Source organism: Halomonas meridiana, from assembly GCF_009846525.1.
Taxonomy (GTDB): domain Bacteria; phylum Pseudomonadota; class Gammaproteobacteria; order Pseudomonadales; family Halomonadaceae; genus Vreelandella.
Window position 1 is genome coordinate 2,672,101 of the sequence record NZ_CP024621.1, and the last position, 57,247, is coordinate 2,729,347.

Genomic DNA, 57,247 nt, shown 5'->3' on the forward strand with positions numbered 1-57,247 from the left:
CTGGTCGAGTAATTCAACGGTGGTGTTCCACGCGCACACAAAACGCGCTCCGCCAGCGCCGATGAAGGTGTAAAACGTCCACCCTTTGGTTTTCAACGCTTCGATGGCGTGAGGCGGCAATTCAACGAACACGCTGTTCGCCTGGGTGGGGAACATCAGCGAGACACCCGGCAGCGCCTGCAGCCCCTCTGATAGATAGCGTGCCATGGCGTTGGCATGTTCGGCGTTGGTCAGCCACGCACCGCTCTCCAACAACCCCAGCCACGGCGCAGAGACATAGCGCATTTTCGACGCCAACTGCCCCGCCTGCTTGCAGCGGTAGGAGAAGTCTTCCGCCAGCTCGCGATTGAAGAATAGGATCGCCTCGCCAAACGCCAAGCCGTTTTTGGTGCCCGAGAAGCACAGGGCATCGACCCCTACCTGCCAAGTCAACTCGGCAGGCGAAGCGTTCAAACTGGCGCAGGCGTTGGCAAACCGCGCTCCGTCCATGTGCAGACGCAAATCATGCTTGTCCGCCATGGCGCGAATGGCCAACAGCTCCTCACGGGAGTAAACGGTGCCGACTTCGGTGGCCTGGGTGAGCGAGACGACTTTCGGTTTCGGATAGTGAATGTCGCTGCGCTTGGTGACCAGCGCTTCGATCCCTTTGGGGGTCAGCTTGCCATTCGCCCCCGGGGAGGTCAGCAGCTTCGCGCCGTTCGAGAAGAACTCAGGGCCGCCGCACTCGTCGGTTTCGATATGCGCCAGCTCATGACAAATCACGCTGTGGTAGCTGCGCCCCATCGCCGAGAGCGCCAGTGAATTGGCTGCAGTGCCGTTGAACACGAAAAACACGTCGCAGTCGTAGTCGAACATTTCCCGAAAACGGTCGGCGGCGCGGGCGGTCCAGCGATCGTTACCATAGGCGAGATCGTCCGCCTGATTGGCTTCGAGTAAGTACTGCATTGCCTCCGGGCAGATACCGGAGGTGTTATCACTGGCTAAAAATCGTGGGGTACACTCCGAGGGCATGACGATAATCCTTTTGTCTGGCGGTCGTGCGGCGCAGGCTGGGTGCCACCCGCGCCTTAAATCCCTAACGTGGCTTAGTGGTTAGGGTGATTCATCAGTCTATCGCCATTTTGCCGTCAACGTCACGCCCCCAATGAGCGTTACAGCGACGCCGCCAACCGTGTGCCTTGATCGATGGCGCGCTTGGCATCCAGTTCGGCCGCTTCCGCAGCGCCACCAATCACATGCACGCGCCCGCCCACCTGTTGCAGCGGGGTCATCAGGTCACGCACGGACTCTTGTCCCGCGCATACCACGATGGTGTCCACCTCGATCACCTGCTCTTGTCCGTCGCGGCGAATGTGCAAACCGGCATCATCGATACGTACGTACTCGCAGCCAGTCAGTGTTTCTACGCCGCGCTGCTTGAGCGAGGCGCGGTGTACCCAGCCCGTGGTCTTGCCCAGGTTTTTGCCCGGCTTAGAGCTTTTCCGCTGCAGCATCACGATACTGCGCGGTGAACGCGGCGGCTGCGGTGCTTTCAAACCGCCCCGCTCGCCCACTGCCAAATCCACGCCCCACTCGTCGCACCATGCGGCCACCTCCATGGCGGGGTGCCCTTCATGGGAAAGCAACTCAGAGACATCGAAACCAATGCCTCCCGCGCCGATCACCGCCACGCGCTTGCCCACCCGCTCAGGCTGCTCGATGGCATCGGCGTAGCTCAGCACGCTGGGGTGGTTAGCGCCGGGTAGCGTCAACTCACGGGGCACGACCCCCGTGGCCATCACGATCTCATCGAAATCGGCCAACGCCTCTGCGGTGGCGTCGGTATTCAGCCGCACATCGACGGCATGTTTCTTCAGCATCACTCGGAAGTAGCGCAGGGTTTCATTGAACTCCTCTTTGCCCGGAATTTTACGGGCATAATTGAACTGCCCACCCAGCTCGGCGCGACGCTCGAAAAGCACCACGGCGTGCCCACGGCTGGCCGCTGCCACCGCCGTGGCCAACCCCGCCGGGCCGCCGCCAACGACCGCCACCCGCTTGGGCGTTTGCGCCGGTGCCAGGGAAATCTCGGTTTCGTGGCAAGCGCGGGGGTTGACCAAGCACGAGGTCAGCTTGCCCATGAAGGTGTGATCTAGGCAGGCTTGGTTGCAGGCGATGCAGGTATTAATTTCCTCCGACAAGCCGGCCTCGGCTTTACGCACCCACTCCGGGTCCGCCAAAAACGGACGCGCCATCGACACCATATCCGCATGGCCGTCTGCCAGTACCCGCTCGGCCACCTCCGGCATATTGATGCGGTTGGTGGTGATCAGCGGAATCGACAGCGCCGTGCGCATGCGTCGGCTAACCTCGGTAAACGCCGCCCGTGGCACGCTGGTGACAATGGTGGGCACCCGCGCCTCGTGCCAGCCAATGCCGGTATTGATGACGTTCGCGCCAGCGGCTTCAATGGCCTGGCCCAGCTGTACGACCTCGTCCCAGGAGCTGCCCTCTTCCACCAAATCGATCATCGAGAGGCGGAAGATCAGTAGGAAACGTTCGCCAACGGCCTGACGAATACGCTTGACAATCTCAACCGGGAAGCGCATACGCCGCTCGAAATCGCCACCCCAGTCGTCGTCACGCTGGTTGGTGCGGCGGCAAATAAACTGGTTGATCAAATAGCCTTCCGAGCCCATCACCTCAACGCCGTCGTAGCCCGCCTGCTGGGCGAGCGTAGCGCAGCGAACATAGTCGGTAATTTGCTGCTCGACGTCGTCACTGGAGAGCGCCCGAGGGGTAAAGGGATTGATCGGCGCTTGCAACGCCGACGGCGCGACCAGCTCGGGGGAGTAGGCGTAGCGCCCAGCATGTAAAATCTGCATGCACAAATGGCCACCTTCGGCGTGAACCGCTTCGACCACTTGGCGATGCGCCGCGACCTGCGACGCATCCGTCAGCGCGTTGGCGCCCTGAAAGACCGCCCCTTCGGGGTTCGGCGCAATGCCGCCCGTGACGATCAAGCTTACCCCTGCACGCGCCCGCTCTGCATAGAACGCCGCCAAGCGCTCGAAGCCGTTCGGCGCTTCTTCCAGATTGGTGTGCATGGACCCCATCAAGACGCGGTTGGGCAGCGTCAAGTGGCCGACGGTCAGCGGACGAAACAGATGCGGATAAGCTGGCGCTGGGTGCATCACGGCGCTCCTTTAATGTTATTGAAACGGCTAGCCATTCGTATTCAAACAAGCGTATGACATAGCGAGTTCGACGTACAGACTTTTAGCCGCCCCGTGGGGCTGCTCTTTGGTATAGCTCAGCGGTTTGCCCAACGCCTTCCCCTTGCTCATCGCGGCAAAGCGCGTCACATTAACCGGCTAACGATAAGGGACTGTTTTAAGGGAACGTGCTATGCCATTGATTTACTTTTTACCGCCGCTGGCCACGGTGCTGATCTGGTCGGGTAACATGACCATCAACCAGCTGACCGTGGGTGCGATTGCCCCTAGCAGCATCGCCTTTTTGCGCTGGCTGCTGGCGCTGCTGGTCATGACCCCCTTCGTGCTACCCGCCGCTCTGCGCCATCGCCAGGAGATACAGCGTAACTGGCCGAAGCTGGCACTACTGGGCTTGCTGGGCATGGGATTGTGGCAAGGCCTCGCCTACGTGGCGGCAGAGACCACCACCGCCACCAACATGGGCATTTTGGCCGCCATGGTGCCACTGCTAACGGTGCTGCTCAGCGCTTTGATTCTCAAGGAACCCCCCACGCTGGGCGGTGTCGTAGGCGGCGTGCTCGCCTTTATCGGCGTCACCGTGCTGCTTGGCCGCGGCAACCCGCTCTCACTGCTGCAGTTGGAGGTGGCTCAAGGCGACGCGCTGATGGTGGTCGCCGCCACCTGCTACGCGCTATACGGTGTCATGCTCAAGCGCTGGGCGATGAACCTGCCTCCTTGGGTCATGCTCTATGCGCAGGTCTGCTTTGCCGTCCTGTTTTTATTACCGCCCTACGTGATGGGCCCCATGACACCGGTGGATGGGCAAAACGTGTGGTTGATCCTTTACGCAGGCATTCCCGCCTCGGTCATCACGACGTTTTTATGGATGCGTGCGGTACGTCAAATCGGCGCCAACCAATCGAGTATCTTCATCAACCTCATGCCACTGTTTAGTGCGCTGATTGCCATGGCGCTATTGGGTGAACAGGTATCGGGATTCCACTTCATGGGTGGGCTGTTAATTCTTGCCGGGGTAATCATGGCACAAACGCTGACACGCCCGTTGGTACGTGCCGCCGCCCCTCATAAAACGCGCAGCGCGCAGCAGTGATACAATAGGCCAACTTCATTCGACGACTGGGAACCCCTGAACTATGTCCCTAGAAGAACTGCACCTGAATCTGCGTAACCTTGCCAGCGACGACTACGGCCAGTTGAAATCGCTCATGGACGCGGTGTATCACGACATTGGTGGCGCTTGGCCGAAGCACACCATCGACAAGCTGATTCAGGAGTTTCCTGAAGGTCAGATTGCCATCGAGGATGACGGCGTGCTGGTCGGTGTGGCCCTCACCGTGCAAGTGGATTACGACGAGTTCTCCAACCCGCATAAGTACGACGATCTGATCGGCCATCGTGAAATCATCCTGAACGATCAGGATGGCGATGCCATGTACGGGCTGGATGTTCTGATTCATCCGGACTACCGCGGCTACCGCCTGGGCCGCCGCCTGTACGAAGCGCGTAAAGAGCTGTGCCGCTCGCTCAATCTGCGCGCCATTTTGGCAGGCGGGCGTATTCCCGAGTATCACCAGCACGCCGCCGAGCTGACGCCTGCACAGTACATCGACAAAGTCTCTCGCAAAGAGATCTACGACCCGATTCTGTCGTTCCAGCTCGCCAACGATTTCCAGGTCAAGCGCCTGCTGCGCAAGTACCTGCCGGAAGATGAGCAGTCCCGTGGCTACGCCACGCTGCTGGAATGGAACAACATCCTGTTCGAGCCCGCTGAAAACGTGCTGGACACCCGCCCAACGCAGGTGCGCGTGGGGGCGGTGCAGTGGCAGATGCGTGAATTCGCTTCCGTGGAAGCGGCGCTGCAGCAGATCGAGTACTTCGTCGACGCGCTGTCGGATTACCAGAGTGACTTCGCCGTCTTCCCGGAGCTGTTCACCACGCCGCTGATGGGCCTCCAAGATCGTGCTGCCCAGAAAGACCAAATGGCGGCGATTCGCTTTTTGGCGGGCTTTACCGATCGTTTCAAGAGCGAACTGTCACGCATGGCGGTCTCTTACAACATCAACATCATCGGCGGTTCGATGATCGAGGTGGGTGACGATGACCGTCTTTACAACGTGGCCTACCTGTTCCACCGGGATGGCGAGGTCGAGAAGCAGCTCAAGCTTCACATCACCCCGCAAGAGCGCCGCGACTGGGTGATCGAAGGGGGCGACAATCTGCAGGTCTTCGACACCGACGCAGGGCGCGTGGGCATCTTGATCTGTTACGACGTGGAATTCCCGGAGCTGGGCCGTCTGCTGGCCGACCAGGATATGGATATTCTCTTCGTACCGTTCTGGGTCGACACCAAAAACGGCTACCTGCGCGTGCGCCACTGTGCACAGGCCCGCGCCATCGAAAACGAGTGCTACGTGGTCATTTGTGGCAGCGTCGGCAACCTGCCCTCCATTGAGAACCTGGATATCCAGTACGCTCAATCAGCGGTGTTCACGCCGTCCGACTTCGCGTTCCCCCACGACGCGGTACTGGCTGAAACCACGCCCAACACGGAGATGATCTTCTTCTCCGACTTGGACCTGACCCGCCTCACCGTTGTACGTGCCGAAGGCTCGGTCACCAACCTGAAAGACCGCCGTAAAGATCTGTTCGATCTGCGCTGGCGCGACTGGTCGTGGAAGTCTGGCAGTAAGCAAGAAGATTAAAGACAGTCGACCGACATCACTGCGCATAAAAAACGCCGCCCACCGGGCGGCGTTTTGCCATTCACAACTCGCTATTCACAACTTTCTATTCACACCTCTCCATTCACCACTTACAAATCACCACCCACCACAAAGCTACTCATCCGGCCAAACGAGGTGGCGCGGCACGCGGCCTTTGGCATCGAACGCGACGCCCTCGGCACGCAGCTTTTCGTGCTGGCGTGCCGCGCCGCCGTGGTCAGCCAGTTTGAGAGACGCCGCAATCACACGATGCCAGGGCAACTGGTGCCCCTCGGGCAAGTGGCGCATGGCCGACCCCACCATGCGCGCCGTGGCGCCTTCGGTCATGTTGGCAATGCGCCCGTAGGTCGTCACCCGCCCCGACGGAATTTGATCGACAATTGTGTAAATCTGTTCGAGCAGTTCCGGGCGTGGCATGACAACCTCGTTTGGCTTATGGCGTTGGTTTAGAGCGCTTCGACGAGCTGATCAATGGCTTGGAAGGCTTCTTTCAGGGCAGCATCGCGGTGAGCGTCGCCCATGTTCAAACCTTCAGCAAACACCACTTCCACATCACTGATGCCCATCAGGCCCAGCATTGTTTTCAGGTGTGGCGTTTGGCTATCGAACTCGGTGCCCGCGTATTGACCGCCACGAGCAGCCAGAATAATCGCCCGTTTGCCTTCGATCAGCCCCTGCGGGCCGTTTTCAGTGTAGCGGAAGGTTTCACCGGCGCGCAGCACGCGGTCAAACCACGCTTTCAGCTGTGACGGAATGCCCAGGTTGTACATCGGCACCGCCAGGACTAGCACGTCGTTAGCACGCAGCTCTGCCAGCAGCTCATCAGAATGAGCGGCAAGCGCCTGCTGTTCAACGGTACGCTCGTCAGCCGGGGTCTGCCACGCGCCCAGCTCTTCGATGGCGAGGTGCGGAAGCGCGTTGGCGACCACATCGCGGTGGGTAACGGCGACGCCATCGCGTGCAGCGGCCTGCTGTTGAAAATGAGTCGCCAGCGCGTTGGACTGGCCGTTGTCACCAAGGATAGAAGAGGTCACTAACAGGGCACGAGTGGTCATGAAAATTCCTTGAAAATCAGTGGTAAGGTTAGGCGCTATTCTACGGCGCTTTTGACGAAGCAACAGCGCAACGTTTTCCGAGTTTCATTCGACAAAATCGAATCTTCTGACCTCATGAAAACGCCCCGCCCACGCTGCACTTTGGCAACGTGAAGCGGGGCGTTAAGCACTTAACTCGCGCCTGTTACTTCTGCTTAGGCCACGCGTTGGGATCGACCTTTTTGGCCAGCTTCGGGAACTGGCTGGGGTCGAAGACCGGCTCTTTACCCGCCTTGAGCTGAGTGTCGTAATCTTTGAACAGCGCGAAGGCGATGGGCGATAGCAGCAGAATCGCCACCAGGTTGATGATTGCCATCATCCCCATGGAGAGATCCGCAAAATTCCAGATCGCCCCCAGGCTGGCCACCGACCCCACCATGATCATGCCCAGCACGGCAAAGCGGTAAATCATCACCGCCAGCGGCGCACGGCGGCCCGCCAGGTACTCGATGTTGGATTCGCCGTAGGAGTAGTTAGCAATCACCGAGGTGAAGGCAAACAGCAGGATGGCAATGGCGATAAACATGCCGCCCCAATCGCCCACGTGGCTGGACAGCGCCATCTGCGTTAGCTGAATGCCGTTATTCTCTTCACCCGCTAGCAGCTCAGGGCCCGCCATGATGATGATGGCCGCCGTCGCGGTACAAATCACCAGGGTATCCAGAAAAACGCCCAGCATTTGAATGAAGCCCTGGGCAGCCGGGTGGTCCGGGCGGGTGCTGGCAGTTGCGGCGGCGTTAGGCGCCGAGCCCATGCCCGCCTCATTGGAGAACAGGCCGCGCTGAATACCGTTCATGATCGCTTGCGAGATGGCATAGCCCATCGCACCGCCGGCCGCCTGCTCGATACCAAAAGCGCTCTGCACGATCGTCATGATGGCAGCGGGTAGGTCGCTGATATTGAGCGCCACGACGACCAGCGCCAAGATCAGATACAGCAGCGCCATCAGCGGCACCACTAACTCAGCCACTTTCGCAATCGACTTCAGGCCACCGAAGATGATCGGCGCGACGATGGCCATCAAGACTAACCCCATGGCCCAGGTGGGAATGGCAAACGCCTGCTCCATGGCCTGGGCGATGGAGTTGGCCTGTACGCTGTTGAACGCCAGCCCAAACGCAATGATCAGGCAGACCGAAAACAGCACCGCGAGCCAGCGCAGCCCCAAGCCGCGTTCGATGTAGCGCGCCGGGCCACCGCGGAAGGTGTTGTCGCCATGGTCGGTTTTGTACGCCTGCGCCAGCGTGGACTCCACGAAGCTGGTGGCCATGCCCACCATGGCCGTCATCCACATCCAGAAAATCGCGCCTGGGCCGCCGAAGTAGATGGCGACGGCTACCCCGGCCAAGTTGCCGGTGCCGACGCGAGCGGCCAGGCTGGTCGAGAGCGCCTGAAACGACGAGATACCGCCATTGGATGCCCGCGAGCCACGCAGCAACTTGAACATATGACCGAAGTAGCGAATCTGGATGGCGCGGGTCATGACCGTGAAATAGAGGCCAGCGCCAATGAGCAGATAAATCAGCACGCTGCCCCACAACAGCCCGTTGCCGCGATCCACCATCGCGGTCAACAGGGGAGGAAGAGTAAAGTCCATAGGAAACACGCCTTTTTGAAACAATGAAGGCGCATCATTCTTCACGGTTGCACCAAAATGGCAAGAAAATTGGCAAATTTCCTGCCCAGCAGTCGTAACCACTGCTGGATGCCTCAAGCTCACGAAGAAGACTTAACGAGACGCTGCCAGCCACTCCCACACGTCTGCCGCCTCATCGCTGACGTGGCGCTTGCTGGGCCGCACCAGCCAAAAACGCTCATCGCTGGGTACGCCCATATCGAAGGGGGCCACCAAATCATCACGCTGCTCCAACAGTCGACGGTGCGTGAGCGCCACCCCGCCGCCCTGGCTGGCGAGCGCTAGCGTCATCACCTGATTATCGCACGTTAGCGATAGACACTCAGACTCCAAGTGGGTCATTCCCGCCGCCTGCAGCCAACCCGGCCACCCAACGCCAAAGCCCACCGCATGCAATAGCGTGTGTCCTGCTAAATCGGCGGGGTCGTTCAGCGAGCGGGCCAGCGCGGGGGAACACACGGGCAACAAATGCTCGTCGCCCAAGGGCAGCATCTCCAGCCCGCTCCACTCTCCCCGACCGTAGCGGATCTCGATGTCGGCCCCTTCGGGCCCAAAGTCGTCGGGCCAAATCGCGCTGACCAAGCGCAGCAAAATCGTTGGTTTCTGTCGATGCAGGGCCACGAGCCTTGGCGCGAGCCAAGATTGTTGGATCACCGGCGTGGCCCGTAGCGTCACCGGCCGTTCGCTGGTCACACCGAACACCTCCGAGGTCCCTTCACTGATGCGTGAAAACGCATCGTGAATGCTGGGCAGCCACGCTTGACCTGCCGGGGTCAACGAAAGGCTGCGCGCGTGGCGAACGAACAGCTTTTGCCCCAGGCGATCCTCCAGCAGCCGAATGCGCTGGCTGATGGCGGCCTGGGTCACGCCCAGCTCGTTACCCGCCGCCGTAAAACTCAGGGTGCGGGCGGCCGACTCAAACGCTTGTAGCCATAACAGCGGGGGGAGTGAACTCATGAAAAAGCAACCTATAAGCTAAACAGGGTCTTTGGGGCCAGATTCATCGTTTGTCACTGCGCAAGGGACTCCGCATCCTAACAAGCAAATCGAGCAATACGTCACCTACCTACAGCGAGGCTCCTATGACCAGCGTACTAGCCGCCCCGGAAAAGCGTTCAGCCCCTCTAATGAGCGAACTCGCGCCTTATGACCATGGCCCGGCACTCAACGATGCCACGCTTACCGACAGCAGGCTTGCGCTGACCTGGGAAGACGGTACGCGAACGACGCTGCCTCTGCTATGGTTTCGCGACCACTGCGCCTGCGCCGAGTGTCGCCATCCGCAAACCCGCGAGCGCCTCTACCTACCGTTAGACGATATCGAACAGGCACCTAGCGTTACCCTGGCAGATGGCCACCTCTATTTACAGTGGCAGGATGGTCATGTGAGCGCCTTTCATAGCGGCTGGCTTTACCAGCGCCGCCCTGAGGCGACGCGCTTTTCTGCACTGCCCGCCCCGCAGCCGTGGCGAGACGACTTCTTCCCCGAAGGCGTTCGCCACGCCGACTTTCTGACCCCAGAAGGCGAGAAAACTTGGCTGACCGCCATGCTACGCGACGGCTTGGCGCTAGTCACCGACGCACCGCTGGTGGAAGAGGAAGTCAGCCGCCTTGCCGAGCGCATTGGCCCGCAGCGCGCTACCAACTTTGGCGGGCGCTTTAATGTTCGCTCCAAGCCTAACCCCAACAACGCGGCCTATACCGCCGTCGGGCTACCGCTGCATATCGACTTGCCCAACTGGCAGCAGCCGCCGGATATTCAACTGCTCTACTGCCTGCAAAACGACGCCAGCGGTGGCGAGTCGCTGTTTGCTGATGGTGCCCGAGTGATCAATGCCCTGCGCGAACAGGACCCGGAAGCGCTCGTTATTCTCAGCGAAACGCCCATCGATTTTCGCTTTCAGGACGACACCCACGATATCGCCATCAAAGCCCCAGTGATCACCCTAGATAGCCAAGGCGAGCTAGTGGAGATACGCCTTAATAACTGGATACGCGACACCCTCCACCTGCCCGCTGAAAAAATGGCGGCCTGGTATCGCGCTTATAAAGTGCTGTGGCAACTCTTCCACAGCGACGCCCATCAGTTGGAGTTCACTTTAAAACCGGGCCAGATGGTGGCGTTCGATAATCGGCGCGTGCTTCACGGCCGCCGGGAGTTCGATCCCAATAGCGGTGCTCGCCACCTTCAGGGCACCTATCTCGACCGAGACATGCTGGCTTCGCGCCTGCGTGTTCTCGCCCGTACCACTGCGTAATCACAATAACCCAAGCAAGGAGATCCCCTTCCATGACGCGCTCGATCCGTCCCATCGTCTCTACCATCGCCCTAAGCCTCGCAGGCGTTACCACCCAAGCCGCCCTTGCCGATGACGCCACGCTCGATTTCGGCGTACCCGCTTGGCCCGGTATTACGGTAAAAACCGAAATTGCCGAGCAGCTCCTTAACCCGTTGGGCTACGACACTCAAACCCACGAAATAGGCCTGCAGGTGATCTACCAAGGCATGGAGAGTGGCGACGTCGACGCCTTTTTAGGCGCTTGGCTACCTGCACAAAAAGAGATGTTCGAACCGCGTAAAGCCTCTGGCGTGCTCACCGATGTCGCCAACAACGTCGATGGCGCTCAGATGACGCTGGCCGTACCGGCGTACCTGCATGAGCGCGGCATTCAAAGCTTCGCGGATTTAGATGAACACCGTGATGAGTTCAACGGCCAAATTCATGGCTTTGGCGCAGGCTCAGCGGCGAGCGAGATTCTCCATAACGCGATGGATAACGACACTTGGGGACTGGGCGACTGGAGCTTAGTAGATACCAGCGAAGTGGGCATGCTCTCCGCCGCTCAAGACGCGATTTCCAGAGAAGAGGCCATTGTGTGGGTCGGTTGGACGCCCCACTGGATGAACCTCGAGCTGCCCATGCGCTACCTGGAAGACCCGGAAAACCTGTTCGGTGAGAACAACGGCGAAAGCGACGTACGCACCCTACTGCGCAGCGACTACGCCAATGCTCACCCGGCGCTGGTCACGTTCTTCGAGCAGTTTAGCTTTACCGCCGACGAGCAGAGCTGGATGATCCAAGCCTTTGGCCAAGAGGAGCGTGACCTTGCCGAGGTGGCCCAGCAGTGGATCCACGACCACCCCGAGCGCGTGGAAGCCATGCTGGCCGATGTGACGACCACCGAGGGTGACGCTGCTTGGCCGGTCATTGAAGCGCGCCTACCGTAACGCGTTCGTTCACCCCGCCGCCGCAGTGGCGTATGCTATCGCTCTTTTGCCAAACAGGCGGTGGGGATGGAATGTCACGGACGTTGCTAAAAGGGCTAGGCTTACTGATCACGCTGGTGATACTAGGCGTGATGTGGCGCTACCTGCAGCAGCAAGGGCTGCTGACTCAGACGCATCTCGAAGAACTCACCAACACCATTAGCCAGTGGCAACGAGCCCCTTGGATGTTTGCCGCCGTTATGGCCGTGTACACCAGCTCGCTGTTAGTGATGTTTCCGCTGAGCTTGCTGGTCGTGTTGACCGGCTTGTTGTTTGGCCCAGTGTGGGGCTTGGCCTACGCCACTTTGGGTACGCTGAGTTCCTCGGTGGTCTCTTACTGGGTGGGACACTGGCTGGGGCGAGATGCCCTAATGCGCTACGGCGGCCGCCACTTGCGCGGGCTTTCCGGCTACCTCTCCAAGCGCGGCATCCGCACCATGACGGTCATTAACCTGCTGCCGCTGGCTCCCTTCACGCTCACCAACATGCTGGCCGGGGCGTTTCATCTCAATTTCCGCGACTACATGATCGGCTCGACGCTTGGCATCGTGCCGGGGCTGGCGGCGGTCATTCTGCTCGGCAGCCAGTTAGGCGCGCTGTTCACCGCCGCCTCCAAGCAGGAGTTGGCACTGGCCGTGGCCGGTTTGGTCGCGGGCATCGGCTTGTTGTGGCTACTCAAACGCGTGGCGACTGCCCGTACGGCCAACAAACGACACGACGCCTAACGTCTCAGTCAGCCACGTTGCTTGGCCTCGCCCTCTTGTGAAGGATGCTCTGAAGAGTCGTGCTTCGCTAGCACCTCGGCATAAAAATGCGCGACGGCACCGGCAAACTTGGCAATATCGTAGTCAGCGGAGAAGGTTTTTGCTTGGCTGCCTAGGGTATCGCGTAGTGCCTCATCCTCGGCCAGTTCCACCACACGCTGCCCCCACTTTTGGCGATTTTGCGGCGTTTTAAAACCGTTGTAGCCATCGCGCACCACGTCATCAATACCGCTTGAGCGTACGGCGACCACCGGAAGCCCAGCGGCCATGGCCTCTAGAATCACCATACCTTGTGTTTCCGAGGTCGAGGCAAACACGAACACATCCCCCACGTGATAGTAAAGCGCCATCTCTTCCGGCGGCACGGCACCGACCAAGGTCACCTGCGCGTCTAAACCCAGCGTTTCGATCTGTGTTTGAATCGCCTGACGATCCGGCCCGTCACCGACCAACAGCAGGCGCAGCGCTGTGTTCCTCTGGCGCTTTAGCTCTGCCAGCGCTTCCAGCATAAAGCCGATGTTCTTCTCTTTGCTGATGCGGGAGACACTCACCAGCACCGTATCGTTGGCCGCGATATCCAACTGCTGACGAAGCGACGCCACGTCATCCTCATCGGCATCGGCAAAGCGCGCCGCATCGATACCTGTGGGCTGCACCAGCGTCGGCGTCTTGACCCCGATCATGCGCAGATACTCCTCCGCCGAATAGGTCGGCACGATGACGCCCTGGCAGCGGTTGGAGAAGCGCTTGATCAGGTAGTGAGAGATCAGGTTGCGAAATAGCGCCCCCGGCAGCGGTACGAAGTGGGCGTAGTGCTCCAAGCGGGTGTGGTAGGTATAGATGACCGGCACTTTCAGCCTGCGCCCCATCCACAGGCCCATCGACCCCAGCCAGAACGGATGATGCACGTGAATCACATCGGGCTTGAACGCACGCAGGCAGCGGCGAAAACGGGCGCTGAACGGATTGGTCAAGCGAAACTCACGCTTCTCACCAAACGCCATGAGCGTTGGCACTCGCAGAATGGTGTCATCATCCTGCCACGACTCCCGGTAGCGCGGCACCAGGAGTTGAACGCGGTGGTTAAGGTCGCCCAGCCCCTGACGTAGCCGCTCCACAGAAACCGACACCCCAGAAACAAACGGAAAGTAGTTGTTCGAGACCATCGCCACCCGCAGACTTTTTTCCAGGTAGGGCGTGGGGTCGATATCGAAATCGGGGTAGTAGTCGCGCTCTTCGAAAATCAGCCGATACAGGCGCATGGCCAGCAGTGTCAGCAGCCCAACGATCAGCAAGAACCGTGGATAGCTGACGTAGAAGAAGGCATAAATCGTCGAGCCCACGCTGCTCAGCATACGCCACCAGCCGGGGCGGTCGACGTTCAAACGAACGGGCGAGATGCCCACGCTATCGCCCGCCACTTCCACCACCACGTAGTGATGGAAGCTCTCATCGGCATCCAGCAGCAGGCCACCTGCGCCCCCCGTGGTGACGTAGTTCACCCCGTTGACGGTTTGCTGGGCATAGAGCGAAAGATTGGCGGAGAACACCGTATCGACCCCATGGCGCTCGGCCAATCGCATGATGCCTTCGGCAAGCCGAGGGTCGTTGAGGTAGTTGTCCTCTTCGAACAGCGGGGCATCCTGAATGACGTTATGCAGCGGCAAGCCGACGAACACGAACCGATGGGCCGCGTCAGAGGCGGCCAGCTCGCGCTCCAACCAATCTAGCTGCCAGGAGGTCGACGATTTGCCGGTGCCGTCTAGAAAGATGAAGTGGCTATTGCCCGCCACGAACGCGTAGAAGTGCGGGCCGAAGTAGTCATAAAACAGGTAGCTGCCGAAGTCGCTGTCTTCGTTATCGCCGTAGGTCAGCAGGTAAGGCATATTGAGTAGTTCGAGGCTGTGGGTGATCGCCTGATAGCTCTCCTGCTGTCCCCCGCTCACCGCATTGCCCGCCGACACCATGAAGTCGATGTCTCCCTGGTTCAGCAGCGGGATGATTTCGTCTTGAAAGACGTTCACCGAGTTATTGATGTTGCCCACCACCGCAAAGCGGTAGGTATCCCGCCCCGCCAACTGGTCGCGTATTTCGGCGACTTCGCGCGTGTGCAGCGACTCGAATTCGGGTTCGGCGACGTAGAGCCACACCTGATGAATGATCAACCCCGCCACTAGCGCAAGGTTCAATACGAAAAACAGCCTCAACCACCGCTGGCGGGAGAGGCGAAAAAGACGTCGAGGCATGTCGGGGCGCTTATCTCAAAAAAGTCATTCAATGGACTGCCGCTAGGGCGCAGTACAGCCGTTCAATGTGGCCAGTAAGCGGCGCGAACCACCCTGTTCACGGTGCTCACCTAACCACACCCCTTGCCACGTGCCAAGCGCTAAGCGGCCATCGCGGACCGCGAGGCTAAGCTGAGTGCCCAGCAGGCTAGAAGCCACGTGGGCGGGCATGTCATCGGGACCTTCCAAGGTGTGGCGAAAATAGCTCAGCTCTTCTGGTACCAACCGGCGAATGAAGGCATCTAGATCATGGCGAACGTCCGGGTCGGTGTTCTCATTGAGGGTCAGCGAGGCGGAGGTGTGCATGAGCTGCAAATGCAGCAACCCCTGATGGCACTCTGCCAAACAGGGCAGCGCTCTGGCGATCTCGTCGGTTATCAGATGAAAGCCGCGGGGCATTTCCGGTAAGTGGATCTCCTGTTGATGCCACATAATCACTCCTTTGTTATATGCATTGTCAGAGGATACGGTAACAGACATACCATAGCCTATTTCATTTACCTGCCGCATCGGGCCACCGTGAGAGAAATAGCGTCCAGTGGCCCACCCTGATAGGTTTAACGTTTATCGTTCACCGTAAGGAGCAAGATGATGACACCCGCATCGCGGCCAAGGAACCTGGCCACGCTGGCAGCCATCGCCGCTACCGGCACTCTCTTGATGGGCTGCACTGGCATTCCCGAGGGCACCGAACCGGTGACCGGATTCGAGCTAGAGCGCTATCTGGGCGAGTGGTATGAAATCGCCCGCCTGGACCACTCCTTTGAAGAGGGGCTGGACTGCGTCACCGCCACCTACAGCCTGCGCGACGATGGCGGAGTGAAGGTGATCAACCGGGGCTACAACTTTGAGGAGCAAGCCTGGGACGAAGCCGAGGGGCGCGCCTACTTCATCGATGACGAGAGCGTGGGGCGGCTGAAGGTCAGCTTCTTTGGCCCGTTTTACGGTGGCTACAACGTCCTCGAACTGGATGACGACTACCAGTGGGCGCTGGTGGCAGGCCCTAACCGCGACTACCTATGGATTCTGGCCCGTACGCCAACCTTAGAGCCCGACGTGGCGCAGCGACTACGCCAGCGCGCCGCCGAGTTGGACTTTCCCACCGACGAGCTGATCGACGTGGTGCAGGATCAAACCTGCCCTGGCCGCTGATCGGTTAGCCCTTCGGCAAGGCGGGCACCCGGCCCGCCATTTCACGCTGTAAGAAGTCGATGAACGCGCTGATGCGCGCCGGTACGTGACGGCGGTGTTCGAAGACGGCGTAAAAGTCAGCGCGCACGCCCTGCCAATCGGGCAGTAGCGTGCGCAGCGCGCCGCTGGCGAGATGCTCGTTCACATCCCACCAGGAGCGCAGCATCACGCCATGGCCATCCAGCGCTAGGCGGGTCATGACTTCGCCGTCGTTACTGGCCAACGGCCCGCTGACCTTTACCGCCTGACGCTGCGACGAATGCCGGTGCTCGAAGCGCCACAGCGGAAAGTCGCTATCGTTCTCGCGCACCACCAAACAACTGTGCTGAGCAAGATCGCTCGGCGCGTTCAAAGGCGGCATCCTGGCCATGTAATCCGGCGAGGCGCACAGCACGCGACGGTTGGGCAGAATGCGCTTGGCGACCAGACGCGAATCCGGCGGTTCACCAATGCGAATGCCCACGTCAAAACCGTGATCGCTCAAGTTGAGCGGAAAGTTGGTCAGCTCCAGCCAGCTTTCCACGGCGGGGTGCTCGATGCAAAACCGCGACAGCAGAGGCGCGATATGCCGCCTGCCAAAGCCAAAGGTCGCGTTGATCCGCAGTCGACCGGCCAGCGCTTGGTTGGCCGTCTCACCCAGCGCACTCTCCAACGCCTGCAGCTCTTCCAAAATGAGACCGCCTTGGGAAAGGTAGCGCTCCCCTTCCGCAGTCAGCGTCAGGCGGCGAGTGGTACGCGCCGCAAGCGTCACGCCAAGCCGTGCTTCTAGCTGCTTCAAACGCTTGCTGACGGCCGAGAGTGACAGCCCCAACTCACGGGCCGTGGCGGTCAAGCTTCCTGCCCGAGCAAGCTGCTGAAAAAAGGCGAGGTCATCCAGCATCATGGGATTCTTCACTTTAAGGCAACAATAGCTTGCATAGTAGCCTGATTATCTCGTCGCCAACAGGCGCTACACTTCTACCAAGCAAATACGCCCTGCCTTTCTCGCGACATCTAACAACACAAGGAGCCCCCATGGCCCATCGTATTGCAGTCATCGCTGGCGACGGTATCGGTACCGAAGTGATGCCCGAAGGCATCCGCGCGCTGGAAGCCGCCGCCAAACGCTTCGACATCGACTTGGCATTCACCACGTTCGAGTTCGGTAGCTGCGACTACTACCTGGAACACGGCCAAATGTTGCCCGACGACTGGTTCGAGCAGCTCAAAGACTTTGATGCACTGTTTTACGGAGCCGTGGGCTGGCCAGAAAAAGTGCCGGACCATATTTCACTGTGGGGTTCGCTGCTGCAGTTCCGTCGTCAATTCGACCAGTACATCAATCTGCGCCCCTGCCGATTGATGCCCGGCATTAAAAGTCCGCTGGCGGGCCGCAAGCCCGGCGACATCGACTTTTACGTAGTGCGTGAAAACACCGAGGGCGAGTACTCCAGCATCGGCGGCAAGATGTATGAAGGCACCGAGCGCGAAATCGTCATTCAGGAAACGGTGATGAGCCGTACCGGCGTAGACCGCGTGCTGAAATACGCCTTCGATTTAGCGCAAACCCGCCCGCGTAAAAAGCTTACCTCGGCCACGAAGTCCAACGGTATCTCCATCACCATGCCCTACTGGGATGAGCGCGTAGCCGAAATGGCCAAGCAGTACCCCGAGGTGGCGGTAGATAAGTTCCACATTGATATTTTGACCGCCAACTTTGTGCTGCACCCCGACTGGTTCGACGTGGTGGTGGGCAGCAACCTGTTTGGCGATATTCTTTCCGACTTAGGCCCAGCCTGCACTGGTACCATCGGTATTGCACCCTCCGCCAACATCAACCCGGAAGGCAAGTTCCCCAGCCTGTTCGAGCCGGTACACGGCAGCGCGCCGGATATCGCCGGGAAAGGCATCGCCAACCCCATCGGCCAAATCTGGTCTGGGGCGATGATGCTGGAACACCTGGGCTATAAAGAAGCGGGCGATGCCATGGTCGATGCCATTGAAGCGGTGCTGAGCGAAGGCGATAGCCAAGTGCTCACCCGCGATGTAGGCGGCAAGGGCACCACGGAAAGCTTGGGCAAAGCCATTGCCGAGCGGATTGGCGGCTAATCTCCCCTACAAAAACAACGCCTCACAACGAGCAACACCTCGCTGCATTAACAGCGAGGCGTTGCTCGTTTTCGGTTAGCATTTTTAGCTAACGATTAATTCGCCAGCTTAGCGGCAATCTCAGCCACGTGTTTACCCTGGAAGCGGGCGATTTTCAGCTCGCGATCATCCGGCTGGCGGGAGCCATCGCCACCGGCCAGCGTCGCGGCACCGTAGGGCGTACCGCCGCTGACTTTCGAAATATCGAACTGCTCTTCGATGCCGTAGCCAATCGGCACGATAACCATGCCGTGGTGGGCCAGCGTGGTCCAGGTGGACGTAATGGTCATCTCATCGCCACCGCCGGTACCGGTCGAGGTGAACACGCTCGCCACCTTGCCACGCAGCGCGCCGTTGGCCCACAGGCCGCCGGTTTGGTCGAGGAAGGTACGCATCTGACCGGCCATGTTGCCAAAGCGAGTCGGCGTGCCGAAGATGATGGCATCGTAGTCCGCCAGCTCCTGGGGCGTGGCTTCCGGCGTCGTGAAATCCTGCTTGCCGCCCGCGTTTTTGAACGCGTCTTCCGGCATGGTCTCAGGCACGCGTTTAACCGTGACGTCGACACCTTCAACCCCTTTCGCGCCTTCAGCGACAGCGGCGGCCAGCGTGTCGATGTGACCATACATGGAATAATACAGCACCAGTACCTTCGTCATTACTCACTCCTTTGCATCTGCATTCAAGCATCAGACAGGTTGCCCGTAGCGGGCGGCGAAAACTCATTCAAACATAGCCTAATCAAGCGTAGAGAAAAGCGAATGTTTTCGACGCCCCGCTTCGATTTCATCGATGCGCCGACCTTGCGCTTTTGCCACTTCGGCACTAATTTTTCTTGTATCGTTTTTACGGTATGTTTCATTCACGTATAACGCCAAGGAGTCCCGCATGACGATTTTCGAAGCCCTGCGCAAAGACCACGACATTCAGCGAGACCTGCTGGCCCGCCTGGTAGAGACCCATGGCGATAGCGAAGAGCGCGACACGCTCTATCAACAGGTGCGTGCCGAGCTGAAATATCACGCTAACGCCGAAGAGCGCGCGCTGTACATCCCTATGATGGACATCGACCTCACCCAAGAGAAAGCGCGCCACAGCGTGGCCGAGCACCACGAGATCGACGAACTGATCGAACTGTTGGACGACACCGACTACAGCGCTAGCCACTGGCTCACCCATGCCAAACAGCTTCAGCATCTGGTCACGCACCATCTCGATGAAGAGGAGCAAGAAGTCTTTCAGTTGGCAGGTCGTGGCCTGCAAGAGAACCAAAAGTCCTCGCTGGCCAAAGAGTACCAAGAGGAAATGCAGCGACAGCGAGCAGGCTAAACGTCTCTCGTGCGTGACACGCTCATACGCACCGGTGAACAAAGCGCTTGTGGCCACGGGCCATGAGCGCTTTTTTGTACCGGCCACTTTCATCATCCCACCGGCCATTTTCACGCGAACGACGCCTCCCCTTGTGAACAGCCGCGAGCGTGGTTAAAGGTAGGAGCAATAAAAAAGCGAATGCCCATGCTCAAGGACACTTTCATGCTAGGCCAATGGCTCGACTGGACCCTCGACGAGGAACGCCCCACCCCGCGCATCGGCCGCTTCCCAAGCGGCACGTATCATCTTCACGGGCCAGGGATTCTGGAGCTCACCCCTAACATTCTTCGCCCCGGCGCCCGTGCCTGCGTTTTCTCTGCAGCCATTCATGGCAATGAAACCGCCCCGGTAGAACTGATCGGCGACTGGCTGAGTGCCTTGGAAGCCAGCACGCTGCAGCTAGGCGCGCCGGTGCTGGTGATCTTGGGCAATATTCCGGCGCTAAAAGCACAAAAACGCTTCATCACCACCAATCTCAACCGGCTGTTCAAACGCGACCTCGACGACAAGGGCAGCGAACCCGATCGAGCGCGGGCGTTGATGGAAGCCGTGGATGCGTTCTTTGCCCGCCATCATGCGCTGCCGAAGCTGCACTACGACCTGCACACGGCCATTCGTGGCAGCTTGTACACCCGTTTCGTGGTAGAGCCTTATGCGCTCTCGACCACCGATGCAGAGCAGTGGCAGTGGCTGGCCGCTGCTGACATGCAGGCGGTGCTTCACCAGCATCAGCACAGTTGGACCTTTTCCCACTACAGCAAGCATTACCACCACGCTCAAGCGTTTACCTTCGAGCTTGGCCGCGTCGCCCCGTTCGGTGCCAACGACATGGCGGCGCTGGCGCCAATGTTGCGTATGCTGAGCGCGCTCAGCGCGGGTTACGAACCGCCGAAACAGCCCGCCGACAGCATGGTCTTTTTCAAAGTGCAGCACGAGCTGATGCGCCAAGCGGAGGACTTTACCCTCTGCTTCGACGACGACGTGCCCAATTTCAGCCGCTTCGAACCCGGTACCTGCTTAGCCAAAGATGCGACGGCAGGCGACTTCGTGGTAGAAGAGACGCCGCTGCACGTCGTGTTTCCCAATGCCCAGGTCGACATCGGCGCACGCGCTGCCCTGCTGGTGGTGCCAAGTCATGCCATCACGTGACCGTCATACCACCCGTACAACCGATTAGCGTCACAAAGTCGCTTTCATAACAACAACGTAAGGGGCCGTCAGGACGCACGGCAACGTACCAAGACCAATGTCGCCCTGATAAAGTACGCGCATTTGGCACAGTCCTGATAGAATCGCCCCTTTTTTCGCGCCAGCCGCACCGAAAGCACATTGATTCATCCGTTGCTGCTGCGGCAACCCTGTACTGGAGCCTAAGTTATGGCCGCTACGCCTACTCCCCTTGAAGTGCGCAATATCAAAAAGCGCTTTGGCGATACAGAAGTCCTCAAAGGCCTCTCTCTGGAAGCCCAAAAAGGTGACGTCATCACCCTCATTGGTGCCTCAGGGTCAGGCAAAAGCACCTTCTTGCGCTGCATGAACCTGCTGGAACAGCCCGACGATGGCGAGCTGTACGTTCACGGCGAGCAAATCCGCTTCAAGACCACCAAGCATGGCCGCGAACCCGCCGACTGGAAACAGGTGGTACAGATGCGCGCCAAGCTCTCGATGGTGTTCCAGAGTTTCAATCTATGGGCGCACATGACGCTGCTGGAGAACATCATCGAAGCGCCGATTCACGTGCTCGGCAAGCCGAAAAAAGAGGCCATCGAGCACGCCCATGCGCTGCTAGACCGCGTAGGACTGAGCGCTCGCGCCAACGCCTACCCGGCACAAATGTCCGGTGGCCAGCAGCAGCGCGGTGCCATTGCTCGAGCGCTCGCCATGGACCCAGAGGTGATGCTGTTCGACGAGCCGACCTCGGCGCTGGATCCCGAACTGGTGGGCGATGTCCTCAAGGTCATGCGTGACCTGGCCGATGAGGGACGCACCATGGTCGTGGTCACTCACGAGATGAGCTTTGCCCGTGACGTTTCCAGTAAAGTGATTTACTTGCACCAAGGCTTGGTAGAAGAGCAAGGGGCGCCCGACGATGTGCTCGGTAACCCGCAGTCACCGCGCCTGAAGCAGTTCCTGGCTCCCAAATACTGATCCGCGAGGCACGCACACCATGCTCGATTTGCAAGGTTACGGCCCCCGCCTGATCGAAGGGGCGGGCGTCACCGTTCAATTGGCCGTTCTATCGCTGATCCTGGCGATCGTCCTGGGCCTTCTCACCGCTAGCGCCAAGATGTCGCGTAACTGGCTATTACGCCGCACGGCGACCGTCTACACCACGGTCATCCGTGGCGTACCGGATTTGGTCCTGATGATGCTGCTGTTCTTCGGCGGCCAGATCGGTGTCAACGCCATCAGCGACCTGCTGTACTATAACTATGAGATTGATATTTATATCAATTTCAACGCCTTTGCCGCTGGCGTGCTCACCATTGGCTTCATTTTCGGTGCCTACATGGGCGAAACCTTTCGGGGAGCGTTCATGGCGGTGGACAACGGCCAAATCGAAGCCGGTAAAGCCTACGGCATGAGCAGTAGCTTGGTCTTTCGGCGCATTCGTTTTCCCCAAATGATGCGCCACGCCCTACCCGGCCTCTCCAACAACTGGATGGTGCTGCTCAAAACCACCGCGCTGGTCTCGGTGATCGGCCTGACCGATATGGTCCGCGTCGCCGCCGAAGCCTCCCGCGCGACCCACGAGCCTTTCGTGTTCCTAATTCCCGTCGCGCTGGCTTATCTCCTGATCGCCAGCGTATCCGAGTGGATCTTTGCACGGCTACAAAAACGTTACGACATCGGCTTTGGGGGGCAGTGACATGCTAGATATCTCTGCATGGTTCAATGAGCTGCTGGCAGACAACCTGATTTTTACGCCCACCACGCTGGGCTACTATTGGGAAGGTTTGGTGACCACCACGCAGCTAGTGTTTCTCTCGCTGGTGGCAGGTTTGATTCTGGCGGTGCCGCTGGCCATCATGCGCAGCTCCAAGCGCAAGTGGATCAGCCTGCCGGTCTATCTCTATACCTACGTGTTCCGCGGCACGCCGCTGCTGATCCAGCTCTATATCATCTACTACGGCGTGGTGTTCATCGACGGTATTCAGGAGACCTTCCTGTGGGCCGTGTTGAAAGAGGCCTTCTACCCCGCCCTGATCGCCTTTACGCTGAATACGGCGGCCTACACCACCGAGATCTTCCGCGGGGCAATCAAAGCCACCTCGCAAGGTGAAATCGAGGCTGCACGCGCCTACGGCATGTCGCAACGCCTAATGATGCGGCGGATCATTCTGCCCAGCGCCTTTCGTCGTGCGCTGCCCGCTTACGGCAATGAAGTCATCTTCATGTTGCACGCCAGCGCGATTGCTAGCGTGGTGACGCTGATGGACCTGACCGGCGCGGCCCGCTTTGTGTATGCCCGTTTTTATGCGCCCTTCGATGCCTTCCTGTTCGTCGCGGCGATCTACCTCTGCTTGACCTTCGCAATTTTGTACTTCTTCCGGTTCTTGGAGAAAAGACTGCTGGCCCATCTGCGGCCGTTAAATGGCTAGCCCTAACAAATCCAACACGCGCCAGCGTAAAACAAACGTTGGTTTATATGCAGGCTCCCCCTTTTCGCCAACCTCAACCTGGGGTACGTTAAAGGGGATCACCTTGGGTGAACCTGCTTCTTTTGGAGTTTAAAAATGAAAAAACTACTGACTGTTTCTCTGCTGGGCTTGGCCGTTGCGGCGGCATCTTCTGCGCAAGCGCGCGACTACGACAACGTGCGTATTGGCGTTGACGTTCCCTACGAGCCCATGGAGTACCGCACCGCTGAAGGCGAGCTGACCGGTTTCGATATCGACCTGGGCAACGCTCTTTGCGAGCGCATCGGCATTACCTGCGAGTGGGTCGAGCAAGAGTGGGACGGCATCATTCCGGGCCTGATGTCGCGTAACTACGATGCCATCATGTCCTCCATGACCATCAACGACGAACGCCGCCAGCAGGTGCTGTTCTCCGACCCCTACATCACCATGCCGTCTGCCTGGTTTGCACCCAGCAGCCTCGACATCAGCGAAGCCAACGAAGAGACCCTGGCGGGCAAAACCATCGGCGTTCAGCGTGGCACCCTGCAGGATAACTACGTCACCGATAACTTCAGCAGCGTCGCTGACATCAGCCGCTACTCCACCGCCGACGACATGGTGCTGGACATGGAAGCACAGCGTCTGGATATCGTCTTTCTCGACTTCCCGATCGGCCAGTCCACGCTGCTAGAGAGCGAAGAAGCCGAATACGTGGTCGTGGGTGAGCGCATCAGCGAACCGAAAGAGTACTTCGGCGACGGTTTCGGTATTGCCTTCCGTCAGCGTGATGAAGCGCTGGCCGAACAGTTCAATGAAGCCCTGGCTGAGCTTCAGGAAGACGGCACTTACGATGAAATCTACGCCCGTTACTTCGGCGAAGAGTAAGCGCTAGATGCTTAAGTGTGCCTCCCCGCTTGGGGAGGCGCGCAAGCGAGACGCCATCATGCCCTCACGCCGCCTCTTATCCCCCGCGCTGCATGCGCTTCGCCCAGGTACCCGTGGCACCATTGCCCGTTTTTACCTGAGCGAATGGTTCGACGAATAGCCCTACCCTCCTTTTGGCATGCCCATGCCAACTCACGCCCCTGCGCGTGAACGTTGCCATGCGTGAGAAACGCACGGCACTCCTGCGCTTAGCGCACCCTATGCTGTAGCCGCCCTTTCAGGCGCTTGGCATTAAGCAACACCCACATACCTACTAATAATCGCTTCAGGAGACTGACTATGCGTTATGCAACGCTGTCCGTGGCCGCTATTCTTGCGGCAGGTGTTTCACTTTCATTGGTATCCACTGCCGCACTGGCGCGGGACTACGACGAAATCCGTCTGGGTGTCGATGTTCCTTACGAGCCGTTTATGTACCGCGAGGCCGACGGCACGCTCACCGGTTTTGAAATCGAGCTAGGCAACGCCGCCTGCGACTACTTAGAAGTCAGCTGCACCTGGGTAGAGCAGGACTGGGACGGCATCATTCCCGGCCTGCTGGCACGCAACTACGACGCCATCATGTCCTCCATGGCAATCACCGACGAGCGCGCCCAGCGGGTGCTGTTCTCCGAGGCGTACTACACCACGCCCAGCGCCTGGATCACCACCCGCGATAAAGAAATCGATATCGAAGACCGTGCCAGCCTGGAAGGATTGACCGTTGGCGTGCAGCGGGCGACGTTGCAGGACAACTACGTCACTCAGCTCTATGGCGATGTATTGGAGATCCGTCGCTATACCGGCGCGGACGATGTGGTCACTGACCTGATGGGGGGCCGCCTGGACCTCACCTTTATGGACTACCCCATCGCCGAAGCCACCATCGATATCGACACCCCGGAAAGCGATTTCCAGCGCATCAGCGACTTCATCAAGCAGCCCGAAGAGATCTTTGGTCAAGGCGTGGGCATGGCATTTCGTCCCCGTGATGAAGCGCTCGCCGAACGCTTTAACGAGGCTCTGCGTGCGCTCAAAGAGAACGGCACTTATGATGAGATCATGAACCGTTACTTCAACTACGATGTACGCTTATAAGCGATCTGTTTAAATAGCGTAACGATACCAACACCAGCGCCGACCTCAGGTCGGCGCTTATCGTTTGCCCATTACTCTCCTGGGAAACCCATGCTGACACTTGTAAAAAACGCCCAGCTCTTTGCCCCTGAACCTCGCGGGTTGTGCCACCTGCTGATCGCCGACCAGCGCATTGCGGCGGTACTGGATACCAGCGAGGCGTACCAGCTTGGTACGCTCATTCAGACCATCGACCTGGAGGGCCGACGCGTGATTCCCGGCCTGGTCGACCCACTGGTGCACTACATCGGTGGCGGCGGTGAAGGCGGCTTTGGCAACCGCACCGCCGAACTCAGCCTGGAAGACGCCTGCGCCTCGGGTGTGACCACGCTGATTGGCGCGCTGGGCACCGATGCGCTCACCCGCACCCCCGCCAACCTGATTGGCAAAGCGCGGGAGCTGGCGGCAGGCGGTCTGAGCACTTACGCCTACACCGGCTCTTATCAGCTGCCGCCCGTCACGCTGACCGGCTCGGTGGCCAGCGACATTCTGTATATTCCGGAATTCATCGGCGTGGGCGAAGTGGCAATCAGCGACCATCGCGGCTCCCAGCCCACCACCCAAGAGCTGACACGGTTGGCGTCTGACGCCCGCACCTCCGGGCTGCTCGCGGGCAAATCGGGCATCGTGTTCATTCACACCGGCGACGCCGACTCCCACTTGGAGCCGCTGCGCCAGGTCGCCAAAAACAGCGCCATTCCGCTGGCGCAGTTCTACCCCACTCACATCAACCGTACTGCCGCGCTGTTCGAAGATGGCCTGCGCTTTGCCCGTGAAGGCGGGCGCATCGACTTCACCACCAGCACCACGCCGGAGCTGCTGGCCGGTGGCGAAGTACCCGCTTCTGAAGCCGTGGCGCGGGCGCTAAAAGCACGGATCGAACCGAGCCAACTCAGCCTCTCTTCCGATGCCAACGCCTCGCTGCCGGAATTTGATGATCAACACCGGTTTATTGGCTTGAAACCCGGTAAACTCAGCAGCCTATTCGAGGTGCTGGGCGAGTGCGTCAACGACCACCAGATCAGCATGGAGCACGCGCTGCGCTGTGCGTCCACCACTGCGGCCGATGCCCTGAAGCTACCCCAAAAAGGCCGCCTTCAGCCCGGCGCGGATGCGGATTTCATCGTGCTAAGCGAACAAGGCTGGGCCATTGATCATGTTTGGGCGCTGGGTAAACCGATTTTCAGCGCCAGCTAATCCCCCATCCCCTCAGCGAACTTGCTCAGCCAAACCGGGTCTTTACTATCACTGAACCACATACAAGGAGGTAGCATGGCTGAAACAACGGCGGCTCACTCGGCCCCAGCCACAGATGCGGCGGCCGCGCTACGGCCCTCATCCCACTGGACGGCCTGGGGGCAGTGGTTGGCGCTCTTCACCATGACCGTGGATCACCTCACCCGCTACGTACTGCCTGGAGATTGGGATTTAAGCTGGGCGGGCTCTTCGATTGGGCGCATAGCGTTTCCGCTGTTTGCCGCCATGGTGGCGTGGCACGGCTTGTTCAACACCCGCAACCCGCTGCGCTATTCACGGCGAATATTGATCATCGGGATCGCCGCGCAGCTCCCCTATATGCTAATGCCCCGCGCCTCCGATGCGTTCATCTTGAACGTCTGTTTTACCCTGGCCAGCGGCTTGGCACTGGGTGCTTTGGTGCGCCAGGGGTGGCAACACTACCAGCAACAAACCTTAGGTTTGGGCTGGCTGATGCTGGGAGCCGCCGTCGGCGTGACCGCGTGGTACCTGCTCGGGTTCTGGGTGGAGTATGGTCACAACGGCCTACTGCTGATTCCGCTGTTTATGTTTGCCATGCAGACGCTCAGCGAAACTCGTAACGTGCTGAAATCTCGCCTCTGGGCGGGGCTAGCGGCGTTTCCCGTACTATGGATTGCCGGGCAGATGAACGCCTCCGACATGGCCAAATCGTTCACCGTCGCCACCTGCGTACTGGTCTTGATGCTTGCCGCAGGCGCAGCTCAGCGAGTGCCGCCCGTAGCTTTAGCCATGCCCCGCCGTTTATGGCTGGCGTGGTACCCTGGGCACTTTGCGTTGATTGCCCTGTGGTTGTTGCTTAGCGGTCAACTGGCAGGTTAGGAGCCTGTTCGGCCACGCACTTATTGATTTCGTCACTCATCCAGGGCTGATAGCGGCGTAGCCGCGCCCGGCCCTCGGTTTTCGCTTGATACATCGCCGTATCGGCCTGTTTGAGCACATCCGCATGGTCGCAGTCGGCCGCATTGAAGCAGGTATAGCCCATGCTGGGGGTGACCTCGACCCAGCGGCTCTCCAGGCGGTACTTGCCCGCCAGCGCCTGCTGCACGGTCTCCATATAGCGGGCAGCGGCGGCGATGAGCGCCTCCCCCTCCGTCACTTCAAAAAGGGCGAGCAGCACGAACTCGTCGCCACTCAGACGGGCGGCCATATCATCGTTCTGCAAACAGGACTCCAAGCGGCGTGCCACCTGTACCAGTAGGTCATCCCCCGCCGCGTGGCCCAAGGTATCGTTGATCAGCTTGAAGCGATCCATGTCCATGAACATCACCAAACCACCGCGCCGGTCGCTGGCCTGCTCGCCGCACAGCGCTTCTAAACGCTCGATGAACAGCCGTCGGTTGGGTAAATCGGTCAGCGCATCGTAGTAGGCTTGGCGGTAAATGATCGCCTCGCTGCGCTTTCGTTCGGTGAAGTCTTCGATAATCGCCACACCGCCCACCCTTTGATTGCTGGCGCTGTGGACACCGTTGAAAAACGCCCGCAAAGGGATCCCCACACTGGCGTTGGGCAGCCGGTAGGTGCCTTCGTAGTACCCGGTGCCTTTTTCCAGCGCGTCTCTCACGGCTTGCGCCACGTCAGAGTCAGCAGAGCGGTCTAGCATGCGGTAGCCGAGCAGCTTTGGGCGCTCCACGCCCAGAATATCCAGCAGCTTGCCGTTGCAGTCGGTAATCTGCCCTTGCTCATCGAAGTGCAGCACCCCCAGCGGCGAGTGCTGAAAAATGGAGCGATAGCGATTTTCGCTTTCGCGAAGCTGCGCTTCCCGCGCCGCCATACTTACCCGCAGGGCAATGTTGTCATGGATGGTGCGGCTAAAGCGGCGGCTGGTGGCAATGATCAACCCCAAAAAAAGCACAAGCATGAGGCCAATCAAGATGGAGAGTGGCGAGCCCTGGAGCCAGAACTGTATCTTCAGCGGCAATAAAATAGGTAGTACGAAGCCAACCGCAATCCAGCCCACCGAGGAAAGCGTGGTCACGCCCCCTGCCGCAATGCCAGCCAGTACGATCGAGAGCGCCGCAATTTGGCCGGGATGATCATGACTGAACAGCAGCACGCCGGATGCCCCCCAGACGCAGCCTGACGCAATGGCTCCAATGGCAAACCAGCGCAACCAGCGTTGACGCTGCTGCTGGAGCGCGGGCAGTCGCTTGAACCGCTGCGCCAGCAGTAGCCTGAGCACGGAGATCACGGTTAGCGCCGCAAACCACCCCAGCAGCAGCCAAGCCTCCACCACCGGCCACATGGCCGCCACCAGCAATCCACCCGCCAGCACGCTGCTCAGTACCGGTTGCCATAGGTTGTCGTAGAGCAAGCGCACTTTTTCACCGCGCAAACGCTGCATGGTGATGTGGTGGTCACGTTGATAACCACTGCGTAGCCCGGAGGCCGTGGCAGTAAGGGGGGTGGGGGGCGACATACAAACTCCCTGTTCTTCAGTCGGCTTAGCGCCAATCTTATTGGTTAGGCTGTTTTTAATACACTTGTTTTAGCACGTTTGAAGCACAAAAGTCGCAGCGGTCGGCAATTAAAAAACCGCCTTTTCAGGCGGCTTAGGCGTTTATAGCGTCGATTCGAAACTCCACTCCACGGGAGGCGCATCGGGGATCAACGCTTGGCAAGCGCGGACTTTCTCCAACAGCTCGGCGTGGGTGGCGGCCACAACGTTAACGTGGGCTAATTTACGCCCTGGACGCTCGGCTTTGTCGTAGCGGTGCAAGTGAGTGTCGGCAATGGCTAGCAGTGCGGCGTTATCGCCTTCTAGGCCAATCACGTTCACCATGCAGGTGGGCGCAATGGCATTCGTGGCACCTAACGGCAAGCCCTGTACCGCCCGCAAATGGTTCTCGAACTGGCTGGTAGCCGCGCCATCCATCGTCCAGTGGCCGGAGTTATGCACCCGGGGGGCCATTTCATTGGCCAACAGGCTGCCGTCGCGGGTTTGGAACAGCTCCAGCGCCAGTACGCCTACGTAATCCAGCTCATCCAGCAGCGCTCGGATGTAGCTGTCGGCCGTCTGCTGAACGCTGGCGTCCAAATCCGGTAGCGGCGCCACGGAGTAGCGCAGAATGCCGCCCACGTGCTGGTTTTCGGCCATGGGGTAGAACACCACCTCCCCATCGCGGCCGCGCACGGCAATCATCGAGACTTCGCGCACGAAATCGACGAAAGCCTCGACGATGAGCTGTGAATGGCCAATGGCCTCCCACGCCTCTTGGGCCTGCTCCGGCGCTTTCAGCACCGCTTGCCCCTTGCCGTCGTAGCCTTCAGTGACCGACTTGGCTACCACCGGGCAGCCCAGCTCGGCGGCAGCGGCGGCGAGCTGCTCAGCGCTTTCCACCACGCGGTAAGCGGGTGTTGGAATACCCAAGCGGTCGAACAGTGCCTTCTCTTCTACCCGGTTTTGGCACACCGCAATGGCGCGACTGCCAGGGTACACCGGCTTATGCTGCTCGATCTGCTGAACCAGCGCCACAGGCAGGTGTTCGAACTCGTAGGTCACCACGTCGACCTTCTCGAGAAACGCCGCCAGGTGCTGGTTATCCGGGTCGACGATCACCTCGCCGATACCCGCACTGGGGTTACCGGTGGTATCCAAAAACGTGAAGGTGTTACCTAGCGGATAGCCCGCCAGTGCCAGCATACGGCCCAACTGGCCTGCCCCAAGGACACCAATATTTTTTGCAATCATACGGTTTGCACTCTGTGCGCTCATGATGGCTACCTATTGGGCCTGAGGGTCGGCGTCGGGGCGCGGGTCGGGGTTATCCAGAACAAGTTGGGTCTGTTCGGTACGGAAGGCTTCGACGGCGTCACGTACGGCGCTGTCCTGCAGGCCCACGATTTGTGCCGCCAAAAGGCCCGCATTGGTCGCACCGGCTTTGCCGATGGCCAGGGTGCCGACCGCAATGCCACCCGGCATTTGGGCAATCGAGAGCAGCGAATCCAACCCCTTGAGCGCTTTGGACTCTACCGGCACACCCAGTACCGGCAGCGCCGTTTGTGATGCGACCATACCCGGCAAATGAGCGGCACCACCGGCGCCGGCCACGATCACCTGCAGGCCGCGCTCAGAGGCACTTTTCGCATATTCGAACAGCAGGTCGGGGGTGCGATGCGCCGAGACCACACGGGTTTCGTAGGGAACGCCCAGCCGCTCCAACATCGCCACCGCGTGCTCCATGACCGGCCAATCCGACTTCGACCCCATGATCACGCCCACCTTGGGTGCGCTGTTCGACATGCAAAACTCCTCGGCCAACGGCCTCTTCAAGCTAGAAAGCAGTCCATAAGCCGCGCAACGCGCCGCTCACTCAGAAATAGGAAGGCGCATAGTTTACCAGAGCTACGGGCGTTTGCGGGGGTGACGAGAGGCGTGAAATTTTCCTCAAATTAAGCATTGAAAACCGCGTGAGTTGGCGGCATTGTGTGCTTGTCATTTCCGACTGATGGAGTCACATGAGTACGGCATACTCAACTGCTCACGCAGAAGCGCTGGATCCTCCGCGAAGCAGCCCTGACCTCGATGTCAGGGAACTTGAAAAACGTACGCGCCTCATGCGCATCATTACCCGCCTGATCGCCGTATCAGACCTGGGAAGCCGTGAAATCGCCCGCCGGGCTGGCCTACCAGTGCAAAAGATCAGCGACCTGCTCGCCGGAAGGCTGGAGCATCTGGACATCGATGAACTGAATGTCCTGCGTCGCACGTTAGAGCTGGAGGCGCCATAGCAGTCACGCCACCGCCACGCTAACTATCACCGCTTGAGCATCTTCCCGCCCCGGTTACTGGGGCGGAATCATGACGCCGCCCAACGCCACTACGATGACCACCAGCCAAGCCGGCAGTTTCCACACGGTGAGCAGCAAAAAGCCCGTCAACGCCAGCACGAACTCGTAAGGCCCAAGAATGGCGCTGGTCCACACCGGCTGATAGAGCGCCGCGCCTAAAATACCCACCACCGCCGCATTGGCACCACGCATCAGCGCTTGAGCACTGCTCCACTGGCGAAACTGATTCCAAAACGGCAACACGCCGACCAGCAGCAAAAATCCCGGCACAAAAATCGCCAGCAGCGCCAGTAACGCGCCAATCACGCTGGGTATCCCTGGCAGCAGCGCCCCCAAGTAAGCAGCAAACGTAAACAGCGGCCCCGGCACCGCCTGAGCTGCGCCGTACCCCGCCAAGAACTCATCTGCCGTGACCCAACCCGATTGCACCACTTCCGCTTCCAGCAGCGGCAGCACCACATGGCCACCGCCAAATACCAGCGCGCCTGAACGGTAGAATGCATCGACGACGTTCAACCAACCGGTGCTCGCCGCTAACAGCGGTAAGAGCACCAACAAAGCGGCGAATAAACCTAATGCTAGCGTGCCCGCTCGGCGTGTCACCGGGAAGTGCAGCGATTCGCTAGACGATGCTGCAGCGCTTTGGCGACACAGCAGCAGACCCGCCACGCCACCTAGCACAATCGCCGCCACCTGCCCCAACGGCCCGCTGACCAGCACCACCGCGAACACCGCTGCCAGAGCAATGCCCGTGCGGGTTTTATCCGGGCAGAGGTTGCGCGCCATGCCCCACACCGCGTGGGCCACAATAGCCACCGCCACCACTTTCAAGCCGTGAATGATGCCGCTGGCCACCGGGCCATCCAGCACTGCCGTACCCAATGCAAACAGCACCAGCACGATGGCAGAGGGCAGCGTAAACGCCAGCCACGCCATTGCCGCCCCCCAGGGGCCTGCGCGCATCAACCCTAAGGCAAAGCCTACCTGGCTACTGGCGGGACCCGGCAAGAACTGGCACAGCGCGACCAAATCCGCGTAGGCCTGCTCGCTGAGCCACTGGCGGCGTTCGACAAACGCCGTGCGAAAGTAGCCCAGGTGCGCCACGGGGCCACCGAACGAGGTCAGCCCCAGCGCCAAAAATGCCCAGAACACCTCGTTGGCCCGCCCTCGAACCGGATTCTTTTCTGACATCGTGCCCACCGTTTACCCATTAAAAAGCGCAAAGCGTTCAGGGTACGCCTTGCGCTTGACGACTTAGTGACAGCCTAATCGTGCCGGTGACTCTTCACAGATTATTCTTGGTCGGTCACCGCACCGGTACTGGCCGAGCTGACCAATTTGGCATACTTCGCCAACACGCCTTTACGATAGCGCGGCTCAGGCTGTTGCCAGGCCGCACGGCGGCGCATCATCTCTTCATCGCTGATATGCACATCAATGGTATCGGCTTCGGCATCAATGGTGATCGGGTCGCCATCTTCCACCAGCGCCAGCGGGCCACCGTCGAAAGCTTCTGGAGAGACATGCCCCACCACGAAACCGTGGCTACCGCCGGAGAATCGGCCATCGGTAATCAGCGCCACGTCGTTGCCCAAGCCACGGCCCATAATGGCCGAGGTAGGCGTGAGCATTTCGCGCATGCCGGGGCCGCCTTTCGGGCCTTCGTAGCGAATCACCACCACATCGCCCGCCACCACGGTGCCGTCATTGATGCGTGCCTGGGCTTCCTCTTCCGAGCCAAACACCCGTGCCGAGCCGCTAAAGCGCGTGCCCTCTTTACCGGTGATTTTCGCCACCGCCCCTTCCGGCGCTAAGTTGCCAAACAGAATACGCAGGTGGCTTTCGGCTTTAATCGGGTTACCCAGCGGCGCGATGATTTGCTGATCCATCGGGTACGGCTCGACGTTAGCGAGATTCTCCGCCAGCGTTTTACCAGTCACGGTTAAGCAGTTACCGTTGAGCAGCCCAGCATCCAGCAGGATTCTCATCAGCGGCTGGATACCGCCAATCGCCACCAGCTCGCTCATCATGTAGTGGCCGCTGGGGCGCAGGTCGGCCAGCACCGGCACGCGCTTACCGATCTCGGTGAAGTCTGCCAGGGTCAGCTCGACACCGATGGTGCGCGCCATGCCAATCAGGTGCAGCACCGCATTGGTGGAGCCACCCAGGGCAATCACCACAGTCACGGCGTTCTCGAACGCCTCGCGGGTCATGATATCGGAGGGCTTGATGTCTTGCGCCAGCAGCGCCAGCACGGCTTCGCCAGCGGCTTTGCAGTCGTCGCGTTTCTCTTGGGAGATGGCATTCTGCGCCGAGCTTCCCGGCAGGCTCATACCCAGTGCTTCAATGGCGGAGGCCATGGTGTTGGCGGTGTACATGCCCCCACAGGAGCCAGGGCCAGGAATGGCGGTCTCCTCGATGTTTTTCAGCTCAATTAGGTCGATGTCGCCACGGGAGTGGGCGCCCATCGCCTCAAACACCGAGACAATATCAGTGTGGCCCTTTCCGGGCATGATGGTGCCGCCGTAAACGAACACGCTGGGGCGATCGAGCCGTGCCAGCCCCATCACGCAGCCCGGCATGTTCTTATCGCAGCCGCCAATCGCCACCAAGCCATCAAAGCCTTCGCAGCCCGCCACGGTTTCGATGGAGTCGGCAATCACTTCCCGCGAGACCAGCGAGTACTTCATGCCTTCGGTGCCGTTGGCAATGCCATCAGAAATGGTAATGGTATTGAACACCACGCCTTTGCCTCCGGCGGCATCGGCCCCATCACGGGCAAGCTCCGCCAGCTCACCAATATGGCTATTACACGGCGTCACCATACTCCAGGTAGACGCGATACCTACCTGAGGCTTTTGAAAATCGTCATCGTTGAAGCCCACGGCGCGCAGCATGGCGCGGCTAGCCGCTTTACCAGGGCCATCCACCACCGGGGCAGAGTGGCGGCGGGTATTATTGTTGGTCGGCTCGGTCATCACGGACTCCTCTCAATTGCATGGCAAAGGCCACAGCTTGGCGGCGGTAAGCCGATGACGCAAGGAGAGTTCCAATATTGCAGCGCGTTGACTGCTTAATGGGCTGGCTGTTTTTGTTGTTCAACATGTACCGTCAGCTCAAAACCACAGGCGTGTGCATAGCGCTGTAATGTTTTCCAGCCGGGGTTACTGCTTCCCCGCTCCAAGCGGCTAATGTTACTTTTTTGTGTATCCAAGCGTTTGGCAAGCTCTTCTTGGGTCAACCCGGCACGCTGGCGCATAGAAATCAGTGTGGAAGCCAAGGCAAACTCCGGTGCCAAACGTTCATACTCCGCCTCTACTTCAGGGTTTTGAAGCGCCTGCTCTTTTAGTGCTTTTAAGTTCATCATGACTGCACCTCGCGCTGTCTTGTCCGCGCTAACGTTAACGCCTGACGCGGCGTTTTTTGGCTTTTTTTGACGAACGCATGAAGAACGACAATATGTTTCCCATGCACATAACAAAACAGAGAACGGCCAATTCCCTCTTTTGCCTTTGCCCTAATTTCAAACAAACCGTCGCCCATCGATTCCGTGTGTGGTGGCCCAAGGTTAGCGCCATGAGTCTCTACCATCTCCAGTAACCGGAGCATTCTGGCCTGTATTTTGGGCGGCATACTTAAAATTTCTTGCTCGACACCTGGATAAAACTCAACCTGCCACTCCATAGCATAACCCCGCTCAAGTTATCTTTTATGATAACTCAACGTACATAAAAGTTCCTACTCCAGATACACGCGAGTACCCCCAACTTATGGCACCATAGCCTCACCACCACCCGTGACGCTGATTGCCGTGAAGGAACGCCGCCGTATGCCTGCCAATGCTTTGTTCTCCCCCACTTCGCTCCCACCCGGTTTTATGGTGGTACATGCTAACCGCTTGGAAGATTTACGCGGTTTGGCGGTGGAGTGGATGCGCCGCCAGCCGTTGGGGCCGTTGGAGAACGAAACCATTCTGGTGCAGAGCAACGGTATTGGGCAGTGGCTAAAACTGGCGTTGGCGGAAGACCCTAAGAACGGCGGCGCGGGCATTGCGGCGGCGCTAGAGGTGATGCTGCCCGCGCGGTTTCTATGGCAGGCCTACCGCACGGTGCTCACTCACGTGTCGCAAAACGCCGATGCCGTGCCGGAAACCTCGCCGTTCGATAAATCGCGCTTGGTATGGCGGCTGCTGCGCCTGCTGCCTACCCTGGCTGGGCAGCCGGTATTCGAGCCGCTGGCGCAGTTTCTAGAAATTGACCGCGACCAGCGCAAGCACTACCAACTGGCCGAGCGGCTGGCGGATCTGTTTGACCAGTATCAGGTCTACCGCGCCGACTGGCTGGACGCCTGGGCTAACGGCCACGATGTGCTAATTACCGCCAGAGGCGAGCACCGCCCTTTGGAAGAGCATCAGCGCTGGCAGCCCGCGCTCTGGCGCATCCTGCGGGACGATGTGGCCGCCACCCAAGGCGATGCCGGATTGAACAGCAGCCGCGCCCAGGTTCACCAGCGTTTCTTGAAGGCCACCGAGCACCTGGAAGGCCAAGACTGCCCGCCGGGGCTGCCTCGTCGGCTGATCATCTTCGGTATTTCATCGCTGCCCCAGCAAACCCTGGAAGCGCTGGCGGCGCTCTCCCGCTGCTGCCAAATCGTGCTGTGCGTTCACAACCCCTGCCAGTTCTACTGGGCGGATATCATCGAGCACAAAGACCTGCTGCGCGCCCAGCGCTACCGCCAGCGGCGCAAAACCGGCATGCCCGAAGCGCTGGATGTACTGGGCACCGGCGATGCCGATGACGCCCTGCACCTGCACGCCCAGCCGCTGCTAGCCGCCTGGGGCAAGCAGGGCCGCGACTACCTGCGCCTGCTCGATGAGCACGACGACGCAGGCAACTACCAAACTCTATTCGAGCAGCAAGCACTGCGCATCGATATGTTCGAGCCGTTCAGCGGCGAGGATCGCCACTGCCTGCTCAGCCAGCTGCAAGACGACATCCGCGAGCTGCGCCCGGTGGCGGAAACGCAAGGCCACTGGCCCGCACTGCCCGCTGCCGATGACTCCATCGTGTTCCATATCGCCCACGGCCCCCAGCGGGAAGTGGAGATTCTCCACGACCAGCTGCTGGCCGCCTTCAGCGCCGACCCGTATTTGCGCCCACGGGACATCATCGTCATGGTGCCGGATATCGACCGCTACGCGCCGCACATCGAAGCGGTGTTTGGCCAGCTGCCCACCGACGACCCGAGGCACATTCCCTACACGCTCTCCGACCAGGCCAGCCGCCACCGCCTGCCGCTGATGATTGCCCTGGAAAAGCTGCTAAGGCTGCCGGAGCTGCGCCTGTCGGTGAGCGATTTACTCGACCTGCTGGATGTCCCCGCCCTGCGCCAGCGCTTCGGCCTAGAAGAGCGTGACCTGCCGGTGCTAGAGCGCTGGATGGAAGGCGCGGGCATCCGCTGGGGGCTCAACGCCAAGCAGCGCCAGCGGCTGGAACTACCCGGCGGGCTGAGCCAAAACACCTGGGCATTCGGCTTGCGCCGCCTGCTGCTGGGCTATACCGTGGGCGACGGCCACGCGTGGCAAGGCATCGAACCGTTTGATGATATCGGCGGGCTGGAGGCGGGCTTGGCTGGGCCGCTGGCGACGCTGCTGGAGAAGCTCGAAGCCACCTGGGAGAGCTTCTGCCAACCCACCGATGCCGCTACTTGGGTTGCGCGGCTACGGGAGCTGCTGGAAACTTTCTTTCTTACCGACGATGCCCAAGAGAGCATCATGCTCACCAAGCTAGAAAGCGGCTTGCAGCAGATGCTGGAAAGCAGCCGGGAAGCCGAACTCAACGACCCGCTTCCGCTCTCTATGGTGCGGGAGCACTGGCTAGCGCAGATCGATGAACACAGCCTTTCCCAGCGCTTCTTGGCCGGGGCGGTCAACTTCGCCACGCTGATGCCCATGCGTGCCATTCCCTTCAAGCGGGTGTGCCTGCTGGGCATGAACGACGGCGAGTACCCCCGCTCCCAGCCGCCGCTGGATTTCGACCTAATGGGCAGCGACTACCGCCCCGGCGACCGCTCCCGCCGGGAAGACGACCGCTACCTGTTTCTTGAAGCGCTGCTCTCCGCCCGCGACCAGCTCTACGTGAGCTGGGTCGGCCGCAGCCAGATCGACAATACGCCGCTGCCACCCTCGGTGCTGGTGGGCCAGCTGCGCGACCACTTGGAAGCCGGCTGGCAAACGGAAAACGGCGCGCCGCTGCTGGAAACACTCACCACCGAGCATCCGCTGCAGCCTTTTAGCCGCGCTTACTTCAACAGCCCAGCAAGCCGGCTGTTCACCTACGCCCACGAATGGCGCGAGGTGCACGCCCCGCGCACGCCACCCGCCGCTAGCCGCACGCTGCCAGCGCCGGAAAACGCCCCCACCAGCCTCTCGCTTGGGCAGCTGGGCAGCTTTCTGCGCGAGCCGGTGCGCAGCTTCTTCAATACTCGCTTGGGGGTCTATTTCGAGCAGGAAGCCATCGCCGAGCTGGACGCCGAGCCATTCGCCCTGGATGGCCTGCAAAACTGGCAGCTCCAAGACCAGCTGATTGCCGCCCAGCGCCACGCGGTGGATAACGGCCAGCCGCGCATGGAAGCATTGCATGACGCGTTGGAGCGCTTTCAAGGCCAAGGCGTGCTAGCCATGGGCGCGTTCGGCGAACGCATGCGCGCGGCACTCGCTGAACCCATGGAGGCGCTTTTCAACGCCTACGAAGCAGCGCTAGACGCATGGCCGCATCTCCTGCCCGACACCATGATTCACTTCGAAGCCCATGGCCTCACGCTGGAAGAGCCCTTGGGTGAGCTGCGCCAGGACGAAGCAGGCCACCGCTGCCGCCTGCTGCTGCTCAGTAGCAGCCTGATTAGCCAAGGCAGCGGGCGCGGCCAGTACCGCTGGAGCCACCTGCTGCGCCCTTGGGTTGCGCACCTAGCGGGCAACCTGGATGGCCCGATGACGACGCAACTGCTCTCCAAAGCGGGGCATGTCACGTTAGCGCCGGTGGATGCCGAGACCGCCCGCCAGCATTTAGAAACCCAGCTAGCCGCGTGGCAAGCGGGCCTAGAAACCCCGCTGCCGCTCGCACCGCAAGCCGCGTTTGCTTGGCTAAGTAAGCAAGGCACGCCGGACATGGCGCAAGAAAAAGGCCGAGACAGCGACGCCTACGCCGCCGCCGAAACCGCCTATGAAGGCGGCCGCTACCAAACCGGTGAAGTGGCCCAAAGCGCGTATTTAAACCACCAGTGGCCCCGCTTCGAGCGGCTATTCGTAGAGCAAGCCAACGGGCACACCTTTGCTACGCTCACAGAAGCGCTCTACGCGCCGCTTCACCAGGCGGTCAAAGGGTAAACCAGCGTGGGTGTTACATAGCGTCGAGCGTTTCCACATCGAACGCCACGATCTGGCGTTTGATGCTGGAGAACTCGACGCCGATCAGGTGTATGGGCTTGCCAGAGGCGCAGTACTTGTCCGCATACCCTTTGTGTTTGATTTGCGCCAGCGCCTGACCTTCCGGCAGTTGCTCCACCACTTTGAACTCGAACAGGTAGATATGCCCACCAAAATCCACGCTCATATCCACCTTGCCGTGGTGGCTGGCATCTTCCACCGTCACATCCAGGCCCAGGGCCGCAAAGTGGCTGTAGAACACGCTGGCGTAATGGCCTTCGTAGCGAGCAATCGGGTTGTTGCGATACCAGTCGTGAGGGAGTCCGGCATAAAGCGCCTTTTGGTGCGCTTCTAGCCCGACAAGATCATGCTGACTTAAATGGCGAAACAGTGTTCTGCGTTCACGCGGGGCATTTTCGACCCCCAGCGATGGCAACAAGGCGTGGTTGAGACTGGTTTCGACTTCACGGTTAGGAAAGCCCAGCGTGTACTGGCGGTATCCCAGCAAGGGCTCTTCCACCTGCTGAATGGTCAGATAGCCGGTTTGAAATAACAAGCCCTCGGTACTTATGTGGTCGACGTCGAACTGGCTGAGCAGTTCATACTCGGTTTCCCAGTGATCTAGTGAGGGCGTAAATACCCCCCGCTGTTTGAGAATATCGACCAGAAATGTCGGCGTAGCAGACTCGAACCAGTAAGGGCCAAATTCTTGCTCCTGGAACAGCAGCAGCACATCGAAGGGGTTATAGACGGACTCCACCTCACGGCCTCCCCAGCGGTAGCCGTTATACCACTGGCGAATCTCCTCACGATCCAGGCCGGGTAGCTCCGGCGCGAACACCGTATCGATGTTCTCATCGGTGTAGCCACAAATGGTCGTATAGTCGGGAGACAGGGTAATATCGCGCAGATTGTTCAACCCCGAAAACAAGCTCACCTTACTGAACTTGGAAACCCCGGTGAGCAGCACGAAGTGCAAATGAGGATCGGCGTCTTTCAGCACGCTGTAGAGGTTCTTCAGCCCTTCGCGCACCTCCCGAGCACGCTCAGGTTCCAGAATGTTATCCAGAATCGGCTTGTCGTATTCATCGATCAGCACCACCACCCGCTGACCATATTGCTGGTGGGCGCTGCGAATCAAGGTAGAAAATTCGCCGGGAATATCCGTCTTGTGGTGTTGGGTAATGCCCAGCCGCTCGCGCTGGACCCGAAGCTGATCACGAATACGCTCATCGAGCTCTTCACGGCTCTGCATGACGCCATCGGCAAAGCTGATACGAATGACCGGGTAACGCTGTTGCCAGTCCCACTTATCGTGAATATGGAGCCCTTCAAACAGTGCCTGGCGGCCTTCGAACAAGCAGCGCAGCGTATCCAGCAACAGGCTTTTACCAAAGCGGCGCGGCCGCGAGAGAAAGTAGTATTTGTTCTGGTTAACCAAGCGCTCGATATGCGGGGTTTTATCGACGTAGTAATAGTCGCCCTCACGGATATCCGAGAACGTCTGAATCCCGATGGGTAGCTTACGGCGATGGGCATCCTGCACGGCGGCCTCCAGAACAAAAAACAGCGATATGAAAAGCAGTTTAGCATGCGGCTGATTCGGGCAGAGTCAGATCAGCGGGCTTTCATCCTCCTTTCCACCCAGCGATAAAATGCGCTTCGCCAACGCAATCATCTCCGGGTCGCCGGTGTTCTTAGTGGGCACATCGGACAGCTTCACCACTGGCAGCCAGCCTTGCCCTTCGGGGCGGGCCTCGACCATTTTGATCACCATGTTCATGGGCGCCACGCCAATATCGTTGGTGAAGTTGGTGCCAATCCCAAAGGCCATGCCAATTCGCCCTTGGCAGAAGGCACGGATGCGCTCCACTTTTTCAGGCGTGAGGGCATCGGAGAAGATGATGGTTTTGCTTAGCGGGTTAATGCCCAGGCGCTGGTAGTGGGCAATGGTGGCATCGGCAAATTCAATCGGGTCGCCGCTATCGTGGCGCACGCCGTCGAACAGCTTGGCGAACTTCTTATCGAAGCTCTCGAAAAAGGCGCGGGTGGTAAACGTATCGGTCAGCGCGATGCCTAGATCTCCCCGGTAGACATCCACCCAGTGCTCCAGCGCCAAACTGTTGGCCATTTTGAAACCAAAGCGAGCGCCGTGGAACATAAACCACTCGTGAGCGTGGGTGCCGATGGGCTTCACCCCGTGGCGCATGGCCAGCAGCACGTTGCTGGTGCCGCTAAACGCCTCGCCGCCGTAGTGGCGCAGCGCTTTGACGACCCGGTCGTGCACCGCAAACGAGAAACGCCGACGGGTGCCAAACTCGGCTATCTTCAGCCCGTGCTGGCGGTACAGCTCAATTTTCTCCCGTGTGCGCTGCTCGATGAGCGCTTCGTCATCTTCCGACACGCTCACGCCACGCAGGTGGTACCAGAGCTCGCTGATCAGCGCCATCAGCGGCACTTCCCACAAGATGGTGCGGTACCACGGGCCTTCCATCACCACCGAAAGCTCGCTGCCCTGCTGCTCGATCGTCACTTCGCTGGGGTCGTAACGAAAGCCCGCCAGAAAATCGAGATAGGTGGGGTCTAGGTAAGGGCAGGTGGTTTGCAGGTAGCGCTTCTCTTCATCCGACAAGCGCAGCGTCGCCATGCGATCCACTTCACCGCGCAGCGCCTCACCAAAGCCCTCAGGAAACGCATGCTCGCCACGATTGATAAACGCGTAGCGGGCATGGGCATAGGGGAAGCGTTTAATCACGGCATTCTGCATCGTGATCTTGTAAAAATCGTTATCCAGAAGCGAGGTCAGCATGAGATCCCTTCACCAGCATCAACAGATCGCCAAGAGCGGCTAGCCCGCTAGATTACCAGTTGGCGACGATACCTCACAGCCTACCCCCTGTTTACTGTGGCTAGCAGGTGGGCGAGCGGCTATCTGCTATCGTGAGTAGAGTGCTACCATTTAAACACCGGTTTATCACTAGGAGCGGACTCCATGCGTCTTTCGCAATCACAGCGCGAGCTTATTCTGTCAGGCGTCCGTGAGTTTGTAGGGCCTTCGGTGGCAGTGCATGTTTTCGGCTCGCGGCTAGATGATAGTAAGCGAGGCGGCGATGTCGATCTGCTGCTTATATCCCCCAACGCCATCCCGCTACTCGCCTGTGCTGAGCTCAAAATGGCGCTAGAACAACGCCTCCAGCTACCGCTCGATATCGTGACCTACGTCACAACAGCTGAACCTACTCCGTTTCAAGCCATTGCACTCGCCCAATCACGGCCAATGACGCTTGAGGAAGCCGCATGAGTCAGGATGTACTTAGCGAACAGCAGCGCTATCTGGCGCAGCTGCTTGAAGCCATTCAGCGCTGCGCTTGGTTTCTTCATCAATCACGCAAAAAAGTCACATGGCCTTTGGACGGTGATTGGTTAGCCGACCATAAAAAAGATGTCGACCTTTTTGAAACACTGGCCGCTATCAATGAGCGGTTTGCCAAGCTACAGGACTCTATTGCTTCTGCTATGCGGCACAGCGCTCTGTTGGCAGGGGAGTCTACTGACAGCTTTCTCAAAGTCCTTTCGCTGTTCGAGAAGCAAGGCGTCGTGGACGCTACCAGTGACTGGCAGCGCTGCCGCGCTATTCGCAATATTGCCGCTCATGATTACTCGACGCACTATGCACAAATAGCAGAGCACTTTAACTTGCTGAACGAACTTGCCGACGTTCTCCTTGTTACCTCAAAAAGACTAGTGACATGGAGTGCTGAACAATTGGGCATTTTTCCTGCCACCCAAGACTTCTCTAACGAATTCGACACCGTCTTTCAAACCAGCCTCTAACGCTGCTTTGCTCTTTTGCCCAGCTCTTGGCAACGCGATATAGTGCCGGTGCCTTTGGCTTCCCGCCAAAGGCGCTTTGCTTTCCGCCTGCCGTGATGTTCGGAGAATGAGAATGAGCCAGCCCGCCCCGCTGAACCCGCTGACGCTGCCGCTTCACGGCAGCCGTTTGATTGAAGCCAGCGCGGGCACGGGGAAAACCTTCACCATTGCGCTGCTGTATGTGCGCTTGGTGCTGGGCGGGCAGCACAGTGAAGACGACACCGCCTTCGTACGCCCGCTCACCCCGCCGGAAATCCTAGTGGTCACGTTCACCAACGCCGCCACCCAAGAATTGCGCGAACGTATCCGCCACCGGCTGGTGGAAGCGGCGGCGGTGTTTCGTCATCAGGGTGAAGACTCACTTCTGCTGGCGCTGCGCAGCCAATACCCCGAGGCCACGTGGCCCGCCTGCGCCCGCCGCCTGGAGCTGGCCGCCGAGTGGATGGACGAAGCCGCCGTTTCCACCATCCATAGCTGGTGCTACCGCATGTTGCGGGAGCACGCCTTCGATAGCGGCAGCCTGTTCTCGCTCAATTTGGAAAACGACCAGCAAGAGTTGGAGCAGGAGGTAGTGCGCGACTACTGGCGCACTTTCTACTACCCGCTGGACGCCGAAGCGCTGGGTAGCATTACCGGCTACTGGAAGTCGCCGGACCAGCTCCACGGGCAGGTGCGCAAACTGCTGGCCGAAAGCGAAGCTCTAGGCAGCCCGCGCCCCGCGCCAGAGCAAACCCTAAGCGCCGCCCAAGCCGAGCGCAGCGCACGCCTAGCCGAGCTAAAAGCCCCCTGGCCTGCGTGGCTGGATGACCTAGTACCTGCGCTGGAAGACGCCGCCAAGCGCAAAGCCTTCAAAGGCCAGAGCTTCAACGCCAAAAGCCGCGCCAACTGGCTAGGCGCGCTGCGGGAGTGGTGCGACAGCGACGCCACCCGCCCTGCGCTCACCGATGCCGCCTGGAAACGCCTCACCCCAGACGGCATGGCCGAGATATGGAAAGTGGGCGCGCCCCCTTGCCCCGCTGCCTGGGAAGCGCTGGCCGAGCTGCCCGCCGCGCTAAACGCCCTGCCCGAGCCGCGCAACGACCTGCTGATTCACGCCGTGCAGTGGTGCAAAGTACGACTGGAGCGGGAGCAAGAGCGACGCGCCGAAATGGGCCCCAACGACCTGCTCACCCATTTGGACCGCGCCCTGCAAGGCCCCAATAAAGAGGCACTGGCCGCGCAGATACTGCGCCAGTTCCCCGTGGCGCTGATCGACGAGTTCCAGGACACCGACCCCATCCAGTACCGTATTTTCAACGCGGTGTATGAGGTCGCCAAGCCCCGCCGAGACGCCGCCATGCTGCTGATCGGTGACCCCAAGCAGGCCATTTACGCCTTTCGCGGCGCGGATATCTTCACCTACTTAAAAGCCCGCGAAGACACCGCAGGCCGCCACGTGACGCTGGGCACCAACTACCGCTCCAGCCGCGCCATGGTAGAGGCGGTGAACCACTGCTTCCGCTACGCCGATGAGCACCCGGCCGGAGCGTTTCTGTTCCGCGAAGAAGGCGGCGACAACCCGCTGCCGTTTCTGCCGGTAGACGCAAAAGGCCGAAGCGAACAGCTCGTTCACCAGGGCCAACCGCTGCCCGCCATGACGCTCTGGCCGCTGGCCGCCGACGAGCCGCTATCCAAAACCGCCTACCAGACCGAGATGGCCGAACGCTGCGCTTCGTACATGGCGGAACTGCTCAGCGCAGGCCAACAAGGCGAGAGCGGCTTTCAAACCGACGACGCGCTCACCCCGCTCAAGCCCTCGGATATGGCGGTGCTGGTGAACGGCCTGCAGGAAGCCCGCGCCATTCGCCTAGCGCTGGCCAGCCGTGGAGTGAAGAGCGTGTATCTTTCTGATCACGATAAGGTGTTTAGCTCGCCCATGGCCGCCCAGGTAGAGCGCTGGCTGCGCGCCTGCGCCGAGCCGCTGGCTAGCTCCCGCCAGGCCGAAGCGCACCTGCGCGCCGCGCTGGCCACGCCGGTGCTGGGGCTAAGCTTGGCGGAGCTAGACCACCTGCAGCAAAACGAGCTGGCCTGGGAAGAGCGAGTAGAGCAGTTCAGCCACTACCACCGCCTATGGCAGCGCCAAGGCGTGCTGCCGCTGGTGCGCCGCATGATGGTGGATTTTGATATTCCCGCCCGCCTGCTGGCGGAGTTTGAAGAGGGTGAGCGCTTGCTCACCGACCTGCTGCACCTAGGCGAACTGCTGCAGCAGGCCAGCGCCGAACTGGACGGCGAACACGCGCTGATTCGCTTTCTATTTGACGCCATTGCCGAGCCAGAAAGCCACGGCGACAGCCACAAGCTGCGCTTGGAGAGCGACGCAGATTTGGTCAAAGTGGTCACCATCCACAAATCCAAAGGGCTGGAGTACCCGCTGGTATTCCTGCCCTTCATCGCCAACCACCGCCCGGTCAAAGCCGAGGACGTACCACTGCGCTGGCACGATGGCGAAGGCAACCTACAGCTCAGCCTAGAAGCGGATGACGCGATACTCGCCACCGCCGACCGCGAACGGCTGGGGGAAGACCTGCGCAAACTCTACGTCGCGCTTACCCGCGCCCGCCACGCCACTTGGCTGGGGCTGGCCCCGCTGAAAGGCCTGGAAAACAGCGCGCTGGGCTACCTGCTAAAAGGCGGCAATGCCCTTTCACCGGAGGCGCTCAATAACGCGCTCGACGAACTGGTAGAAGGCAGCGAGATACAGATTCACCAACCACCCGCGCCCACCGCAGAGCGCGTGGCCCAAGTGGAGCAAAGCAGTGCGCTGGGCCACGCCCGCACGCCCATGCGCCCCGCCAAAGAGCACTGGTGGATTGCCAGCTACTCTGCGCTGCGGCTTTCCGGCACGCTCACCGCCCCGGTACTGCCACCGCTGGAACCCACCACCGCCCAGGAAGCCACCGCCTTTGAAGTGCTGGATGAACCTCGGGATCTATCTCAACCGGAAGCATATCACCTGCACAAATTCCCCCGTGGCCCCGGCCCCGGCACCTTTCTGCACGGGCTGCTGGAGTGGGCGGGCAAGCAAGGCTTCGATACCGCCGCCAACGATATGGACGCCCTCAACGACATGCTGTGGCGACGGGTGCAGCTACGCGGTTGGCAAGCGTGGCAAGAACCGCTGGCGGGCTGGCTAAGCGCCCTGCTCACCACGCCGCTACCGCTGGCCGCGCCCACCCCGCAAAGCGTGGCGCTGAATGAGTTAGAAAGCTACCAAGTAGAGCTAGAGTTCTGGTTTGCCGCCAAGCGGGTGAACACCCAAGCCATCGATGCCCTGGTAAGCAAGCACTTACTGCCAGGAGTAGAGCGCCCCGCGCTGGATGCCGACACACTCAACGGCATGCTGAAAGGCTTCATTGACTTGGCCTTCGAGCACCAGGGGCGCTTTTACGTGCTGGACTGGAAATCGAACTACCTAGGCCCCAACGACAGCGCCTACGAACCCGAGGCACTGCGCCACGCGCTGCTGGCCAAACGCTACGACCTGCAGGCCGCGCTCTACTTACTCGCCATGCACCGGCTATTAAAAGCGCGCCTGCCGGATTACGACCCGCATCAGCATTTGGGCGGTTCGATGACGGTATTTCTACGCGGCAGCCGCAGCCCTGGGCGCGGCGTGGTGGGCGAACCCGCCCCGGTTGAACTCATCGAAGCCCTGGATAGCCTGTTTGCAGGCGAGCCACACGCCACCCAGCAGGAGGCCACGGCATGAGCCGCCAGCACGATACTCACACCTTCGATATGTTCGGCGAAGCCGCCAGCGCCCACCCGGCACTCAGCAGCACCCCGGAACTGCTGGCCCTGTGCGAACGTTGGGTAGCGCGAGGCTGGCTTCGGGATTTAGACCGCGCCCTGGTGCGCTTTTTAGCCAGTGAAGCCCCAAACGCCCCCACGCTGCTGCTACTGGCGGCAGCACTTGCCAGCCACCAGCTAGGCCGCGGCCACGTATGCCTGGATATTAACGCCACGCTCAACGCGCCGGATTTCGCCCTTTCGCTACCCCCCGAAGGGGACGACCTCACCGACCCGCCGCCGCTACCCAGCGACGTGCTGGCCACGCTCACGCTCAGCGAATGGCAAGCCGCCCTGCACCACCCGCTGCTCACCAGCGAAGGCCCCGGCAACACACCGCTGGTCGTAGTGACCACTCACTCAGCCAACGGCACCCCCAACACGCGGCTCTACCTGCGCCGCTACTGGCAGTACGAGCAAAGCCTGCACCAACACATCGCCGCACGCTTGGAAGCAACCGACACAGAAAGCAAGGGCACAGAAGGCCAAAGTGGGAGGCCAATTCATTGGGCGACGGGTGACGCCAGTCACCCTGGGTTACTCCCCCAAGCCCTGAACATCCTGTTCAAACAAAGCAACGGCCTAGACTGGCAAAAAACCGCCTGCGCCCTGGCCGCCGGCAGCCGTTTCGGCATCATTACCGGAGGCCCCGGCACCGGTAAAACCACCACCGTGGTACGCCTGCTCGCCCTGCTGCAAACCCAGCAACTGGCCCAGCACCCCAGCCAGCCGCTGCGCATCCGCCTAGCCGCCCCCACCGGCAAAGCCGCCGCCCGCTTGAACGAATCTATTGCGGGGCAGGTGGATGCGTTACCGCTCGCTGAGTTGGCAACGCTACTCAGTGAACACTCACCTGCGGCAACAGCCAGCGAGATCGCGATTCCCACAGAAGTCACCACCCTCCACCGCCTACTCGGCGCACGCCCCGACACCCGCCACTTCCGCCATAGCGCCGCCAACCCGCTGGCGCTGGACGTACTGGTGATCGACGAAGCCTCGATGGTGGATATCGAAATGATGGCCGCGACCCTCAGCGCCCTGCCTGCCCACGCCCAGTGCATTCTGCTGGGGGATAAAGACCAGCTCGCCTCGGTAGAGGCAGGCTCGGTACTCGGCGACCTATGCCGCCGCGCCGATGCCGCCCACTACACCCCGGCCACCGCCGACTGGCTAGCCCAGGCCACCGGCCAGCCGCTGCCTGAGGATTTCATCGACCCCGCAGGCCAACCGCTCGACCAAGCCATTACCATGCTGCGGGTTAGCCACCGCTTCAATGAACACAGCGGCATCGGCCAACTGGCCAAAGCCATCAACCAGCCGGGCCATGCCCAAAGCGAACGGGAAAAACAGCAGGCGGTAAGCGCCGTGCTGCGCCACGGCTACTCGGATATTCACCATTTGGTGATGAATGACGACACCGCGCTGGATAAGCTGGTGATTCACGGCAGCCCCAGCGGTTTTGCAGGCAACGGCGAAGGCCGCACCGACCGCGAAGGCCAGCCCATCGCCCCGCCCACCGGCTACCGCCACTACCTCAACGTGCTGCACGCCCAGCGCCCACGGGGAGAATCCTTCGAGGAGAACCAAACCGCTTTTGACGCCTGGGCCAGCGAGGTACTCAGCGCCTACAGCCACTTCCAGCTGCTGTGCGCACTGCGCAAAGGCCCCTGGGGCGTAGAAGGCTTAAACCAGCGCATCGCCAGCACATTGCGCCGCGAAAAGCTGCTGTACGGCAGCGACTACACGCTAGAGAAAGGCTGGTTTGAGGGCCGCCCGGTATTGGTTACCCAAAACGACTACGGCCTGAAACTAATGAACGGCGATATCGGCATCACCCTGGCCGTGCCCGACCCGCGCAACCCACAGCAGAAGTTATTAAGAATCGCCTTCCCCACTAGCGACACCGACAAACCCATCCGCTGGGTGCTGCCTTCCCGCCTGCACGCAGTAGAAACCGTGTTTGCGATGACGGTCCACAAATCCCAAGGCTCGGAGTTTTTGCACACCGCCCTACTGCTACCGCCCACGCTGAACCCCATCCTGACCCGCGAGCTGGTATACACAGGCATTACCCGCGCCCGCGAATGGCTTACGGTGGTGGAAGCCAAGCGCGGGGTGTTGAACGAGGCAGTGGTTAGGGAGGTTGTTAGGGTTAGTGGGGTTGGGGGTTAATTGAAACCAACACCATCAGCGCTGGTAGTGTCGGTTTTCGGCCATAAGCAGACTTTTAGATGCCTCTGATCAACGCCTCATTAAGCAGATAAAATGCTTGGTTAAAATTAACAAAAAACTTACTAAGAAAATATTTTAGCCCAAGCTTGATTACATTGTCATGTGCGCATCTTGCTAATTTCATCATTACTAATTTCGATATCACCATCAATTTCGAAATTAATTTTTTCAAAAAGCTCATCAATATTAGAAAAGTTCAAACTATATACAGGCTTGCCAATTGACAACGCATACTCTATCTCCATTAAAACCCACGGAGATGAAAGTAAACCTTTAGCATTTACAGCATTATTAGTTTGCAGAAAAACTATAGACTTTGATTGTTCAATTCGTTTCTTTAACACCATCTTAGTGTAGTCACTTACTAAATCTCTCTTTAGAAAATCATTATCACTTGTCCAATCACAATATACAGTCAGGCCATGATTATTAAGACACGACTTAACTTGTCGCACTAAGCTAGAGTCCTGATAACTATGCGAGATAAAAACATGGAATGACTTTTTATTCTGCACAGTGTTCGACTCTAGCCTCTGATACAAATCCTCTGGAGAAACATTAAATATGTCTCTTTCTGTGTTATAAGCTTTGACTTTTCCTTTGAACTTCTTTCTTAAACTAACTAAAAAACCTAATTTTTGAAGATATTCAAATGCCATTCTTCTAATTTGATTATTTTTTTTCACTGTCATTAAGCTTTTGGAAAAACTCTATCACTTTACCGCTATTGTATTTTTTCAGCTCATGAAAAATTTCTATTTTACCTTGGACTGTTATGCCTTTCTTATGATAAGCAGAAATAAAAACATCAATATATAGTGGTTCCACGAGTTGCAAGTCTTTATTTGTAGATGACATTTTGTTTTCATGAGCACGTTTATTTTTATTTGCTTTATCTAACAATGCGCGATAAGCCAACTGAGCACTTTTCTCGTTAAAACTTATCTCATGTTTCTTACGCTGACCATTTGAAATCATATGTTTAACTTTTGGCAAGTTAAAGAAAAACACTTCAGGCTGATCATGATAGTACCTTTTCTTCTTGCCAATTTTAGCTAGGAATTTATCTTTGCTATCATATTTTTCATATCGTTGAATCAATTCACTCCACATTATCGGAAACAACTCTTTAAACATTTTTAATAGTAAATACTTATCATACTCAGCAGGTAAAGCTTCTGAAATTAAGTTCAAAGGCCTAGTAAACGATTTTTGCAACCTCATTGTCTCGGATTGATATTTTCTTTTCACAACGCCTGCCATAATTGACCTACAGTGATTGCTTTAGTATGAGCTTGATTTACGGATACGGGTTGCTTTTTCAATCGCATTTGGAAGACGCAGAGCAATCCAAGCGTATTTATCTGTATTGGTAGCACTTACCGATGTGTCGCACATTTGCTTCAATTTCGATGACAAGAGACCAGAGACGACTTCAACCTGGATCAAAAAAACACTGGGCCTGACGTTACGACTATTAGGCAGGTAAGTAACGACTAAATAGCGTGGCGAAATCTACGTCTTCGAGCTCCCGCCCAGTAAAATAGCCTTTCTCCCGAGCAAGATTAAGCGCTGCACCACCTGGTGCGGCAACTGGAAGAATGAAAGCCTCAGGATTGAGCCGCCTGAAAATGTCGTATTCAACTTCAACGCCATCCATCCCACCAATGAACACGGCTCCGATCAAATCTTCCCTAGAGAGCATCTGTTCTCGCATCAGTTGTAAGCTACCCTTGATGTCGCCAGGTACGGGATCGGTGTAAATTACGTTGTCAAACCGTTGATTTTCTTCCGGATAGTTACCCACGAAAAAGCGGCTTTGATACAGGATCACTGAGTCTGTGTAGTCTGCCCTTAGATCTTCGCAGATGCTCCAAATCATAGGGGTAATTGCAGGATGGCCGCCCCACACAATCTTGTGTCGACGAACGGTAGCGATCGCCAGCTCGCGAACGGCACACTGGATAAGAAACGGGGCAGCGGTCTCATAGTATTTCCCTCGTCCAATCACGGGTATGCTTGCTGAAAGGAAAATCGCGCCCATTCCTATGCCCTCCAATCTGCAAATTGCCAGCCAGCTTCACAAGCCTTGACCCAGCGCGTCGCCGGAATGTGCTGGCCTAGCCAGTCAAGGTGACTCAACCACTGAGGATGTAGGCCTACATGATCATAGAGTATGGCTACGGATTCGTCAGGAGAGCTTATTGAAGCTTCGTGCATTGTCGTGGAGGTCGGCACACCTACCGTTGGGTAGACCACAACCATCCGGTCATCGGGAAGGCGTACTCGAGTCCCTCGACCGGTGCCCATACCGATCACCTCACCACCTATAGCCTCAATTCCTATTCGTAGATTGCTCACTAGGTTAACGGTTCTCACTGCATGACTTTCGCTGCGGATTTCCTCAAGCTGGAGACAAATACGATCAATCGCGTGATCACTAATCCGTCCTGATGCAGCATCTAGCTCGCTTGTATCAAGCTCAGCGAGGCTTGCAGTTGCCAAGCGAGCGGAGCACTGGGCTTCAGGCCACCCTACTCGAAGAACACTGATACCCTTGGCAAGCGCTCTTCCAAACTCTGCAGCCGTCCATCGACTGTTGAAATAGTCAGGCGTGTCGAGCATCAGCAACACATCAGAATCGCAAAGCCGATGCCACAGCATGGTCTGAAAATCTTCTGCCGGTGCGATGCTACGAGTATCTAGGAAAACGTCGAAATGCCTGGCAGAGAGCGCGTCGAACATCTGCAGCGCCGCCTGGCTAGCCTCGTCCCGTCGATAACTGACAAATACCCGACGTTGCCTCGGAAGCAAACCTGCACATTCCAAGAGCGCAGTGGCTACCCGTTTCGCCCCACCATTTGCGTACGACATACAATTCAATGGCCGAAGGATTTCGGGGACTTCCATTGCAACTCGACCTAGGTCAGGCACGACTGGGACAACAGGAACACCGCCTCTCAGCAAGCTTGGTAGACTGGGGTGATCTGCATCTACACCGCCGAAGAATACAACAGCAGCCGATCTTCGCTGATGAGGAGTGAAGTCAGCAGGAACTACCTCCCACCCGATCTCTTGGCCCAACCTCAAGCCAAACCCAGAAACCGCATCTGTTACAGCCATTTCAAGCTCAGAGACTTGCTCAGCCGAAGGAGCACCCAAGATAGCAAGATGATATATAAATGACATGAAAGCCTCGCTATCAGTTTCAATGAAACGTTAGTAACCAAACGGGCGCCAAGACACTATCTCTCGAGTGCCCGTGCATTCTCAGAACCGCTCCCACCGATCAACATGTTGGCCATCAAAGAATCTGGAGCGCACCTCAGCAAAGTGCTCTTTGCCAGCCTCATTTCCACGTTGCACCATTTCCTGTATGGCCTCGGCATCATCCATTTTGATTTCGACAGGGGTTTGCTGATTAACACGCACATGACGTGTCGGTCCTAGGAAACTTTCTGCTAGTGCCAAAGCACCATGCTCTTGGGCAGCGAAAAAGAGATCGACGCTGTGAGGTGCCCAACCTGCCTTGCCCTTTCCTAGCTGCTCAGTGAAGTCGCTTTCGCTACTGAGAGTGCCAATGCTCAGTACATCAATCCTGTCTAAAGGGATTTTCAAGTATCGAACCGCTTCCGCCAACGCCGGGAGGATGGGGTTATTGGCCCAGACACCTCCATCCAGAAACGTCTCCAACGCGATAGGCCCACCGAAGGTAGCTTCATCAAAATAGGTAGGTGCAGCGGAGGAAGCCAGTGCAGCATCGACGGCTGAAATATCTCGGTAAGCGGTTCGATCTGGGCTGTGCGGGGTGACGATCGCCTCTGCCTGACCTTGCTTGGCCCTAACAGTGGGAATCACCAAGCGGCAGCGGGAATCTGCTTCCAACGTTTTGTCCCCGTACACATCTGTCAGCAGTCCTCGAAGTGTGGCTGAATCATGCTTGGATTTGAGCCAGTGCCGCAGTTTCCGATCCTTCGGAAAAATCTGGGGACCCTTTTCCTCATAAAACTCAAGGATTTCACTTGGTTTCAAGCCCATGGCTAGGCCAATAGCCAAGATCGCGCCCGTGGATGTGCCTGCCACCAGGTCGAAGTGTGAAATAAGGTCGTTCCCACCACCAGCCTTCAGCATGTCGTCCCACTTGGCCAAGACTGCCGCGGTGAAGGTACCTCTGAGCCCTCCTCCATCAAGCGCCAAAATACGGAAGTTGCGGCCGCGCGATACGTTACGGCGAGTAAGCGGGAGGTTCTTCAGTTGGTCGACGATCAGCCCTATGACTTGGTCAACCGATGTACTGTTGGCAATGGTCGCATTCGCTTCGGGCGATAGCCCGTTACGCAGACGAGATAATAACGACGGGTCTTCCTTGAGATAACCTGCGATAGCCCCGCCAAAACCAGCGACGACAAATCCTGGCTTTCCGAGTTCAAGCATCGTATCCAGTTCATTGGGAACGCCTGCTTTTGCTTTATTAATGTTCCACCATGCACCACCGACGCAGATAATGGCGTCGGAACGATCAGCCATCCAATCACGCATTGGGGTCAGGCCTTCTGCGGCCGGACCATCGCTGCTATCTGCAGGCACAATCTCCACAGAAGCGAATACTCTCTGCTTTTCAATTTCAGCAGTGTATTGATCAGTTGAGTAGCGCTTCGCCCGCACTAAGGTAAGCGCCCCCTTGTTTCCACCCGCCTGGATGAAATCCTCTGCAGCTCTGCGTAGCGGTTCAGTGAACGAAGGATGACTCCCATGAACAATGGAGCCTCCTTCATTGAAAACTTTCGCTGCAAATTTCTGTACGAAATCAGTGATGTCTGCTTGTAATTCTTGGTTCGACCCGGACAGGTGAATCCTAACGCCGGCCAGACGCTGAGTGACTGCCATGTGTAATACCTAGTGATATGAAATGTCGATTTCTGCAAGCTAGTACGCCTCGTTTCGTATTTCTAACGACCGGCTAAGGCAGCTGCGGTTTCGATCCAGCCAGCGATGTTTTCCCGGCCGTTTTGAGCCGTGAAGTCGTATCTCATGCAGTGTTTGGATAGCTTAACAACCGTGTTGCTGGCAGGGGCGTCAAACCACAAATCAGAGGCTGGGATGGCGGAGATGTAGTCCGAGTACTTCACCCATTTACCGCCCTCGAGCTCCGCGAAATAAATCTTGTCGTTGACGAGATAGACACCCACTTCAGCCAGTGGATCTGTGCCTTTCACTCCCAACTCCTTCGCGTTGTTTCTTAAGCCATGGATATCGACAGTGAGCAGCCCATTGCCCTTCAAGACGCTATGTACGATCTCATACCGTACCCACCTCCTGGCAGCGGTGTCCTGACCGGCAAGCACGCAAGTCACAGAGGTATTCTTTAGGCCATGACGAAGAAAGGTCTTGAGCGCTTCATCACTTTCTTTCTTTGATGCTTCGAACACACTGCCATCAAAGAAGCCATCTACCTCTTGATTCTCGCTGACGACCAGGCAGTTCCTGACATTCCAGGCGCGCCACACATCTTCCTGATAATGGAAGGAGAAAAATGTTTTTCGTGTCATCCCTTGCTCCAGTTCGTTGACAATCCTCATTCTTCACCCCGTAGCGACTGCAGTTCACCTTGGAATGTGCTGTCCGTGCTCGTCATGTAATGCGAGCCTGTCAAAAATTTAGGGGTTTATAAGCCGTCAAGGATACCCAAAGAAATCTTCGACAAAACCATTAGGATGCCTGAATGTGTTCAAATTGATGCTGTTTCTATATTTGCTTCAACACACTCACTAATCATCTCAATTTACTTTATTTTTAATGGCATTATCAATCCAACTTGAGATATTATTTGATATATCTTGATACGCATTCAAAGAATTAGGATCATAACAAGGTACAACGCTTGACATTAATCTACCATCATTAAACTTGATCAGATCAAACGGATTTTTTCCCTTTCTGCTAGTCCCATTTCTTGGACACCTGAGGTTATGAATATAAATGCCTAGTAAAGCTTTACCATCATTCCATGCCTTGATGATTTCGTGCTCTACCCACGGTCTTGAAGCGGTTTCGCTACCAATCAAAACAATAATACATCGTTTGTACTTCATATTTTGATTTATCCAATTTTCAACAGCTTGCTTACCTGTTCGCTTTAGTGTTTCCCATTCATTTGGAGTAGTAGGTGGATTACCCTCAATGCTACCAATATTACGTATTTGTTGGACTCTCATTACGTCATTGTCAAAATGGAAGCTATAAAAAACAGGAATTTTAGCCATTTTATTTCCTTTATAGATTTTCTACCCAAGTCCCAGAGTTTGTACCCGCATCAAACACAGCATAACCAGTCTTACCCGTCTGGTTATTACTTCCTTTATCTATTTTCTTATACAGCTGAAGATATTCGTTTCCATACCAAGTTCCATAATCATCTTCTGTTTGAACTATTAAGATCTTATCGTATCCTTTTGCTGAATCAGCAAAACCAATTTCCCAAGGACACCAGCGTGATTGAGTTGAATTGTCCGTTGCTAAAAACAAGAACCAGCCTGTAGACAATATTTTTGCCTTAATTTTGTTTGCAGTTTCCTTGTTGGGAGTGCTCGGCATTTCGCTATCTTCCCAGTCAATGTACAAGTCCCATCCATTTTCTTTCATTAGAACTTGAAGGCCTTTAGCTAGCTCGCGGTCTTTGTGGCTGTGGCATAAAAAGGCCGTTTGCTGTTTTTTAGCTAAAGCTTCGGTGAGCGATTTAGCTACAACAACACTTCCCGAGCGACTAGATGCTGATCGTAAGTCGCGTATATTAATGGCCATTGCTACTCCTATAATTCATACTGCTCGAACATCTAGCATGCATTAACTTAAGTAATTCACTGGCAATCAATTGAAAATCAGCTTTATTCACAGCCTTTCGTGCGTGTGGAATATGAGCAAACGCACACGTTGCCTTTGCTAGCATGTCTGCTCAGGGTCGAAAAGCGTCATTTGTTTACATCTCCATAAAACGCCACCCTACCCGCAATAGCCTCCACACCCTCAACCGGCTCCTCATAACTCCAAGCAACATCTCGACTTTCACCCAGCGAAAAATACACCGTATGCCCTTTAAACGGGCAGTAAGTGGTCGTTTCCGAAGTGGTAAGTAAGTCCATCCGCACGTCGTCACGTGGGAGGTAATGGCGTGGCGGGTAGCCGTGTTCGCGGAGTTCCAGCGCATTGGTGGAGTCGGCTAGCAGAATGCCATCCACCCGCACTTGCATGCGCTGCTGGCTAGGGTGAAGCGTTATGCGGGCATTCTGCATCATATTGTCCCTGCGGCATTGTTTGCTCTAATGCTTTGAGACTAGCAGTTAATCTAGGTTAAGCCTACCTTGCCGAATTAGTTTTTAGTCGGTAACTCATACTTAGCCATGTAAGTTAGTCATCACTTCCACGCTACCACTTATGCCACCGTGATGAATGCGGCACAGCACTAAGCTGGGCTGAGTGCCGTTGGCGTTAACCGCTAACTCCCCTACTGCATTCCAGCCGCCGCTATTGCCGCAGGTTTGCCAGCCGCCCGTGGTGGAAACGTGGTTGGCGAGCAGTACCGGCAGTTGGTGGCGCTTTGCGATGGTGGAAAGTAGCTCGGCATCTTTTACATAGCCGCCTGGGGAGATCAGCGCGCCGGCGAGATATACGTCCGCTTGTTGGGCGGCGGCGGTGGCAGCATGGTTTGGGTGGGTAAAGTCGGCGCAAACGGCTAGGGCAATGCGGGTGCCGTTAACGTTGATTAGGCCGCTTTCAGAGCCAGGGGCACAGTAAACCTCTTCCCCTTCGTGAAGGTGCTGTTTTAGGTAGAAGGTATGTTCGCCGTTGGGGAAGCAGATCACCGCCGCAATGTAAGGTTTGCCGTTGGGGTCGTGCAGTGGGCAGCCTGCTATTACTACCGTGTTATTGCCTACGGCAGCGGCGGTGAGGGCGGCAAAGGTTGCATCGTCGCGGGGCATGGCCAGTTGGCTGAGTAGCGCCAGCTCGTAACCGGTCAGCGAGAGTTCGGGAAAGGCCACCACGTTGGCCCCCAGCGCGGCGGCGCGTTCTATGTAGGCCAAGTGCGTTTGTAGGTTGTCGTCTACCGCTGCTTTGCTGACGGGTAGTTGGGCGAGCGCGATGGTGATGGCTTGGCTGTTGGTCACTTTTGTCGCTTGGCTGGCTGGGTGCTGGAATGGTCGCGGGCTAAAGCCACCTCCCACTGCTGGCTCACTCTCGGGGCCGATTCAGCTACGGGCTAATAGTGATAGCGGCAAGAAATGACAGTGATCGCGTGGTGATCGACTGCATAAACAAGCCGATGAGTATCGTCTATACGTCGAGACCAAAAGCCCGCTAGGTTTTCTTTTAAGGGCTCTGGCTTGCCGATTCCCTCAAAGGGGGAGCGCTTTACATCGTTTATCAGCTTATTAATGCGCTTAAGGGTTTTCTTATCCTGCGCTTGCCAGTAGAC

At 58.2% G+C, this 57,247-nt stretch carries 52 protein-coding genes (2 of these 52 running past the window's edge); 22 read left to right on the plus strand and 30 right to left on the minus strand.

The window, feature by feature from the left end; translation table 11 throughout:
• On the minus strand, positions 1–1,011 hold the 5' portion of the coding sequence (locus tag CTT34_RS12820; protein ID WP_159342769.1) for a threonine aldolase family protein. It extends 48 nt beyond the left edge of the window; only the first 1,011 of its 1,059 coding nucleotides appear in the window; the start codon lies at positions 1,009–1,011; its stop codon lies off the left edge, out of view.
• A 140-nt stretch (positions 1,012–1,151) separates the two neighbouring features.
• The gene (locus tag CTT34_RS12825; protein ID WP_159342770.1) at positions 1,152–3,173 is read right to left on the minus strand and encodes an NADPH-dependent 2,4-dienoyl-CoA reductase; all 2,022 of its coding nucleotides are present in this window, start codon (positions 3,171–3,173) and stop codon (positions 1,152–1,154) included.
• 214 nt (positions 3,174–3,387) lie between these two features.
• Here CTT34_RS12825 and CTT34_RS12830 point away from each other — a divergent pair, with 214 nt between their 5' ends.
• Positions 3,388–4,305, plus strand: coding sequence for a DMT family transporter (locus tag CTT34_RS12830; RefSeq protein ID WP_159342771.1), 918 nt, complete (start codon positions 3,388–3,390; stop codon positions 4,303–4,305).
• A gap of 43 nt (positions 4,306–4,348) precedes the next feature.
• A complete protein-coding gene (locus CTT34_RS12835) occupies positions 4,349–5,917 on the plus strand; it encodes a carbon-nitrogen hydrolase family protein (protein ID WP_159342772.1) in 1,569 nt (522 codons plus the stop codon).
• A 135-nt stretch (positions 5,918–6,052) separates the two neighbouring features.
• Here CTT34_RS12835 and CTT34_RS12840 read toward each other — a convergent pair whose 3' ends face one another.
• From CTT34_RS12840 to CTT34_RS12855, 4 genes are all read right to left on the minus strand, one after another.
• Positions 6,053–6,355: an MGMT family protein gene (locus CTT34_RS12840; RefSeq protein WP_159342773.1), complete on the minus strand. Its 303-nt coding sequence runs from the start codon at positions 6,353–6,355 to the stop codon at positions 6,053–6,055.
• A 29-nt stretch (positions 6,356–6,384) separates the two neighbouring features.
• A complete protein-coding gene (locus tag CTT34_RS12845) occupies positions 6,385–6,993 on the minus strand; it encodes an FMN-dependent NADH-azoreductase (protein ID WP_159342774.1) in 609 nt (202 codons plus the stop codon).
• A gap of 184 nt (positions 6,994–7,177) precedes the next feature.
• A complete protein-coding gene (locus CTT34_RS12850; protein ID WP_159342775.1) occupies positions 7,178–8,629 on the minus strand; it encodes an alanine/glycine:cation symporter family protein in 1,452 nt (483 codons plus the stop codon).
• A gap of 132 nt (positions 8,630–8,761) precedes the next feature.
• Positions 8,762–9,625, minus strand: a complete 864-nt coding sequence (locus tag CTT34_RS12855) for a LysR substrate-binding domain-containing protein (RefSeq protein WP_159342776.1) — start codon at positions 9,623–9,625, stop codon at positions 8,762–8,764.
• Positions 9,626–9,750: 125 nt separating this feature from the next.
• On the opposite strand from CTT34_RS12855, the gene CTT34_RS12860 reads away from it, so the two are divergent.
• The 3 genes from CTT34_RS12860 (at position 9,751) to CTT34_RS12870 (ending at position 12,661) form a co-directional block, all read left to right on the plus strand.
• Positions 9,751–10,926 carry a clavaminate synthase family protein gene (locus CTT34_RS12860; protein WP_254436378.1) on the plus strand — a complete coding sequence of 392 codons (1,176 nt, stop codon included), beginning with the start codon at positions 9,751–9,753 and terminating at the stop codon, positions 10,924–10,926.
• Between the two features lie 32 nt (positions 10,927–10,958).
• Positions 10,959–11,897 carry an ABC transporter substrate-binding protein gene (locus tag CTT34_RS12865; RefSeq protein WP_159342777.1) on the plus strand — a complete coding sequence of 313 codons (939 nt, stop codon included), beginning with the start codon at positions 10,959–10,961 and terminating at the stop codon, positions 11,895–11,897.
• A 71-nt stretch (positions 11,898–11,968) separates the two neighbouring features.
• A complete protein-coding gene (locus CTT34_RS12870) occupies positions 11,969–12,661 on the plus strand; it encodes a TVP38/TMEM64 family protein (protein ID WP_159342778.1) in 693 nt (230 codons plus the stop codon).
• Between the two features lie 8 nt (positions 12,662–12,669).
• Here CTT34_RS12870 and CTT34_RS12875 read toward each other — a convergent pair whose 3' ends face one another.
• Both CTT34_RS12875 and CTT34_RS12880 read right to left on the minus strand, forming a co-directional pair.
• The gene (locus CTT34_RS12875) at positions 12,670–14,946 is read right to left on the minus strand and encodes a glycosyltransferase (RefSeq protein ID WP_159342779.1); all 2,277 of its coding nucleotides are present in this window, start codon (positions 14,944–14,946) and stop codon (positions 12,670–12,672) included.
• A 42-nt stretch (positions 14,947–14,988) separates the two neighbouring features.
• Positions 14,989–15,417: a secondary thiamine-phosphate synthase enzyme YjbQ gene (locus tag CTT34_RS12880; protein WP_159342780.1), complete on the minus strand. Its 429-nt coding sequence runs from the start codon at positions 15,415–15,417 to the stop codon at positions 14,989–14,991.
• 159 nt (positions 15,418–15,576) lie between these two features.
• Between CTT34_RS12880 and CTT34_RS12885 the strand changes: the two genes are divergently transcribed.
• Positions 15,577–16,137, plus strand: coding sequence for a lipocalin family protein (locus CTT34_RS12885; RefSeq protein ID WP_159343794.1), 561 nt, complete (start codon positions 15,577–15,579; stop codon positions 16,135–16,137).
• Between the two features lie 4 nt (positions 16,138–16,141).
• Here CTT34_RS12885 and CTT34_RS12890 read toward each other — a convergent pair whose 3' ends face one another.
• Positions 16,142–17,059, minus strand: a complete 918-nt coding sequence (locus CTT34_RS12890; protein WP_159342781.1) for a LysR family transcriptional regulator — start codon at positions 17,057–17,059, stop codon at positions 16,142–16,144.
• 131 nt (positions 17,060–17,190) lie between these two features.
• Here CTT34_RS12890 and CTT34_RS12895 point away from each other — a divergent pair, with 131 nt between their 5' ends.
• Positions 17,191–18,264 (plus strand): tartrate dehydrogenase, encoded by a 1,074-nt coding sequence (locus CTT34_RS12895; RefSeq protein ID WP_159342782.1) that lies wholly within the window; start codon positions 17,191–17,193, stop codon positions 18,262–18,264.
• A 95-nt stretch (positions 18,265–18,359) separates the two neighbouring features.
• On the opposite strand, the gene wrbA is transcribed toward CTT34_RS12895, so the two are convergent.
• On the minus strand, positions 18,360–18,959 hold the full coding sequence (gene wrbA, locus CTT34_RS12900; protein ID WP_159342783.1) for an NAD(P)H:quinone oxidoreductase: 600 nt from the start codon (positions 18,957–18,959) through the stop codon (positions 18,360–18,362).
• Between the two features lie 229 nt (positions 18,960–19,188).
• On the opposite strand from wrbA, the gene CTT34_RS12905 reads away from it, so the two are divergent.
• The 9 genes from CTT34_RS12905 to CTT34_RS12945 all read left to right on the plus strand — a co-directional run bounded on the left by CTT34_RS12905 (position 19,189) and on the right by CTT34_RS12945 (position 27,452).
• Entirely contained in the window at positions 19,189–19,629 is a 441-nt protein-coding gene (locus CTT34_RS12905; protein WP_159342784.1) for a hemerythrin domain-containing protein, read from the plus strand.
• A gap of 204 nt (positions 19,630–19,833) precedes the next feature.
• Positions 19,834–20,820 carry a succinylglutamate desuccinylase gene (locus CTT34_RS12910; RefSeq protein ID WP_159343795.1) on the plus strand — a complete coding sequence of 329 codons (987 nt, stop codon included), beginning with the start codon at positions 19,834–19,836 and terminating at the stop codon, positions 20,818–20,820.
• 228 nt (positions 20,821–21,048) lie between these two features.
• Entirely contained in the window at positions 21,049–21,819 is a 771-nt protein-coding gene (locus tag CTT34_RS12915) for an ABC transporter ATP-binding protein (protein WP_089676064.1), read from the plus strand.
• 19 nt (positions 21,820–21,838) lie between these two features.
• Positions 21,839–22,540 (plus strand): ABC transporter permease, encoded by a 702-nt coding sequence (locus CTT34_RS12920; RefSeq protein WP_159342785.1) that lies wholly within the window; start codon positions 21,839–21,841, stop codon positions 22,538–22,540.
• A 1-nt stretch (position 22,541) separates the two neighbouring features.
• Positions 22,542–23,273 carry an ABC transporter permease gene (locus tag CTT34_RS12925; protein ID WP_159342786.1) on the plus strand — a complete coding sequence of 244 codons (732 nt, stop codon included), beginning with the start codon at positions 22,542–22,544 and terminating at the stop codon, positions 23,271–23,273.
• Positions 23,274–23,408: 135 nt separating this feature from the next.
• A complete protein-coding gene (locus tag CTT34_RS12930; protein WP_159342787.1) occupies positions 23,409–24,179 on the plus strand; it encodes a transporter substrate-binding domain-containing protein in 771 nt (256 codons plus the stop codon).
• Positions 24,180–24,518: 339 nt separating this feature from the next.
• Positions 24,519–25,316, plus strand: coding sequence for a transporter substrate-binding domain-containing protein (locus CTT34_RS12935; protein ID WP_159342788.1), 798 nt, complete (start codon positions 24,519–24,521; stop codon positions 25,314–25,316).
• Positions 25,317–25,406: 90 nt separating this feature from the next.
• Complete coding sequence (gene iadA, locus CTT34_RS12940; protein WP_159342789.1) at positions 25,407–26,552, plus strand: beta-aspartyl-peptidase; 1,146 nt, start codon at positions 25,407–25,409, stop codon at positions 26,550–26,552.
• Positions 26,553–26,627: 75 nt separating this feature from the next.
• Positions 26,628–27,452 (plus strand): TraX family protein, encoded by an 825-nt coding sequence (locus CTT34_RS12945; protein WP_159342790.1) that lies wholly within the window; start codon positions 26,628–26,630, stop codon positions 27,450–27,452.
• Here the strand turns inward: CTT34_RS12945 and CTT34_RS12950 are convergent.
• From CTT34_RS12950 to purE, 3 genes are all read right to left on the minus strand, one after another.
• Entirely contained in the window at positions 27,430–29,049 is a 1,620-nt protein-coding gene (locus CTT34_RS12950; RefSeq protein WP_159342791.1) for a diguanylate cyclase domain-containing protein, read from the minus strand. The genes CTT34_RS12945 and CTT34_RS12950 overlap by 23 nt on opposite strands.
• Positions 29,050–29,190: 141 nt before the next feature.
• Entirely contained in the window at positions 29,191–30,321 is a 1,131-nt protein-coding gene (locus CTT34_RS12955) for a 5-(carboxyamino)imidazole ribonucleotide synthase (protein WP_254436379.1), read from the minus strand.
• A 33-nt stretch (positions 30,322–30,354) separates the two neighbouring features.
• Positions 30,355–30,873: a 5-(carboxyamino)imidazole ribonucleotide mutase gene (purE, locus tag CTT34_RS12960; RefSeq protein WP_159342793.1), complete on the minus strand. Its 519-nt coding sequence runs from the start codon at positions 30,871–30,873 to the stop codon at positions 30,355–30,357.
• Positions 30,874–31,088: 215 nt separating this feature from the next.
• Between purE and CTT34_RS12965 the strand changes: the two genes are divergently transcribed.
• Positions 31,089–31,361 (plus strand): XRE family transcriptional regulator, encoded by a 273-nt coding sequence (locus tag CTT34_RS12965; protein WP_159342794.1) that lies wholly within the window; start codon positions 31,089–31,091, stop codon positions 31,359–31,361.
• A gap of 54 nt (positions 31,362–31,415) precedes the next feature.
• Here CTT34_RS12965 and chrA read toward each other — a convergent pair whose 3' ends face one another.
• The 4 genes from chrA to CTT34_RS12985 all read right to left on the minus strand — a co-directional run bounded on the left by chrA (position 31,416) and on the right by CTT34_RS12985 (position 35,105).
• A complete protein-coding gene (gene chrA, locus CTT34_RS12970; protein WP_159342795.1) occupies positions 31,416–32,612 on the minus strand; it encodes a chromate efflux transporter in 1,197 nt (398 codons plus the stop codon).
• Positions 32,613–32,713: 101 nt separating this feature from the next.
• The gene (gene ilvD / locus CTT34_RS12975; RefSeq protein WP_159342796.1) at positions 32,714–34,399 is read right to left on the minus strand and encodes a dihydroxy-acid dehydratase; all 1,686 of its coding nucleotides are present in this window, start codon (positions 34,397–34,399) and stop codon (positions 32,714–32,716) included.
• Between the two features lie 95 nt (positions 34,400–34,494).
• Positions 34,495–34,788, minus strand: coding sequence for a helix-turn-helix domain-containing protein (locus CTT34_RS12980; protein WP_062372690.1), 294 nt, complete (start codon positions 34,786–34,788; stop codon positions 34,495–34,497).
• Complete coding sequence (locus CTT34_RS12985) at positions 34,785–35,105, minus strand: type II toxin-antitoxin system RelE/ParE family toxin (RefSeq protein WP_159342797.1); 321 nt, start codon at positions 35,103–35,105, stop codon at positions 34,785–34,787. Before CTT34_RS12985 ends, CTT34_RS12980 begins: the two co-directional genes overlap by 4 nt.
• A 145-nt stretch (positions 35,106–35,250) precedes the next feature.
• Between CTT34_RS12985 and recC the strand changes: the two genes are divergently transcribed.
• Positions 35,251–38,805, plus strand: a complete 3,555-nt coding sequence (gene recC / locus CTT34_RS12990; RefSeq protein ID WP_159342798.1) for an exodeoxyribonuclease V subunit gamma — start codon at positions 35,251–35,253, stop codon at positions 38,803–38,805.
• A 13-nt stretch (positions 38,806–38,818) separates the two neighbouring features.
• Here recC and CTT34_RS12995 read toward each other — a convergent pair whose 3' ends face one another.
• Both CTT34_RS12995 and pncB read right to left on the minus strand, forming a co-directional pair.
• Positions 38,819–40,390: an ATP-binding protein gene (locus tag CTT34_RS12995; RefSeq protein ID WP_159342799.1), complete on the minus strand. Its 1,572-nt coding sequence runs from the start codon at positions 40,388–40,390 to the stop codon at positions 38,819–38,821.
• 66 nt (positions 40,391–40,456) lie between these two features.
• The gene (gene pncB, locus CTT34_RS13000) at positions 40,457–41,653 is read right to left on the minus strand and encodes a nicotinate phosphoribosyltransferase (protein WP_159342800.1); all 1,197 of its coding nucleotides are present in this window, start codon (positions 41,651–41,653) and stop codon (positions 40,457–40,459) included.
• A 183-nt stretch (positions 41,654–41,836) separates the two neighbouring features.
• Between pncB and CTT34_RS13005 the strand changes: the two genes are divergently transcribed.
• From CTT34_RS13005 to recD, 4 genes are all read left to right on the plus strand, one after another.
• Positions 41,837–42,145, plus strand: coding sequence for a nucleotidyltransferase domain-containing protein (locus CTT34_RS13005; RefSeq protein ID WP_159342801.1), 309 nt, complete (start codon positions 41,837–41,839; stop codon positions 42,143–42,145).
• Entirely contained in the window at positions 42,142–42,678 is a 537-nt protein-coding gene (locus CTT34_RS13010; protein ID WP_054641496.1) for a hypothetical protein, read from the plus strand. The genes CTT34_RS13005 and CTT34_RS13010 overlap by 4 nt, the downstream gene beginning before the upstream one ends.
• A gap of 112 nt (positions 42,679–42,790) precedes the next feature.
• On the plus strand, positions 42,791–46,465 hold the full coding sequence (gene recB, locus CTT34_RS13015) for an exodeoxyribonuclease V subunit beta (protein WP_159342802.1): 3,675 nt from the start codon (positions 42,791–42,793) through the stop codon (positions 46,463–46,465).
• A complete protein-coding gene (gene recD, locus CTT34_RS13020; RefSeq protein WP_159342803.1) occupies positions 46,462–48,717 on the plus strand; it encodes an exodeoxyribonuclease V subunit alpha in 2,256 nt (751 codons plus the stop codon). Before recB ends, recD begins: the two co-directional genes overlap by 4 nt.
• A gap of 158 nt (positions 48,718–48,875) precedes the next feature.
• Here the strand turns inward: recD and CTT34_RS13025 are convergent, their stop codons facing one another.
• From CTT34_RS13025 to CTT34_RS13075, 11 genes are all read right to left on the minus strand, one after another.
• The gene (locus tag CTT34_RS13025) at positions 48,876–49,463 is read right to left on the minus strand and encodes a toll/interleukin-1 receptor domain-containing protein (protein WP_159342804.1); all 588 of its coding nucleotides are present in this window, start codon (positions 49,461–49,463) and stop codon (positions 48,876–48,878) included.
• Complete coding sequence (locus CTT34_RS13030) at positions 49,450–50,040, minus strand: hypothetical protein (RefSeq protein ID WP_159342805.1); 591 nt, start codon at positions 50,038–50,040, stop codon at positions 49,450–49,452. The genes CTT34_RS13025 and CTT34_RS13030 overlap by 14 nt, the downstream gene beginning before the upstream one ends.
• 214 nt (positions 50,041–50,254) lie before the next feature.
• On the minus strand, positions 50,255–50,821 hold the full coding sequence (locus tag CTT34_RS13035) for an SLOG domain-containing protein (protein ID WP_159342806.1): 567 nt from the start codon (positions 50,819–50,821) through the stop codon (positions 50,255–50,257).
• Between the two features lie 2 nt (positions 50,822–50,823).
• A complete protein-coding gene (locus tag CTT34_RS18485) occupies positions 50,824–51,966 on the minus strand; it encodes a toll/interleukin-1 receptor domain-containing protein (protein ID WP_159342807.1) in 1,143 nt (380 codons plus the stop codon).
• A gap of 81 nt (positions 51,967–52,047) precedes the next feature.
• A complete protein-coding gene (locus tag CTT34_RS13045) occupies positions 52,048–53,664 on the minus strand; it encodes a CBASS cGAMP-activated phospholipase (protein WP_159342808.1) in 1,617 nt (538 codons plus the stop codon).
• A 62-nt stretch (positions 53,665–53,726) separates the two neighbouring features.
• Positions 53,727–54,326, minus strand: a complete 600-nt coding sequence (locus tag CTT34_RS13050) for a TIR domain-containing protein (protein ID WP_159342809.1) — start codon at positions 54,324–54,326, stop codon at positions 53,727–53,729.
• 228 nt (positions 54,327–54,554) lie between these two features.
• On the minus strand, positions 54,555–55,040 hold the full coding sequence (locus CTT34_RS13055) for a TIR domain-containing protein (RefSeq protein ID WP_159342810.1): 486 nt from the start codon (positions 55,038–55,040) through the stop codon (positions 54,555–54,557).
• A 10-nt stretch (positions 55,041–55,050) separates the two neighbouring features.
• Entirely contained in the window at positions 55,051–55,578 is a 528-nt protein-coding gene (locus tag CTT34_RS13060; protein ID WP_062372669.1) for a toll/interleukin-1 receptor domain-containing protein, read from the minus strand.
• A 167-nt stretch (positions 55,579–55,745) separates the two neighbouring features.
• The gene (locus CTT34_RS13065) at positions 55,746–56,069 is read right to left on the minus strand and encodes a DUF427 domain-containing protein (RefSeq protein WP_254436381.1); all 324 of its coding nucleotides are present in this window, start codon (positions 56,067–56,069) and stop codon (positions 55,746–55,748) included.
• A gap of 99 nt (positions 56,070–56,168) precedes the next feature.
• Entirely contained in the window at positions 56,169–56,939 is a 771-nt protein-coding gene (locus CTT34_RS13070; RefSeq protein ID WP_159342811.1) for a carbon-nitrogen hydrolase family protein, read from the minus strand.
• A 92-nt stretch (positions 56,940–57,031) separates the two neighbouring features.
• Positions 57,032–57,247, minus strand: partial view of a Txe/YoeB family addiction module toxin gene (locus CTT34_RS13075; protein WP_159342812.1) — the 3' portion only. The gene runs 51 nt beyond the window's last position; only the last 216 of its 267 coding nucleotides appear in the window; its start codon lies off the right edge, out of view; the stop codon is at positions 57,032–57,034.

What these genes read in the sequence shown, in the direction of transcription:
- CTT34_RS12825 (WP_159342770.1), bottom strand. Translation starts at nt 3,173, where the DNA reads ATGCACCCAGCGCCAGCTTATCCGCATCTGTTTCGTCCGCTGACCGTC.
- CTT34_RS12830 (WP_159342771.1), top strand. Translation starts at nt 3,388, where the DNA reads ATGCCATTGATTTACTTTTTACCGCCGCTGGCCACGGTGCTGATCTGG.
- CTT34_RS12835 (WP_159342772.1), top strand. Translation starts at nt 4,349, where the DNA reads ATGTCCCTAGAAGAACTGCACCTGAATCTGCGTAACCTTGCCAGCGAC.
- CTT34_RS12840 (WP_159342773.1), bottom strand. Translation starts at nt 6,355, where the DNA reads ATGCCACGCCCGGAACTGCTCGAACAGATTTACACAATTGTCGATCAA.
- CTT34_RS12845 (WP_159342774.1), bottom strand. Translation starts at nt 6,993, where the DNA reads ATGACCACTCGTGCCCTGTTAGTGACCTCTTCTATCCTTGGTGACAAC.
- CTT34_RS12850 (WP_159342775.1), bottom strand. Translation starts at nt 8,629, where the DNA reads ATGGACTTTACTCTTCCTCCCCTGTTGACCGCGATGGTGGATCGCGGC.
- CTT34_RS12855 (WP_159342776.1), bottom strand. Translation starts at nt 9,625, where the DNA reads ATGAGTTCACTCCCCCCGCTGTTATGGCTACAAGCGTTTGAGTCGGCC.
- CTT34_RS12860 (WP_254436378.1), top strand. Translation starts at nt 9,751, where the DNA reads ATGACCAGCGTACTAGCCGCCCCGGAAAAGCGTTCAGCCCCTCTAATG.
- CTT34_RS12865 (WP_159342777.1), top strand. Translation starts at nt 10,959, where the DNA reads ATGACGCGCTCGATCCGTCCCATCGTCTCTACCATCGCCCTAAGCCTC.
- CTT34_RS12870 (WP_159342778.1), top strand. Translation starts at nt 11,969, where the DNA reads ATGTCACGGACGTTGCTAAAAGGGCTAGGCTTACTGATCACGCTGGTG.
- CTT34_RS12875 (WP_159342779.1), bottom strand. Translation starts at nt 14,946, where the DNA reads ATGCCTCGACGTCTTTTTCGCCTCTCCCGCCAGCGGTGGTTGAGGCTG.
- CTT34_RS12880 (WP_159342780.1), bottom strand. Translation starts at nt 15,417, where the DNA reads ATGTGGCATCAACAGGAGATCCACTTACCGGAAATGCCCCGCGGCTTT.
- CTT34_RS12885 (WP_159343794.1), top strand. Translation starts at nt 15,577, where the DNA reads ATGACACCCGCATCGCGGCCAAGGAACCTGGCCACGCTGGCAGCCATC.
- CTT34_RS12890 (WP_159342781.1), bottom strand. Translation starts at nt 17,059, where the DNA reads ATGATGCTGGATGACCTCGCCTTTTTTCAGCAGCTTGCTCGGGCAGGA.
- CTT34_RS12895 (WP_159342782.1), top strand. Translation starts at nt 17,191, where the DNA reads ATGGCCCATCGTATTGCAGTCATCGCTGGCGACGGTATCGGTACCGAA.
- wrbA (WP_159342783.1), bottom strand. Translation starts at nt 18,959, where the DNA reads ATGACGAAGGTACTGGTGCTGTATTATTCCATGTATGGTCACATCGAC.
- CTT34_RS12905 (WP_159342784.1), top strand. Translation starts at nt 19,189, where the DNA reads ATGACGATTTTCGAAGCCCTGCGCAAAGACCACGACATTCAGCGAGAC.
- CTT34_RS12910 (WP_159343795.1), top strand. Translation starts at nt 19,834, where the DNA reads ATGCTAGGCCAATGGCTCGACTGGACCCTCGACGAGGAACGCCCCACC.
- CTT34_RS12915 (WP_089676064.1), top strand. Translation starts at nt 21,049, where the DNA reads ATGGCCGCTACGCCTACTCCCCTTGAAGTGCGCAATATCAAAAAGCGC.
- CTT34_RS12920 (WP_159342785.1), top strand. Translation starts at nt 21,839, where the DNA reads ATGCTCGATTTGCAAGGTTACGGCCCCCGCCTGATCGAAGGGGCGGGC.
- CTT34_RS12925 (WP_159342786.1), top strand. Translation starts at nt 22,542, where the DNA reads ATGCTAGATATCTCTGCATGGTTCAATGAGCTGCTGGCAGACAACCTG.
- CTT34_RS12930 (WP_159342787.1), top strand. Translation starts at nt 23,409, where the DNA reads ATGAAAAAACTACTGACTGTTTCTCTGCTGGGCTTGGCCGTTGCGGCG.
- CTT34_RS12935 (WP_159342788.1), top strand. Translation starts at nt 24,519, where the DNA reads ATGCGTTATGCAACGCTGTCCGTGGCCGCTATTCTTGCGGCAGGTGTT.
- iadA (WP_159342789.1), top strand. Translation starts at nt 25,407, where the DNA reads ATGCTGACACTTGTAAAAAACGCCCAGCTCTTTGCCCCTGAACCTCGC.
- CTT34_RS12945 (WP_159342790.1), top strand. Translation starts at nt 26,628, where the DNA reads ATGGCTGAAACAACGGCGGCTCACTCGGCCCCAGCCACAGATGCGGCG.
- CTT34_RS12950 (WP_159342791.1), bottom strand. Translation starts at nt 29,049, where the DNA reads ATGTCGCCCCCCACCCCCCTTACTGCCACGGCCTCCGGGCTACGCAGT.
- CTT34_RS12955 (WP_254436379.1), bottom strand. Translation starts at nt 30,321, where the DNA reads ATGATTGCAAAAAATATTGGTGTCCTTGGGGCAGGCCAGTTGGGCCGT.
- purE (WP_159342793.1), bottom strand. Translation starts at nt 30,873, where the DNA reads ATGTCGAACAGCGCACCCAAGGTGGGCGTGATCATGGGGTCGAAGTCG.
- CTT34_RS12965 (WP_159342794.1), top strand. Translation starts at nt 31,089, where the DNA reads ATGAGTACGGCATACTCAACTGCTCACGCAGAAGCGCTGGATCCTCCG.
- chrA (WP_159342795.1), bottom strand. Translation starts at nt 32,612, where the DNA reads ATGTCAGAAAAGAATCCGGTTCGAGGGCGGGCCAACGAGGTGTTCTGG.
- ilvD (WP_159342796.1), bottom strand. Translation starts at nt 34,399, where the DNA reads ATGACCGAGCCGACCAACAATAATACCCGCCGCCACTCTGCCCCGGTG.
- CTT34_RS12980 (WP_062372690.1), bottom strand. Translation starts at nt 34,788, where the DNA reads ATGATGAACTTAAAAGCACTAAAAGAGCAGGCGCTTCAAAACCCTGAA.
- CTT34_RS12985 (WP_159342797.1), bottom strand. Translation starts at nt 35,105, where the DNA reads ATGGAGTGGCAGGTTGAGTTTTATCCAGGTGTCGAGCAAGAAATTTTA.
- recC (WP_159342798.1), top strand. Translation starts at nt 35,251, where the DNA reads ATGCCTGCCAATGCTTTGTTCTCCCCCACTTCGCTCCCACCCGGTTTT.
- pncB (WP_159342800.1), bottom strand. Translation starts at nt 41,653, where the DNA reads ATGCTGACCTCGCTTCTGGATAACGATTTTTACAAGATCACGATGCAG.
- CTT34_RS13005 (WP_159342801.1), top strand. Translation starts at nt 41,837, where the DNA reads ATGCGTCTTTCGCAATCACAGCGCGAGCTTATTCTGTCAGGCGTCCGT.
- CTT34_RS13010 (WP_054641496.1), top strand. Translation starts at nt 42,142, where the DNA reads ATGAGTCAGGATGTACTTAGCGAACAGCAGCGCTATCTGGCGCAGCTG.
- recB (WP_159342802.1), top strand. Translation starts at nt 42,791, where the DNA reads ATGAGCCAGCCCGCCCCGCTGAACCCGCTGACGCTGCCGCTTCACGGC.
- recD (WP_159342803.1), top strand. Translation starts at nt 46,462, where the DNA reads ATGAGCCGCCAGCACGATACTCACACCTTCGATATGTTCGGCGAAGCC.
- CTT34_RS13030 (WP_159342805.1), bottom strand. Translation starts at nt 50,040, where the DNA reads ATGGCAGGCGTTGTGAAAAGAAAATATCAATCCGAGACAATGAGGTTG.
- CTT34_RS13035 (WP_159342806.1), bottom strand. Translation starts at nt 50,821, where the DNA reads ATGGGCGCGATTTTCCTTTCAGCAAGCATACCCGTGATTGGACGAGGG.
- CTT34_RS18485 (WP_159342807.1), bottom strand. Translation starts at nt 51,966, where the DNA reads ATGTCATTTATATATCATCTTGCTATCTTGGGTGCTCCTTCGGCTGAG.
- CTT34_RS13045 (WP_159342808.1), bottom strand. Translation starts at nt 53,664, where the DNA reads ATGGCAGTCACTCAGCGTCTGGCCGGCGTTAGGATTCACCTGTCCGGG.
- CTT34_RS13050 (WP_159342809.1), bottom strand. Translation starts at nt 54,326, where the DNA reads ATGACACGAAAAACATTTTTCTCCTTCCATTATCAGGAAGATGTGTGG.
- CTT34_RS13055 (WP_159342810.1), bottom strand. Translation starts at nt 55,040, where the DNA reads ATGGCTAAAATTCCTGTTTTTTATAGCTTCCATTTTGACAATGACGTA.
- CTT34_RS13060 (WP_062372669.1), bottom strand. Translation starts at nt 55,578, where the DNA reads ATGGCCATTAATATACGCGACTTACGATCAGCATCTAGTCGCTCGGGA.
- CTT34_RS13065 (WP_254436381.1), bottom strand. Translation starts at nt 56,069, where the DNA reads ATGATGCAGAATGCCCGCATAACGCTTCACCCTAGCCAGCAGCGCATG.